Origin of the sequence: Amycolatopsis palatopharyngis, assembly GCF_003385185.1 — a bacterium.
Lineage (GTDB): Bacteria > Actinomycetota > Actinomycetes > Mycobacteriales > Pseudonocardiaceae > Amycolatopsis > Amycolatopsis palatopharyngis.
In genome coordinates, this window is record NZ_PQHZ01000004.1 from 171885 (window position 1) to 227909 (window position 56025).

Sequence of the window (56025 nt, forward strand, 5' to 3'; positions counted from 1 at the left end):
CCGTAACCGCCGTCGTCGACGACGAGCCAGGTCACATCCAGACCGTGCTGCGCGGCCGTTGCCAGTTCGGCTATTCCGTACATCGCCCCGCCGTCGCCCGAGACCGCGAGCACCGGCCCTTCGGTCGCCGCCGCGGCGCCCAGTGCTGCGGGCAGGCCGTAGCCGAGCCCGCCGGCTCCCTGGGCGGTATGGATCGGGGCGTTGTCCGGGTTCCAGGCGGACCAGGCCCAATAGCCGAGGATGGTCATGTCCCAGAAACTCGGCGTCCCCGGTGGCAGCGCCGACCGAATGTCGGCGAGCAGGCGCTGCTCGGTGTCCAGGTGCTGCGCCCCGATCCGTTCCCGGATCCGGTCGAGCAGCCCGGCCACCGCCGCTTCCGCGCGCCCGTCCGGCCGGCGGCGGGGGACCGCCGCGACGATCGCGTCCAGTGCGAGCCCGATGTCCGCGTGGATGCCGACCGCCGCATGGTTGGACTCCAGCACACCGGAGTCGGCGTCGATCTGGATCAGCCGTCCGCGCGGGGTGAAGCGGTGGTAGTTGCTGGTCAGCTCGCCGAGACCGGAACCAAGGACGAGCAGTACATCCGCGTCGGACAGGAACTCGGTGCTGTGCCAGTCCTCCAGCCAGGACTGCCCGGACAACGGGTGCTCCCAGCCGAACGCACCCTTGCCGCCGAAGGTCGACAGCACCGGGGCGCGCAACGCCTCCGCGAGCTCCCGCAGCTGGTTCCGTGCGCCCGCCCGGACCACACCTCCACCCGCGAGGATCACGGGGTTGCGCGCGCCCGCGAGCAGCCTGGCCGACTCGGCGACGAGGTCCGGCAGCGGCGCGGGGGTGGTCACGGCGACCTCGGCCGAAGTGATCGGGGGCAGGGTCGCCTGTGCGAGCAGCACGTCCTGCGGAATCTCCACCCACACCGGGCCGAAGGGCGCGCTCGCCGCACTCGCCCATGCCTGGCGCAGCACCGCCGGGATCTGGCTGGCGGTGCGCGCGACGTGCACGGACTTGACCACGCCCGCGAAGCTCGCCTGCTGGTCAGGCAACTCGTGCAGGTAGCCGTGCCTGCCGCCGCCGAGGCCCGCCTCGGGTACCTGGCTGGATATCCCAAGCACGGGTACTGACGACGCGCGTGCCTCCTGCAGCGACGCGAGGGTGAGCAGGGCTCCAGGGCCGGTGGAGACGATCATCGGCGTCACCGGAACCGGCCCGTGCGGATCGGCGTCGAGCCGGGCACGGGCATGGCCGTCGGCGGCGAACGCCAGGTTGTTCTCCACGCGGGCGCCGATCAGCCGGAGATCCGGTGCGCGTCGCAACGCCTCGAACAGGCCGAGCGCATGTTGTCCCGGGAGGCCGAACACGGTGTCCGCGCCGAGTGCGCGCAGCGTCTCGACCACCAGATCTCCACCGATCCGGGGCGTGCGCATCTCCCCGGTGCTCACCGCTGGCCGCCCGGCTCACTCGCGTGGCGCAGCGCGAGCAGGCTCACCAGGTCGTAGGCGACGTGGGCGGCGGCGATGGCGGTGATCTCCGCGTGGTCGTAGGCGGGGGCCACCTCGACGACGTCCGCGCCGATCAGGTTGCACCCGGCCAGCCCGCGCAGGATCTCCAGCAGTTCCCTGCTGGTCATGCCCCCTGCCTCGGGGGTGCCGGTGCCGGGGGCGTGTGCGGGATCGAGGACGTCGATGTCGACGGAGATGTACAGCGGCCGGTCGCCGATCCGCTGCCGCAACGCGTCGACGGTCTCGGCCACTCCACGGCGCAGCACGTCGCCGGAGGTGACGATGCCGAAGCCGAGCCGCTTGTCCTCGTCCAGATCGCCGCGTCCGTACAGCGGCCCCCTTGTGCCGACGTGGGACAGCGCGCTGGTGTCCAGGATGCCTTCCTCCACCGCTCGCCGGAACGGGGTGCCGTGGGTGTAGCGCTCACCGAAATAGGTGTCCCACGTATCCAGGTGTGCGTCGAAATGCAGCAGTGCCACCGGTCCATGCCGGTCGGCGGCCGCACGCAGCAGTGGCAGCGCGATGGTGTGGTCGCCGCCGAGCGTGACCAGGCGTGTGCCGCCTGCGGTGAGGTTCGTCGCCTCGTGCTGGAGCGTCTCGATCGCGGCGCCGATGTCGAACGGATTGACCGGGATGTCACCGGCGTCGGCGACCTGCGCTGTGGCGAATGGTGAAACGTCCAGACCCGGGTGGTACGGCCGCAGCAGCCTGCTGCCCTCCCGGACGGCGTTCGCGCCGAAGCGTGCGCCCGGCCGGTAGGACACGCCGGTGTCGAACGGGACACCCGCGACCACGACGTCCGCGTGACCGACCTGATCGGTCCTCGGCAGCCGGGCGAAGGTGGCCGGCCCGGCGAACCGGGGGACCACCGAGGCGTCCGCCGGTCCGATCGGGGGTTGTGCGGTCAACTCGTCCTCCTGATGGTGCTCGTAGCTGTGTATGTATTCGAACTGTGAACTCGCAGTCCGAGGTCTCCCAGACGCCCTCGGGCTGGTGGGTACTCGGCTCAGACGGGAGTGGACTCATCGCGCCTGGCTTCGCGTGCCTCGTCCTGCTCGCCGGTGCCGCCGCGCAACCGTGCGTTCCACACGCTCAGGACGTCGGCACTGGTGCGCGGGGTCAGCAGGCTCACCACGACGTAGGCGAGCAGGCTCGCCCCGAGGCCGTAGTAGATGGGCTCGTTGGCCAGCAGGCCATTGGTGAGCATCGAGACGATCACCACGACCGACCCGGTGACCATCGAGGCGAGGGCCCCGGCGCGGGTGCCACGCGGCCACATGAGCGCACCGAGGATGGCGACCAGTAGCCCGCCGACGAGGAGGTTGTACGCCACCGTGAGCGCGGCGACCACGTCGGTGACCACCATCGCGATCGCGATCGCCACCACGCCGAGGACGAACGTCGTCCACCGGTTCGTGGCCAGTCCGGAGTCCTTTTCGCCCTGTGCCGAGTTCCGGCGGAAGCGGGAAAGGATGTCCATGCTGCTCACCGTGGAGCACGCGATGAGCGCGCCGCTCGCGGTGGACATGAGCGCGGACAACGCCGCGGCGAGCACGAGGCCGCGGAGGCCGGTCGGCAGCAAATCGGCCACGATCGTCGCGAACGCGTCGTCGGCGTCCGCAAGATTCGGGTAGAGCGCCTTGGCGGCCGCGCCGATCAGCGCCCCCGCGATGGCGTAGACGACGCAGTACACACCGGAGGCGATACCGCCGATCGTGGCGACCTTCGGTGAGCGTGCGGTGAAGACCCGCTGCCAGATGTCCTGTCCGATCAGCAGACCGAAGCCGTAGATCAGGACATAGGTGAGGATCGTGCCCCCGCCGATGCTGTCGAACTCGAAGTAGCTCGGGTCGAGTTTCTCCGCCATGCCGTCGAGGCCGCCCGCCGCGGTGAGCGCGATCGGGAACAGCAGGAACAGGAAGCCGATCGTGGTGATCACGAACTGGGCGATGTCGGTCAGGGTGATCGACCACATGCCCCCGAGTACCGAGTAGAGCACCACGATGGCGCCGCCGATCACGATCCCGGCCATGCTGGGAAGGTCGAACAGGACGTTGAAGATCGTGGCGAACGCCAGCGTCGAGGTCACGGTCAGCATGAGGGTGTAGCCCCACATCACGACACCGGAGATCGCGCTGGTCGAACCGCCGTAGCGCAGGTCGAGCATTTCGGAGACGGTGTAGAGCCGCAGGCGCACGAGCCTGCGCGCGAATATGGCGTGCAGGACCAGGATGCCCAGTCCGATCGTGAGCACCAGCCAGGCTCCGGAGATGCCGTGGGTATAGCCGAGGCCGACGCCACCGATGGTGGACGCGCCCCCGAGCACGATGGCCGACATGGTGCCCGAGTACATGAACCCACCAAGTCGCCTGCCCGCGACCAGGTAGTCACTGCGTGTCTTCGCCAGTCGCAGGCTGTACCAGCCGATCCCGATCATCCCGGCGATGTAGAGCCCGATCACCGCGTAGTCACCGATCACGGTGTCCTCCTCGAATCCGCCTGATGTGATGGCCGCAACCGTAGGGCGGGGAGACAGCCAACGGGCTTGGATGTTCCATCCAGAATTCACGTACTATTTGGCCGATATGACTAGAAATTGGTCCATTGACGAACCTGGTGTGGCGGTTCCGCTACGAACCGTCATCCACCATCCTGGGCTGTCGGTGGATCTCGTGCCCGGTACGGCTCGCCAGGACGATCTGGACAAACCCGTGCGCTGGGCGCATGTCAGCGAGCTGCGCGAACCAGCGCCTTACCTGGTCGGGCAGGAGTTGCTGCTGACGGCGGGGGTGAACGTCCCGGAGGAGCCTGCCGACGTCGACCGGTATGTCCTTGGCCTGCAGTCGGCCGGGATCACCGCTCTGGGGTTCGGGCTCACCCCGCCGATGCACTCCGAGCTGCCGCCCGCGCTGGGCGAGGCGTGCGTGCGCCATCGGCTGCCGTTGCTGGTGGTCGGGGTCCGGACCCCGTTCCTGGCGATCAGCCAGGCGGTGTCGGTCGCCCTGACCGAGGTGATCCAGCGGGAGCAGCGCACCATCAGCGCGGCACGGGAGGCGCTGACGACCGCGGCCGCCGACGGGGTGTCCGAACTGGCCACCGAGCTCGCGCGCAGGCTGGGAGGCTTTGTGTGCCTGGTCGGGCCCGCAGGGGAGCAGGTCGTCGAGCGCGGTGCTCCACACCCCCTCGGCTCCCGGATCATCGAACTGGTCGACCGGGTGCGGGCCGGGCAGGGAATTCGCAGCGCCACCACCGAGGTCGACGGCAAGGTGATCGTCGCCCAGCCGGTCTACCCGCAGGCCACCGCGTCACAGGTGTTGGTGGTCGGCCGGGCCGAACGGCTGGGCAGGGCCGAACGCGCGATCGTGGCCGTGGGAGCCGCCCTGCTCGGTCTCGCTGTGCGTTCGGGTTCCGACACCGCCGCGGCCGGCGCCGCCGCGACGAGCCTCCTGCTCGACTCGGCCGCCCCGGCGGAAGCGCTCGCCGAGGTGCTCGGGACGGGGCCGTACCACCTGGTCGTGGGTGTGCACGATGGTGCGGGCCCGGATCGGGCCGCGGCAGGACAGGACTGGTTGTCCACGCGACTGGGCACCGTACTGGTCCGCACGGGGCCCGGCCCGCGGTTCACCGCTCTGGTGGCCGCGCCACCGGGTGCGCACGTGCTCGCGGAACTGCACAGCAGGGGCTGGGTCACGGCGGTGGGTGCGCCCCGTTCCGGTGATCGGCTCGCGGGTGCGGTGGGCGAGGCCGAAGGACTCCTGCGCAGGGCGCGGGCACTGGGCAGACCGATCGGTCCTGGGGAGCAGCGCGATCTCGGACTGGCCGCGCTGGTGGGCTCGCGGGAGGCCGAGGCGTTCGCCGATCGTGTGCTGGGCCCCCTGCGTGAGCTGGACGAGGCCAAGGGCGGGGAACTGGCCGAAACGCTGGGTACCTGGCTCGCTCAGCACGGCGGATGGGATCGCACGGCCGCGGCGCTCGGCGTGCACCGCAACAGTGTGCGGCACCGGATCCGGCAGGTGGAGCGTGCGCTCGGCGTGGACCTCGGCGATCCGGAGATCCGCATGCAGCTCTGGTTCGCACTGCGCTGGCGATCCGGCTAGCGCCCACCCAGCTAGCGCCCACCCAGGTATCGCACTTTCCCGGGAAAGCGCGCAGGGGCAAACCCGCGACCTGCGACGAGAGTTCAAGCGCGTCGCACTTTCCCGGGAAAGTGCGATGGTGCGCGGCGCGGTTTCTCAGGTGCTCTCAGGAACGTATGGCACGGTGATGACGTGCGGATTCTGGTAGTAGAGGACGAGGAACCCCTGGCCGAGGCGATCGCGCGCGGCCTTCGCCGTGAGGGGATGGCCGTCGACGTCGCGTTCAACGGTGACGACGGGCACGAGAAGGCGACGGTCACCCGGTACGACGTGGTGCTGCTCGATCGCGACCTGCCCGGGATGTCCGGGGATGAGTTGTGCAAGGAGATCGTCGAATCTGGCGAGCTGACCAGGGTACTGATGCTCACCGCCAGCGGCGCCGTGGCCGACCGGGTCGAGGGACTGTCCCTCGGTGCCGACGACTACCTGGCCAAGCCGTTCGCCTTCCCCGAGCTGGTGGCCCGGGTGCGCGCGCTCGGGCGCAGGGCGACCCCAGCGGCGCCGCCGCTGCTCACCGCGGCGGACGTCGAGCTCGATCCGGCCAGACGGATGGTCCGGCGGGCGAGCGGGCCGGTCGAGCTCACCCGTAAGGAGTTCGGTGTGCTGGAGGTGCTGCTCGCCGCCGGCGGTTCCGTGGTCAGCAGCGAGGAACTGCTCGAGCGGGTGTGGGACGAGAACGCCGACCCGTTCACCACCACCGTGCGCGTGACGGTGATGACGCTGCGCAAGAAGCTCGGTGAGCCCGGCATCATCGAGACCGTCGTGGGCTCCGGATACCGTGTCCCCGGTGCCGGCACGACGGGCTGAACGCATCCTCCCCGCCGGTCATGACCATGCGGTGTTGCGGTGAGATGAGCGGATGAACGTGCTGGGCCGAGGAGTGCCCTTCCGCAGCCTGCGGGCCCGGATCACGCTGCTGGCAACGCTGCTGGCCGCGGGGGTGAGTCTGATCCTGCTCTGGCTGGCCTGGCGACTGGTCGGCGACGCGGTGGCCGCGGTACCGCAGATGCCGCCTGGTACGACGGTCCGGGTCGACGGAGTCGATGTCGACGCCTCCGCGCTCGCCGGGCACCTGCGGGATCAGGCACGACAACGAGTGCTCGTGGTTGGTGCGGTGGCCTTCTGCTGCGTCGTCGCCGCGGCCGGTGTCCTCGCGTGGACGCTCACCTCCCGCGTTCTGCTCCCGCTGCGAGAGATCACCACCACCGCCCGACGGCTGTCGGTGGAGTCGATGGGGGAGCGCATCGGCGGACTGCGGAGCAGGGACGAACTTGCCGAGCTGGCGACGACGTTCGACGAAATGCTGGACCGGCTGCAGGCCGCTTTCGAGGCTCAGCGCCATTTCGTGGCCAACGCGAGCCACGAGCTGCGCACGCCGCTCGCGGTGATCCGCACCGAACTCGAGGTCACCCTCGCCGACGAGGAGGCCGACGCGGCCGAGCTGCGGCGGATGGGAGAGGTGGTGCGCGACGCGACCCACCGTGCCGAGCAGCTGGTGGGCTCGCTGCTGCTGCTCGCCCGTACCGACGGAGCCGGTGTCGTGACGAACGAACCCGTCGACCTGGCGGCCGTGGTGGGCAGCGCTTGGCGCGCGGTCGAGGGTGAGGCAGGGCAGCGGCGGTTGCGGGCGGAGTTCCACACGGGCCCCGCGGTGGTCACCGGTGACCCCGCGCTCCTCGAGCGGGTCGCGGGCAACTTGCTGGAGAACGCCGTGCGGCACAACGTCGACGGCGGCTGGATCGAGGTGCGCACCCAGGCTGGACAGGGATGGTCCGTGCTACGGGTGCGTTCCTCCGGTGGGCTGATCGATCCGGTCACCGTGGCCGAGCTGTTCGAGCCGTTCCGCAGGTCCGGTACAGCCAGGACGGCCCGCTCCGGAGCGGGGCTCGGTCTGTCGATCGTGCGCGCGGCCGTACTGGCTCACGACGGCACTGTGACCGCGGAACCCGTCGTGGGCGGCGGACTTACCGTGACAGTGCACCTTCCCGCTACCATCGCGCGTTGAACCGCGCGACGTCACCCGGCCGGTTCGCCTACGGATCGGTACCGGGTTACGGTGCCGCCATGGTTCCCACAGTCTCGCTCAATGACGACGTATCGATGCCGCGGCTGGGTTTCGGGGTCTACAAGATCCCGGACAACGAAACCGCCGAGGTGGTGCGGACCGCGATCGAAGCCGGGTACCGCAGTATCGACACCGCCAAGCTGTACGCCAACGAGCGCGGGGTCGGCATGGCGGTGCGGGATTCCGGGCTGGCCCGCGAGGACCTCTTCGTCACGACGAAGCTGTGGAACACCGATCACGGCTACGACGCCGCCATGCGTGCTTTCGACACGAGCCTGGATGAACTCGGCCTCGACTACGTGGACCTCTACCTGATCCACTGGCCGCTGCCAGGTCAGGATCGCTACGTCGAGACCTGGCGTGCGTTGCAGAAGATCCAGGCCGACGGCAGGGCGCGCGCGATCGGGGTGTCGAACTTCCAGATCCCGCACCTGCAGCGGCTGATGGACGAGACCGGGGTGACCCCTTCGGTCAACCAGGTGGAGGCGCATCCGCGGATGCAACAGGCGGACCTGCGGGCCTTCCACGAGCGCAACGGCATCGCCACCGAGGCATGGAGCCCGCTGGCCCGCGGCGGCGACCTCTTCCGCGACGAGGTCGTGCGGACGGTGGCGCACAAGCACGGAAAGACGCCCGCGCAGGTGGTGTTGCGCTGGCACATCGAGATGGGTCATGTGGCGATTCCCAAGTCCGCCACCCCGGAACGTATCGCCGAGAACATCGACATCTTCGACTTCGAACTCGACAGCCAGGACATCTCCGGGTTCGCGACCCTGGAACGGGCCGAGCGGATCGGTCCGGACCCGGACACACTCGGCGCGTAGCGCGTCGTAGCACAATCTCGGCAAAGTGCTACACTTGTGCTATGACAGAGACCATCGGGCAGCGTGAGTTGCGTAACGACAACGCCGAGATCATGCGGCGGGTCGAGGCGGGCGAGAGTTTCACCGTCACTCGCAACGGCAAGCCGGTCGCCGATCTGGTGCCACACCAGGACCCCGGCAAGCCTGCCCGGCGCCTTTCCGCGGGTGAAGCGTTGAATCAGCTGCGCGCACTGCCGCCGATCAACGTGGAGAGCTGGTACCGGGAGCGCGCGTCGGACGACGCCATTTTCGGGCCGGATGATCCGGACGAGGCGCTTCGGTGAGCGATGCCGTTCTGTTCGACACGTCGGTCCTGATCGACCCCCGGTCCGCCGATCTCGGCGAGTTCGCGACCGCGAGCCCTTCGGTCAGTGCGGTCACGGTCGCGGAGCTGGCCTACGGTCTGGACACGCACGACCCGCTCGAACGCCACGTTCGAGGCGAGCGGCTCGACTGGGTGCTCAGCCGGTTCCCGGTGCTGCCTTTCGATCTCGCCGAGGCGAGGCTGTACGGGACGTTGGCCGCGCTGGTCCGGCGAGCCGGTCGTGATCCCCGGCCGCGGCGAATGGACCTGCAGATCGCCGCCACCGCGGTGACGAACTCCCTGCCCCTGCTCACCCGGAACGAGAAGGACTTCACCGGCCTCGATCGCCTGCTGCGGGTGGTCCCGGTCTGAGGGACGACGTTCGCCGACGAGGTCCCGCACTCGCGCGTGGGGAACTCGTCGGCGAACTCGCGGACGCGGGCGTCAGCCCACGGGCACCGAGGCCACGCCCGGTGCCAGGAACCGCCCGCCGTTGACCTTCTCCGAGATGCCCGCGCGGTCCAGGTACGGCGTGATGCCACCCAGCCAGAACGGCCAGCCCGCGCCGAGAATCAGGCACAGGTCGATGTCCTGCGCCTCGGCGACCACACCCTCGTCGAGCATGACCCGCACCTCTTCGGCGATCGCGGACAGTGCGCGTTCCCGGACCTGTTCGGCGGTCTGCGGCGCGTCGCCCTGCTGCCACAACTCGGCGACCTCTGGGTCGAGCGTCGCGTTGCCCTGCTGGTCCCAGGTCCATACCGCCGACTTGCCCGCGTCGACGAATCGTCGCAGGTTCGCCGAGACACCGAAGCGGTCCGGGAACGCGGCGTGCATCGTCTCGGCGACGTGCAGTGCCACCGGCGGCCCGACGAGCTGCAGCAGCGTCATCGGCGACATCGGCAGGCCGAGTGGGTCGAGTGCGGTGTCCGCGACCTCAAAGGGGGTGCCCTCGTCCACCGAGGCGAGCACCTCGCCCAGGAACCGTGTCAGCAGCCGGTTCACCACGAACGCGGGCGCGTCCTTGACCAGCACGCTGGACTTCTTCAGCTGCTTGCCCACCGCGAACGCGGTGGCGAGGGTCGCGTCGTCGGTCCGCTCCCCACGCACGATCTCCAGCAGTGGCAGCACCGCGACCGGGTTGAAGAAGTGGAAGCCCACCACCCGCTCGGGATGCTCCAGCCGCGCCGCCATCTCGCTGATCGACAGCGAGGAAGTGTTGGTCGCCAGCACGCACTCCGGGCCGACAACGGCCTCGACCTCGCTGAACACCTGCTGCTTGATGCCGAGTTCCTCGAAGACCGCCTCGATAACGAAGTCGGCGTCGGCGAACGCCGACTTGTCCAGCGAGCCGGAAACCAGCGCCTTCAGCCGGTTGGCCTCGTCCTGCGAGAGGCGCTTCTTGCCGAGCAGCTTGTCGACCTCACCGTGCACATAGGACACACCCTTGTCCACGCGCGCCTGGTCGATGTCGGTGAGCACCACCGGAACCTTGAGCCTGCGGACGAACAACAGTGCCAGCTGGCTGGCCATCAGGCCGGCGCCGACGATGCCCACCTTGCCGACGTTGCGGGCCAGCGACTTGTCCGGCGCGCCAGCGGGCTTCTTCGCCCGCTTGTTGACCAGGTTGAACGAGTACAGCCCCGCGCGCAGGGTGTCGGTCATCAGAACCTCGGCCAGCGCTTCGGTCTCCGCAGCGTAGCCCTGGTCCAGGTCGTTCTTCCTGGCCAGCTCCAGCAGCTCGATCGCCTTGTTCGCACCGGGCGAGGCACCCTTTGTCTTACCCTCCACAATGGCCTTGGCGCGGCCGATCGCGGAGTCCCACTCCTGTCCCCGGTCGATCTCCCCGCGGGTGGGAGTGATCTCGCCGCGAACGACCTTCGCCAGCCAGAGCAGTGACTGTTCCAAGTAGTCGGCCGAGCCGAACACCTCGTCCACGATGCCCAGTTTCGCGGCCTGCGCGGGCTTGAGCATCTTGTTCTGGTTCAACGCGTTCTCGACGATCACCGTGACGGCGGCGTCCGGGCCGATCAGGTTCGGCAGCAGCTGTGTCCCGCCCCAGCCGGGGAACAGGCCGAGGAACACCTCCGGCAGCGCGATCGCCGCAGTGTTGTCCGACAGGGTGCGGTAGTGACATGACAGGGCCAGTTCCAGCCCGCCGCCCATGACCGCGCCGTTGACGAAGCCGAAGGTGGGGATCGTGGACTCGGTGAGCCTGCGGAACACGTCGTGCCCCGCCTGCGCGATCTGCCTCGCCACATCCGGATCCGAGATCTCCTCCACGCCGGAGAGGTCGGCACCGACGGCGAAGATGAACGGCTTCCCGGTGACCGCGATAGCGGCCGGATCGGCGGCGAACGCCTCGTCCAGTGCGGAGTTCAGGCTCACCAGCCCTTGCGGGCCGAAGGTCGAGGGCCGGGTGTGGTCGAGACCGTTGTCGATGGTGATCAGCGCGACCTGCTTGTCGAGGCCGGGAACCGAGACCAGCCTGGTCACAGCGGTGGTCACGACCTCGTCGGGGAAAGCGGCCTTTGCCTGCTCGGCGGAAATCGTCACTTCGTGCTCCCATCGAATGCCGGGTTCTCCCAGATGACCGTGCCGCCCATGCCGATGCCCACGCACATCGTGGTGATGCCGTAGCGGACATCCGGGCGCTCGGCGAACTGCCGGGAGAGCTGGGTCATCAACCGGACACCTGAGGAGGCCAGCGGGTGACCGCAGGCGATCGCACCGCCCCACTGGTTGACCCGCTCGTCGTCCTCGGCGATGCCGAAGTGGTCGAGGAAGGCCAGTACCTGCACGGCGAACGCCTCGTTGACCTCGAACAGACCGATGTCGTCGATCGTGAGACCCGTCCGGGCCAGCACCTTTTCGGTGGCGGGGACGGGTCCGATACCCATCACCTCGGGCTCGACCCCGGCGAAGGAGTAACCGACCAGCCGCATGCCCACGGGCAGGCCGAGTTCACGGGCGGTGTCCTCGTCCGCCAGGAGCGCGCCGGTGGCGCCGTCGTTGAGTCCGGCGGCGTTGCCCGCGGTCACCCGGCCGTGTGGACGGAAGGGTGTCTTCAGGCCGGCGAGCTGCTCGATCGTCGTGCCGGGCCGTGGCGGCTCGTCCTCGGTCGCCAGCCCCCAGCCGAGCTCCGCGGAACGGGTGGCCACCGGAACCAGTTCGGGGCCGATCTTGCCGGTCTTGACCGCCTCGGCGAATCGCTCCTGGCTGCGCACCGCGAAAGCGTCCGCCCGCTGCTTGGTGATGTCCGGATAGCGGTCGTGCACGTTCTCCGCGGTCTGGCCCATGACCAATGCGGTCGGGTCCACGAGCTTGTCCGCGACGATGCGCGGATTGGGGTCCACACCCTCACCCATCGGATGCCTGCCCATGTGCTCGACACCGCCCGCGATGACGATGTCGTAGGCGCCGAAGCCGATACCGCTGGCCGTGGTGGTGACCGCCGTCATCGCGCCCGCGCACATACGGTCGATCGCGAAGCCGGGCACCGATTTGGGCAATCCGGACAGCAACGCCGCCGTCCGGCCGATGGTCAGACCCTGATCGCCGGTCTGGGTGGTCGCGGCGACCGCGACCTCGTCGATCCGCTCCGGCGGCAGCTCGGGGTGCCTGCGCAGCAGCTCGCGGATGACCTTGACGACGAGGTCATCCGCCCGGGTTCCGGCATAGATGCCCTTGTCACCTGCCTTGCCGAACGGGGTTCGCACCCCTTCGACGAAGGCCACAGTGCGTACCGCGCGCGCGGTCGGCGCCTGCGGAGTTGCGGGAGTGGCCACGAATGCTCCTCAGCTGGAATCGGGAAGTCGAATGACCCGCACGATAGTGCAAGTTACTCCCCGGTAACCAGGGGTATCCCACTGTCGAGTGCCTCACAGGGGTTCCCCAATGTGGCATTGGGGAACTCCAACGTCCCCAATGCCACATTGGGGAAGTAGCAAAGTGGGTGCAGACGTGGGTGCAGACCTCAGGCCTGGGTGTGCAGGGCCTCGCTGAGGGGGGTGGCGGTGAGCTCGACCTGCCAGGGGCGGGCGCCGCCGACACGCAGTGCCTCGGCGACTCCCTCCGGGGACAGGTCGGCAGGCGGGCGCCAGCAGGTGCGCCGCAACAGGTCGGGCAGCAGCAGGTTCTCCACCGGCAGGCGGTGGTGCTCGGCCAGTTCACTCAGGGACGTGCGGGCCGCGGCGAGCCGGGCCGCGGCATCCGGGTCCTTGTCGGACCAGCGGTTCACCGGGGGAGGACCGTCGCCGGGGGTGGCCGGCGTCGGCAGTTCACTGGCGTCGAGCGTGCGTGCGGCCTGCAGGGGGCGCAGCCAGTTGCCGGTGTACCTGCGCTGCACCCGGCCACTGAACACGGGCAGCGCCTGCAGGTCGGCACTGGTCTTGGCGTTGGCGAGGACAGCGTTGATGATCGCGCTGTCCGGCAGCACCCGGCTCGGCGCGCGGTCACGCTTGCGGGCCAGTTCGTCACGGGCCTCCCACAGGGCCCGTACCGCCGCGAGTCCACGCGGACTGCGGATCTTGTGGATGCCCGAAGTCCGGCGCCACGGCTCCTGCCTGGGAGGCGGCGGCGGGGCGGTACGAACGGCTTCGAACTCCTGGTAGGCCCACTCCAGTTTGCCCTGGGCGGCCAGATCGGTCTCGAGTTTCTCGCGCAGCGGCACGAGCAGCTCGACGTCGAGTGCCGCGTAGTTGAGCCATTCGACCGGCAGCGGACGTTTGGACCAGTCGGCCGCGCTGTGCCCCTTCTCCAGCCGGTAGCCGAGTAACTGCTCGACAAGGGTTCCCAGGGCGACACGGTCGTGGCCGGCCAGCCTGCCCGCGAGTTCGGTGTCGAACAGGGACTCAGGGTAGAGCTCCAGCTCAGCCAGGCAGGGTAGATCCTGCGAGGCGGCGTGCAGCACCCATTCGACGTTGTTCAGCACTTTCGCCAGCGGTTCGAGGCGACCTTCCAGCGGGATGGGATCGACGAGAAAGGTGCCCGCACCCTCCCGGCGCAACTGCACCAGGTATGCCTTGGGCCAGTACCGGTATCCGGACGCCCGCTCGGTGTCGACGGCGACGGCGCCGCTGCCCCGGGACAGCGCGTCGCAGGCCTGGCTCAGTGCCTCGGCGTCGGTGATCACCGGCGGAGTTCCCTCGGCCGGTTCCGTCAGGGTGACTGCCGCAGGCTCCTCGGATGAGTCGAGATCAGGATCCGCGTTGTCCACTGTGCCCTATTCAAAACGTGCGACCGGAAGACGCTGGTCCCGCAGTCGCAGGAGTGATGTTGCTCCATGACTCTACGGGACGGGCTCACCGCGCCTGGTTCGCCCGCCCCGTAGAGGCCGTGGATCAGCGGATGACGCCCGCGCGCATGGCCAGTGCGACCATTTGCGCCCGATCACCCGTACCGAGCTTGCGCCCGATCCGCGACAGGTGAGATTTCACCGTGAGCGCGGAGAGGCTCAGCTCCTCACCGATTTCCTTGTTGGACTGGCCGTCGGCCACGAGCTGCAGCACCTCCACCTCACGCGCCGAGAGCTCGCGTGGGGTGTTGTCGGTGCCGGCAACCCTGGTGCCGGTGGCCAGGACCGGTGCCACGCTGGGATCGGCGTACACGCCGCCCTCGAGCACCCTGCGAACACCATCGGTGACAACCACCGGCGATGCGGACTTGAGCAGGTATGCCTGAGCTCCGGCCTGGAACGCCGACCTCACCGCGTACGGGTCGTCGGACGATGCGAGTACCACCACGCGCGGCCAGCCGTTGCTACGGAGTTCCGTAACCAGCTCGATACCACTGCCATCGGGCAGACCGAGGTCGAGAATCGCGAGGTCGCACGGCCCGGTGGCCGTTGCTCTCGCTCTCGCTTCGGCCACCGTGGCAGCCTCGTGGACGGTACCCGCACCCATTTGTGCGAGTCGTGCTGCGATTGCCTCCCTTAACAACGGGTGGTCATCGACCACCAGCACAGAAAACAGCTCTTCCCGCGGGTGCGGAACCATGCTCGCCGGCAAAGCACCGGCTGGCGTGGATCGGACGGCCTGAGATAAGCCGACGGCAGCCACGTCACTACCTCCCTGGAGTCGGTCGTGCCCCCCGACCGGCACCGGGACTTTCGGCCGATCAGCCGCGCCAGCTTTAGACCGAAAGTGGTGTCGTCGGAAGCACTGTAGCCGCACGAGTGGTTCAGTGGGGGGTTCGAACGGGTATCTATCCCGATCGAGTAGTTACTCCGGGGAACCGATGTAGCACAATCGGGGGACAACACGCGGAGTGGCTAACGCATCGCCGAGCGAACACGATGAACTAAGATTGCCGATGATTTTCAGCGCGTGCAGATGCCTCGTGCATCGCACACTCGACGGCTCCGGCGGCCGCTCCGCTCCCGCCTTCGGTACCGGCTGACCGGACCTCCAGACGCGCCGGCCAACGCTGCCGCTGTCGCCTCGCTCGCGCCGGGTACGGGCCGTACCAGGCAACGCGTCGGCTTCAGGGGCGTCCAGCCGAGTGTGCCGAATCGGCCGTCGCCGGTCGCGTCATCCGCTCGGACTCGCAGCGCTACCGGCACTTCGCGGTTCCGCTCGCGTCTCACTGAAGCCCACGCGCGACGAGTTGGAGTCGTTGCCGCGAGGACCCCGGCAATTTTCCGGCACGGCCTCAGGGGCGCCATCGCGACCTGGAAAGCCACGAAGCGGGGCCATGTTCCGGTGTTGCCACGCGGTTCGCTGGCGACCGGGTGAGACCGCGGTCACCACGCTCTCGCGCGGGCGTCGGAACGCTTCAGCAACCGCGTCGAAACGACCGGCTGAAACGTCTTGCGCGACCCGGATAGTCCACCATGGCGGTTACGGAAAGTAGTAGTAACGGTTCCATATCGTGTGAGAAAGGGGGATGGCCTCAGGAGGGCTGGCGTTGTCCGAACATCGTCACGCCCACCGGCGGCAGGCCCACCATGCTCGACATCAGCTGACAGAACGCTTCACCGTGCGGCCGCAGCCCCGCCGCGTCCGACGGCGTCCACGAAGCCCGCAGTTCGAGGTCGTCCGTCCTGGACGGTCCGGCGATGTCGCCGAACCGGGCCGAGGACGTCTCGGTCACGGTGCCGCCGAGCGCGGTCCAGTCCGAGCCCGAGTTCTCCAGCGCCTCGGTGAGCCAGGACCAGCCCACCGCGGGCAGAAACGGGTCCGTCGCCAGCTCCCGGTCGAGTTCCGCGCGCACGTAGACGACCAGCCGCAGGACCCCGTCCCAGGACTCCTGGCCCTCGGGGTCGTGCAGCAGCACCAGGCGTCCTGACGCGAGCACCTCGGCAGGCCCCGTGGCCTCCGCGCTCAGCGCGTACGACCACGGTGCGAGTCGCTGTGGTGCCCGGATGGTCTCCAGGGCCACCTCCGGCCGGGCCTGGACGGACTCCAGCGCCGCGACGGCCTCGCGGAACAACTCGGGCGCATGGGTCAGGGAGGTCACCGATCGACTGTAAGGCGGGACCGCCCGCGGACGGGAGCAGGCGCGCCGAGAGAAGCCCGCCTCGTACCTCGTGGCACGATAACGATGATGTCTCCCTCCGCTCAGACCCCTACGCCCGCGGCGCGGGCGCACCCGCGCCGGGACCTGTCCGGCGCTCCTTTCCTCGTCGCCGCCCGCGGTGGCAGGCCCGACCGGCTGCCGGTCTGGTTCATGCGGCAGGCGGGCCGATCGCTGCCCGAGTACCGAGCGCTGCGCGAGGGCGTGCCGATGCTGGACGCGTGCTTCGACCCCGGCCTGCTCGCCGAGATCACCAGCCAGCCGGTGCGCAGGCACGGTGTCGACGCCGCGATCCTGTTCAGCGACATCGTCGTGCCGCTGCGCGCCGCGGGCCTGGACATCGACATCGTTCCCGGCACGGGCCCCGTCGTGGCCGAGCCGGTGCGGTCCGCGGATGCGGTGACCGCGCTGCCCCAGCTCGACCCGGCGCAGGTGGCGCCGGTCGCCGATGGAGTGCGGCTGCTGGTCGACTCGCTGGGCGACGTGCCGCTGATCGGCTTCGCCGGGGCGCCGTTCACTCTGGCGTCCTACCTCATCGAGGGCGGGCCGAGCCGCAACCACGAGCACACCAAGGCCCTGATGCACTCGGAGCCCGAACTCTGGCACACATTGGCCGACCGCCTCGCCGACATGGCCCTCACCTTCCTGGGCGCCCAGATCGACGCGGGCGTGGACGCCGTTCAGCTGTTCGACTCGTGGGCGGGCGCCCTCTCGCTACGGGACTACCGCGAGTTCGTGCTGCCGCACTCGGCCAAGGTGCTCGCCGGCGTCGCCGAGACCGGCATTCCGCGAATCCACTTCGGTGTGGGGACCGGCGAACTGCTTCCCGCGATGCGCGAGGCCGGCGCCGACGTGGTCGGTGTGGACTGGCGGATCCCGCTGGACGAGGCCGCTCGCAGGCTCACCGCGGCCGCCCCGGACGCACCGGCTCCTGTTGTCCAGGGCAACCTCGATCCCGCGCTGCTGCTGGGTTCGTGGTCCGTTGTGGAGTCCGAGGTGCGCCGCATCGTGGGCGAGGGGCGCGAAGCGGGCGGCCACATCGTCAACCTGGGGCATGGCGTCCTGCCCGGAACCGACCCCGAGGTCCTGACCAGGGTCGTCGAGCTGGTCCATTCGCTGTGAGTGCGCACGTCGCCGTCGTCGGCGGCGGAATCTCCGGGCTCACCGCGGCCTACCGGTTGCGGCAGCTGCTGGGGGAGTCGGTGACGATCACGGTCTGCGAGGCGACGGGGTCACTCGGGGGGAAGTTGCGCACCGCCACCCTCGCCGGCCGATCGCTCGACGTGGGGGCCGAGGCGTTCCTGGCCCGCAGGCCCGAAGCGCTCGACCTCGTGCGGGAGATCGGGCTCGATCCCGCGCTGACCCATCCGACGTCGGCGCGATCCACAGTGCGCGCGGGGGGCGCGAGCCTCCCGATCCCGCGGGGAACGCTGATGGGGATCCCCGGTTCGGCCGAGTCCGTCACGGGACTGCTCTCCGCTGGCGGAGTGCGAGCGGTCGCCGCCGAGGCGCGGTTGCCACCGGTGGCCTTGCCCACGGGTGGCGGTGATGTCGCACTCGGCCCGCTGTTGCGGAGCCGTTTCGGTGACGAGCTCGTCGACCGGCTGGTCGACCCGTTGCTCGGCGGGGTCTACGCGGGCGGGGCCGACGGCCTCGGTCTGCGCGCGTCGATGCCCGCACTGGCCGCCGCCTTGGACGCGGGCGCGTCTTCGCTCAGCGCCGCCGTGGCGTCCGCGCTGCCCGCCCAGCACAGTGCCGCACCGGTTTTCGCAGCACTCACCGGTGGTATGGAGATGCTGGTCGAGCGTCTCGTCCGACTCTCGGGTGCCCGTGTCCGCCGCGGTGTCCCGGTGCGCGCGCTGCGCCGCCGGCCCGATGGCAGCTGGCGGCTGCTGCTCGGGGCCGCCGCACCCGCCCACGCACCGGAGGACCCGGAGCTCGATGCCGACGCCGTGGTGCTCGCGCTGCCCGCCCCCCAGGCGGGCAGGCTGCTCACCGAGGTGGAGCCGGAGGCCGCTGCCGAACTCGGGAAGATCGAGCTGGCCTCGATGGCGGTCGTGTCGCTGGCGCTGCCACCGGGCACCGAGCTGCCTCCGGCCTCGGGATTGTTGATCGGCACCGCGGAACGAAGGGCGGACGGCACTGCCTTCGCCACGAAGGCGTTCACGTTCTCGGCGAGGAAGTGGGCGCATCTTCGGGAGGAGGACGCGCCGCTGCCGATCCGTGGGTCGGTGGGACGGTTCCGCGATCCAGGGGCGCTGCGGGCCGACGACACCGAACTGCTCCGGCTGGTGCGCAGGGATCTGGCCGAACTGACCGGAGTCGACGCCGAACCGGTCGATGCGCTGATCACCCGCTGGGGCGGCGGCCTTCCCCAGTACGGCCCCGGCCACAACGACCGGGTGGAACGTGTCGAGCGGACAGTGGCCCGTATCCGCGGTCTGGAGATCACTGGTGCCGCTCTGCACGGTGTCGGCATTCCCGCGTGTATCGCCACGGCGGATGCCGCCGCCAATCGGCTGGCCGCGGAACTCGGGGCCGCAGGCTGACCGGCGTTCCCGGCGCTATTCCTCGATGGCTCCGCCCACGGACCGCAGGTGATCGCGAAAGGTCAGGTCAGGATCGCGGTTGCGGGCGTCGAGGTAGGCGTCGAACCGCACCTGAGTGCGCAGTGTGACACCGGACCGGATCCGTTCGGCCTGCCGACGTTCGGTGTCCCTGATCGTCTCGGCGAGGTCGAAGAGCTCATCGGCACGGACAGCGGGTACGAAGAGGACCCCGTCGTCGTCCCCGAGTACCAGATCGGCACGGCTCACCCGCCATTCTCCCATGATCGCCGAGTCCAGTGCGTCCGCCGAACGCGTCCGCAGGCTCAGTGGCCCGGTCGGGATCGTTCCCGTGCTGAAGACGGGCAACCCGATCGCCCGGATATCCGCCGTATCGCGGTGCAGGCCCCAGATCACGACCCCCGTCAGTCCTGCCGCCCGCGCCTCCAGCACGACCAGATCGCCGACGCAGCTCTCATCGGTGCGACCGCCGTTGTCGACCACCAGCACATCCCCGGACGTGGCGTGCTCAAATGCCTCGAGGAACACATCGACACTGCCTGCGTGCCGCGCGGGAACCGCACGACCACAGAGCTGGCTGTGCGGTAGAACGGCGCGCACGGACGCGGGCGCACATCGCACGGGAACCCTGGCCCGGATGCAGGCGTCCGCCAGGTGTGCGGTGGTCAGCCCCGCGAGCCGCCGCCGGAGTTCGTCGTCCTTCATGCCCGGTTGCCCCTTCCCGCGCACAACACTAGCGAACTGGTCTTCGCGGCCGGTCGAGGCGAGTGTGCGGACGGCCACCGTCCGGCCGATCGCGTGAGGTGGGAACATGGACGTATGGCGAGGTTGAACTACCAAGAGTTGAACGACACCATCCGCTACACGGCATGGTCGGTCTTCCGGGTCGAACCTGGTGTGCTGCCGGAGGACCGTGGCGATGCGGCGGCCGCGACCGTGGAGTACCTGGATGCCCTGGAGGACAAGGGTGTCGTCGTGCGGGGGGTCTACGACGTCTCCGGTCTGCGTGCCGACGCGGACTTCCTGATCTGGTGGCATGCCGAGGAGATCGAGCAGGTGCAGGCCGCCTACACCGGTTTTCGGCGTACCCCGCTCGGCCGGGCGTCGGTTCCGGTGTGGAGTCAGGTCGCGCTGCATCGGCCCGCCGAGTTCAACCGTAGCCACATCCCCGCCTTCCTCGCGGGGGAGGAGCCGCGCAAGTACGTGTGTGTCTACCCGTTCGTCCGTTCCTACGAGTGGTATCTGCTGCCGGACGACGAGCGCCGGAAGTTGCTCGCCGACCACGGCAAGGAGGCGCGGGACTATCCGGACGTGCGAGCCAACACGGTCGCGTCCTTCGCGCTCGGCGACTACGAGTGGATACTCGCCTTCGAGGCCGACGAACTGCACCGCATCGTCGACCTGATGCGCCATCTGCGTGGCACCGAGGCCCGGCTGCACGTGCGCGAAGAGATCCCCTTCTACACCGGAACCCGGGTCCCGCCCGCCGAGCTGATCCACGCCCTTCCCTGAGCGCGAGGGCGTCCGGCACCGTCACTCACGTGCTGGTGCCGGGCGCTCCCGCGTGGCGGTGAGTCTTGCGTTCACCGGTCAGTTCCCGGTGGGCACCAGCTTCAGCGCGATGGAGTTGATGCAGTAGCGCTGGTCGGTGGGAGTGTCGTACCCCTCACCCTCGAACACGTGGCCCAGGTGGCTGTGGCAGCTCGCGCACAGGACCTCGACCCGTTTCATGCCCATCGCGCGGTCCTCCCGCAGGAGCACGGCATCGGATTCGGCCGGATCGAAGAACGAAGGCCAACCGCAGTGGCTGGCGAACTTGGTGTCGCTGCGGAACAACTCGGCCCCGCACGCCCGGCATTCGTACACACCGGTGGAATCGGTCTCGTTGTACTCGCCGGTGAAGGGGCGTTCCGTGCCGGCCTCGCGGAGCACCGCGTACTCCTCCGGCCCCAGTTCCTCCCGCCACTCCTGCTCGGACTTCACCACACGCGGGGTCGCGCCAACGACAGGTTTCATGCCGGAATTCATATGTCCAAGGCTACCCGCCGAGCCAGCTCAGCACCTGCCCGACCGTGTCCCACGCCGCGACCAGGACACCGAGGAGAATCAGTACGACGACCGCCACCGCACCCCACCAACGCAGTCCGGCCGCGCGGTGGCTGGACTCGGCGAAGTCTGCGACGCCACTGATCGAAGCCTCGACGGTGAATGCCGGATTGCACCGCTGTAGCCGGTCCAGGTGCGCGGCGAAGGCCTGTGCCTCGGGATCGAGCGGGTCCAGCCCGACGAGGTCGTCGTGAAATCGAGGATGCGGTGTGGGGCCCTGATCGTCGGCCATGGTCCAACGGTAATCCACCCGGCGCGCTGTGCCTACGGTGGCTTCAACGAGGGTCGGAGTCAATCAGCAGCGTCCCGCCGGAATCGATCACCCGCACGGTCTTCTGCTGTTGCCCGCCTTCCTCGAATTCGACGTTGATCCGGATGTCGACGGAGCCGTCCTCGTTGTTCGCACGCTTGTACGCCGAAGCGCCGTTCGCCCCGACCACCTCGTAGTCCTCCCAGTACTCGGCGAACGCCTGCTGACCGCCGAAGGACTGCTGCACACCGGGGGACAGCAGGTTCCAAGCGGCAGCGGGGTTGTCGAGCCCGTTGTAGAAGTCGACCACCACGGTTCCCGCAGGACCCCATTCGACCGGTTGCCCACTGGATTGCTGGCTCGACGGCGGGGCACTGCTGGACGGCTCCTGCGACGTCGAAGGTGCCGGGTTCTGCGCCTGCGTGCCTGGATTCTCGTCGCCGCCCGAGCTCAACGCGATGATCAACACGGTGGCCAGCACCAGTATCGAGGCGGCTATCGCGCCGAAGAGTAGTGGCTTGCGCCGGTCCCGTGACTGCCGTCCCTGCCCAGGATGGTTGGCCGCGCCCGACCTGGCCGACGGTTCACCGCGCGGCGGTGTGGCAGGTGGTGCCGCGGCGAACGTCGATGTCGGCGGGGGAGCGGCGGGTGCGACTGCGGTAGCCGAGGGCGTGCGTTGCCACGGCGGCGTGATCCCGTTGCCTGGTGTGTCCGGTGCGAGCATCGGTGCGGCGGGCTGCCTGCCCCCGTGCGGCAGCGGCGGTGACACCATGGTCGCCGCCGGGTTCTGCTCCCCGCCGGAGATGGCGGCGAGGCGGTCGCGAGCCTCGAGCATCGTGGGCCGCTCCTCCGGCTCGGCGCGCAGCAGGCTCATCAGCAATGCCGTGGCCTGGCCCGCCCGGACCGGAGGGACGATCTTGCCGTTGGCCGCCGAGTAGAGCAGGGCCAGCTGGTTCGCGCTGTTGCCGTAGGGCGCCTGGCCCTCGATCGCGTGGTAGAGCGTGGCACCGAGGGCGAATACGTCAGAACTTGGCGCGGGATCGGCACCCCTGGCGAGTTCCGGCGCGAGGTAGGCGGGCGTGCCGCCGATGAGGCCGGTCTGGGTCAGCGTCAGATCGCCCGCGGCTCTGGAGATGCCGAAGTCGGTGATCTTGGCGGTGCCCGTTTCGTCGATCAGGATGTTGCCGGGCTTCACATCCCGGTGGACGAGCCCGGAACGGTGTGCCGCGACGAGTGCGGCCGCGACCTGTTCGCCGATGCGTGCCACTTCGCGCAGAGGCATGGGGCTGCGCTCGGCGAGAATCGCCGAGAGGCTCTGCGATGGCAGATACTCCATCACGAGGCACGGATCACCGTCGTGCTCTGCGATGTCGAACACGACAATGGCGTTGGGATGCTGGAAACGGGCAGCGTTCTTCGCCTCGCGCATGGCGCGCTGCCGAACGTTGACCCGTTCCGCCTCTGACAGGCCGGGCTGGGTCAGGATCTGCTTGACCGCGACGGAACGCTCGAGGCGTTCGTCCACGGCCCGCCAGACCACACCCATGGCGCCGCTGCCGACGTGCTCTACGAGGCGGTAGTGCCCTGCGATCAGGTGACCGGTCTCGATGACGCCTACTCCTGTCGAAACTATCCGCGATCGTGGATTGACCGCGCGCAAACACGTTGGCCGCGCGCTCGATCGAGTGTAGCGGTCGGCGAGGCTGAACCTCCGGCAGCCGCCTGGTGGGTCGTCAGTTCACGAACTTCGCTGGGAGACTTGGGTTTGTGCCGCGACGTCGTTTGCAACGGTGGGTACAGGAGGAATCGCCCTGCGCTGCGCGCGGTACAACCCGATCGCCCCGAGTACCGCGAAAACGCCGTAGCACGCGAGCAGCGCTGCTGAGGTTTCGCCGGTGAGGGCATCACCGAGCAACACCACCGCGGCCGTGCCGGGAAGGCTGCCGACCACGGTGCCGAGGAGGTACGGCGAAAGCCGGATGGCCGACATCCCGCAGCAGTAGCTGAGCGGCGCGAACGGGATCACCGGGATCAGTCGCAACGACGCGACGGCGAGCGCGCCACCCCCGGTCAGCCGGTCGTGCACAACGCGTACGGAGTTGCGGTGCAGGTGCCGGGCCACCAGATTCCTGCCGAGCAGCCTGGCCAGGCCGAATCCCAGCGCGGCCGAGGTCGCGGTGGCGAGCATCGCGATCACGATGCCGAGCCAATGACCGAGCAGCAGCCCGGCGGCGAGACTGAACACAGTGCGGGGAATCGGCGCGACGGTGAGCACCGCGTACACCAGCAGGAACACCACCGGTGTGGCCGCGCCAGCCCCATCGGCCCAGCTGCGCAGTTCCGCCGGGCTGGGGACCGGCAGGGTGACCGCGGCGACCGCCAGCCCGACGAACAGGACGAAAGCGACGATCAGCTGGGTACGGCGGGGCACGGGTCCACGGTAAGGCACCCGGAAACTCGGATGACACGAGTGTGGCTGCCGTGCTGCGCTCGGCCCATGCTGAATCTGGACGCGCTCGCCGCGCAACCCGAGTTGCCCGGCGACGCCGTGATGCTGCGCCAGCTCGACGCCTCGTATCTCGACGGGGTGTGGCAGTCGTTGCACGATCCCGAGACCGCCCGGTATACGGGCACACACGCGACGTTCACCAGGGAGCAGGTCGAGCGATTCCTCGCAGCCAGGCCTGCCGCGACGGACCGCGCCGACTGGGCGGTCACCCGCGCGGCGGACGGCGCCTTCCTCGGCGAAGTCGTGTTGCAGGAACTCGACGCGTCGAACGAGTCGATGAGCTTGCGGATCGCCCTCGGCGGCCCGCACGTGTTCGGGCGGGGCTACGGAACCGAGGCGACGCGGCTGGTGCTCGATTTCGCCTTCGAAAGCGTCGGCCTGCACCGGGTCGGCCTCGAGGTGTTCGACTTCAACACGAGGGCGCAGCGGGTGTACGAGAAGTGCGGCTTCGTGCGCGAAGGGGTGCTGCGCGACGCCCTGCTCTGGAACGGAACCCGGCACGACACGGTCGTGATGTCCATCTTGAGCACCGATTGTCGGTTCCCATGACTACGGTGAGCGGGTGGCCAAGAACGGTGATCCGGTGGAGTACCAGGTCGGCGAACGTACCGTCAGGGTGACCAGTCCGGACAAGGTGTACTTTCCCGATCGCGGGATCACGAAGCGGCACGTGGTCGAGTACTACATCGCGGTGGCGGAACCGTTGCTGCGGGCGATCGGTGAGCGACCGACCACGTTGAAACGCTTCCCTGACGGGGTGACCGGCGAGTTCTTCTACGCCAAGCGGGTGCCCAAGGGAGCGCCGGACTGGGTGCAGCGTGTGCAGATCGCGTTTCCGTCCGGCCGCACCGCCGAGGAGGTGTGCCCGACCGAACCCGCCGTGCTCGCCTGGGCGGCCAACCTCGGCACGTTCGACTTCCATCCGTGGCCGGTGCGGAGGCCGGACGTGGACCATCCGGACGAACTGCGCATCGACATCGACCCACCCGACTCGGCCGGTTACGACGACGCCGTGGTGGTGGCGGCCGCGGTGCGGGACGTGCTCAGTGACGCGGGGCTGACCGGCTATCCGAAGACGTCGGGCGGCCGCGGGATCCACGTGCTCGTGCGAATCCGGCCGGAGTGGGATTTCATCGACGTGCGGCACGCGGTGATCGCGCTCGGCCGGGAGGTGGAGCGCAGGGTGCCGGGCAAGGCCACCATCGCGTGGTGGAAGGAGGAACGCGACGGGCGTGTCTTTCTGGACTACAACCAGGCCGCGCGGGATCGCACGGTCGCGTCCTCCTGGTCGGTCCGGGCCACTCCGAAGGCTACGGTCTCCACGCCGCTCACCTGGGAGCAGCTGCCGCAGGTGCACCCGGACGACTTCGACGTGACCACGGTGCCCGGCTGGCTGGCCGAGCACGGTGACCCGCACGCGGACATGGACGCTCGGGCGTTCGGGATCGAGACGTTGCTGGAGTGGTACGCCAGGGACGAGCGCGAGCACGGTCTCGGTGAGATGCCGTATCCGCCGGACTATCCGAAGATGCCAGGGGAGCCCAAAAGGGTGCAGCCAAGCAAGGCCAGGAACGACACCTGAGCGACCCCCCGCTTACGCCTGCTGCTCAGGCCGGGCAGAGCGTGCCGTCGGCCGGGACGACACCGTCCACCAGGAACTTCCGCACGGCATCGGACACGCAGGTCGATCCCAGCGCGCCGTGTCCCGCACCCTGCCAGGCGATGCGCACCGCGCTGCGCATCTGCTCGGCGGCCCTGATGGTTCCACGCTCGGGAGTCACCGGGTCGGCCGCGGTGCTCGCCACGAGGATCGGCGGCGTACCGGTCATGTTCGGGTTCGGAGTGGCTTCCCGGCGTACCGGCCACGGGCTGCACCAGGCCAACCGCTGCGCGACGAGGCCGCCGAAGACCGGGTACTTGCCGGACATGTCCGTGATCACCTGGTTGATGCGGTCGGCGGGAAGGCGCGTTGGGGTGTCGTTGCACCACGTGGCGAGTGCCGCGTCAAGCCGGGCGGGAGCCGTCTCGGTGTCGGCCAGTACGGGGTCGAGAAAGCGGGCGAGGCCGGTTCCGTCACCGGAGCGCGCGGCGTCCAGTGCGTCGGCGAGTTCGCGCCAGCGATCCGGCTGCCGCAGTCCGCGTAGCGTCGCGTGCAGGGCGAGGCCGGGGCCGAGCGTCGTGCCCTTCGTGGTGAACAGCGGCCGGGTCCGGAGCTGTTCGGTCAGGTCGGTGAGCGCGCCGCGGACGTCGGTGCCGAGCGGGCAGCCGCGACTGGCGCAGTCCGCGGCGAAGGCGTCGAGGGTCTTGAGCGCGCCGGCGGCGATGCCGTCCAGTGTCGCGACGAGATCGCGGGACGGTTCGGGTACGCCGTCGAGGACGAACCGGCCGACTCGATCGGGAAAACGCTCGCCGTACGCGGTGAGGACGTTGGAGCCCTCCCCGTGCGACAGTGCGTGCAGGTGCTCGACGCCGAGCTGATCGCGAAGCTCCTCGAGATCTCCGGCCGCCCGCCAGCTGTCGATCGCGGTCTGCTCGTTCTCCAGGGCGATCGTGCACTGCTGGCCCGCGCTGCGAGCGGTTTCCAGCAGGGGTTCGACGTCCTTGGTCGCCGGGTCGTGGCCGAGCAGGCCGGCCCGGATCTCGGGCGGGACGCACACGACCGGATCGGACTGCCCGGTGCCCCGGCGGTCCATGCCGATCAGGGAGAAACGTTCCAGCACGGCCGGCGGCAGTTTCGCGGCGAGCCGGGCCGCGTAGAGGGTGCCGGGTTCGCCGTCGACGTCGTTGACCACGGCGAGCGGAATGGGGCCGTCGCCGGCTTTGAGGATGGCGATGCGCGCGAGGCCCCTGCGGGGGAGGTCGGGAGCGTCCACTGTGGTGTTCACCTGGGCGCAGCTGAAGCCGAGAGAGTCCGGGACGGCCGGTTTGCCGAGGCGCTGCCGGGTCTCGGCGTCACAGGAGGACCACTGCACCGAAGAGGCCGCGGGTTCGCGCAGCGGTGGCAATGGGGGGATCTCGGTCTCGGTGGCAGGTCCCTGTGCCGGCGCCGGCCCGTCGTTCTCCACGACGGCTGGCCGGCTCGAGGGACCTGCGGTGCAGCCCGCGAGAATCGCCGCCACCATGACGAGCACGGCGACCGGAGCCGGTCCGCGTCCCCTGCCGCCCGGGGCCGGCGTGAAGCCACGGCGCACTGAGTGGTCCTCACTGTGTCTCGGCAACGTTCACCGCTGACTCTCGCACGCCCACTGTAAGCCGACCGTGAGCGGGGTGCCCACGCCGTCGCCCCCCCGGCGCACGTCACCCCCGCGCGTGCTCCCGTCCACAGATGGAGCGCCTGCAAGTACCCCCAAGCAAGATCAACACCGTCGCTAACCGTTACCGAGTGCCGTGTTGCGACGTTCCGGTTGGTAGCGGTTGAGAGCGGATTCGATCTTGCTTGGGGGTACTTGCAGACGTACCAACGGCGGGGGTTGTGGGGTTATCTGGTGCGGACGACCTCGCCACGGAAGACGGCGTCCAGGTCGTAACGCGCGGGCTCCTCGAGTTGCCCGTACCCGCAGGACGCAGGCTCACGGTCGGGCCGCCAGCGCTTGAACTGCGCTGTGTGCCGGAACCTGGAGGGCATCCCGCCCTCGGTGTGCTCGTAGCCGACCTCCACGACCCGCTCGGGCCGCAGGGGCACCCACGGCTGTTCGGTACTGCGCCAGCGGCTCACCCCACCCGGCAACCGCTGCCCATCCGTCGTGGCGTCCCCGAGCCAGGGGTGCTCTCCATCGGTGATCAATGGCGCGAGTTCGACGGCCAGTTCCCTGCGGTATTCGGCCGTGAAAGAGCCCACCACTCCGACGTGGTGCAGCACGCCCACGTCGTCGTAGAGCCCGAGCTGCAGCGATCCGACGGCCTCACCCTGCGCGCCGTCCACATGCCACCGCAGTCCCGCCACCACACAGTCGGCAGTGCGGGAGTGTTTGTACTTCAGCATGATCCGCTTGCCCGGGCTGTAGCCCTCCGCCAGCGGCTTGCCGATGACGCCGTCGAGTCCCGCGCCCTCGAACAGCGTGAACCAGTGCCGTGCCGTCGCCGGATCATCGGTCGCCGGGGTGACGTGCAGTCCGGTGCCAGCCAGTTCGGTGAGCCGGTCCCGCCGGTCCCCGGTCGGCTGGTCCAGCAGCGATTCGTCGCCCAGGGCGAGCAGATCGAACGCCACGAACTGGGCTGGAGTCTTCTCGGCCAGCATGCGCACCCTGCTCGCTGCGGGATGCACTCGCTCGCTGAGCGCGTCGAAGTCGAGCCTGCCGCCGACCGCCACCACCAGCTCACCGTCCATCACGACCCGATCGGGAAGCACTTTCGCCATGTGCTCGAGCACCTCTGGGAAGTACCGGTTGAGTGGCTTGCCCGACCGGGACTGCAGCGTGATCTCCGCGCCGTCCCGGAAGATCAGACAGCGGAATCCGTCCCATTTGGGCTCGAACAGCAGGTCGGTGGCATCCGGGATCTTGGCCACAGCGCGAGCCAGCATCGGCTTCACGGGTGGAGTGAGCGGCAGCGACATGGCCGTCATTCTGCCCCGAAAACGCCGGTTACCGCACGCGTTGCCCATCCTCGGCGTCCAGTTCGAGCCGGATCGCCGTTGGCAGGGTCCGCACTTCCAGCGACTCGCGAGCACGGGCGAGCACGCTGCTGTCGAGTTCTTCCCACACCCGGCGCACGTCGGTGCCCTGGCGCAACCACAGGCTGAGCCGCAGTGCGGGCTGCGCGGAGTCGCCGACCGAGCGCACCCTGGCTTTCGTCACCCCCGCCACCTGTTCGGCATCGGACTGCACGGCCGCGGCGATCGCGGCACCGGTGACGGTCAACTCCCTGCCCGGCGTGGAGTCGAGTACGAAGTCCGGCCGCGGCTCCGGCCGCAGTGAACGCACGAACCACCACAGTCCGCCTGCGAACAGAGCGAGCCCGGCCACGATGACCACGATCCGCACCAGATTCGCGGGTTGCCTGCCGAGCCAGTCCATGGCCAACGGGTCCAGCACCGCCCGCTGCGCACGGAAGGAACCGAACACGCCGAGGCTGACCAGCAGCACGACGCAGCCCCCCACCAGTGCGAGCAACCCGACCAGCAGGGTCAGTACCCGCTCGGTCCCATAGGAGCGGCCCAGCGCTCGCGCGGACACCGACGAGCGACTCATCGGCGGTCCTTCGGCGAGTCGACGACCACGGACACCTTCGGGGTGGTGGCCAGCGGTAGTTCGGCGAGCAGTTCCGCCACCGACTCGAGCAGCCGCGGACGCAACTCGCCTTCCGTCTCCATTCTGCTGACCGCTCGCACCCGCACCTTCTTCGCGCTCGCGGTCACCGTGGCACGCTCCACATTGTCCTGTGCGCGGACGCGGTGGCCGACCAAACGGGCGAGCGATCGAGGTGAGGTGCTCACGCTCACCTCGGTGGCCGGGTCGTGCAGGGCGACGCCGCGCCGGCGTGCGGCCAGCACGACTCCGACGAGCAGCAGACCCGCGCCCGCTGTCACTGCGGCCAGCACCCGGATCGGCACGGAGTCCCAGGTGAGACCCGCGAGGGTTTCCCGCCACCGCGGCCACGGTGCCAGCAGCGGTACGTCTTCGGGCCGCCACCAATGCCAGGCGACCTCGAGTACGACGACCACGGCGATCGCGACCGCGGCAAGGGCGAGCAACGTCGACAGTAGACGGACGAGAACTCGCACTCTGTTTCCTCTCGCTGGCAGATGGGAACGCTGATGATTGGGTCAGTCTTCCCGCGACGGCGCCTCAGCGCACGCGGGGCTGTCGCGCGGCCTCCAGCGCCGACACCGTGACCGAAAGGGAGCGGACCCGGTAGGAGGTGATTCGCTCGACCTCGGCCGTCACCGAATCGCGGACCGCGGATGCGGTCTGCCGTACCGGACTCGGATAGCGCAGCGCCAGGTCCAGTGCTAGGTCGACGTCGTTGTTCCCGCCGCTGACGCGCACGCTCGCGCCGTGGTCGCCGAGCCCGGTGCCCCGTTTCGCGCGCGTGGTGCCGGGAACGTCAGCGGCAGCTCGCTGCGCCACCTTGCGCACCACGGTGTGCCCGATCGAGAGTGATCCCCTGTCCGCCGGATCGGGCAGCGACGGCGATTGTGCTGTGCTCATTTGTCCTTGCCCCGCCCGAACACGTCACCGAGGTCCAGTTCGCCGTCGAGCACCCGGCCCACCACGAGGCCGATCACGCCGACGGCGAGAGTGATCAGGAAGGTACCGAAACTCTGCGCCGCGGCGAGGCCCAGCACGAGGCCCGCGATGATCCCGGTCTGCGTTGCGTTCATCAATGACTCCTCGAGTCGTTTTCCAAGTTCGGCCGCTTTCGGACTCGCCTCGCTGCTGACTACTGCACCCGTGGTGGCCGCCGGCGCCGTTGCCGCCAGCGTTTGACCCTGCCGACCATTCCGGGTTCCCGTGCGGCGAAGTACACGGGGGCGTCAAACCGGTCGTGGCCCGGCTCGTCGGTTCCCGCCTCCGGCGGGGTCTGGTCGCGGGTCCGGCGGAAGCGGTCCAGGCCCGCGAGGAACTCCTGCGGATCGCCACCGACATCGGGATGGTGCTCACGGACGAATGCGCGGAATCGCGCTCGCGCCGCGCGTTCCGCCGCTTCCGGTTCGGGCTCGCCGTTCACGTCACCGTCGATCCGCGGCACCGGCCTCGCTGGCTGTGTCCGCCCGTACGTCGTCGACCGTGACGTCCACCCGGACCTCGCCGGCCAGTGCCCGCACCCTGGCCCGGAGCTCCTCGGTCACCTGGGGCAGCGGATCGCCGAGCCGCAGGATCACGCCGATCTCGATCGGCTCGCCGGGACCTGGTACCCGCACGCCGTTGACCTTCCGGCCCGGCAGGTGGGTGGCGAGCACTCCCAGTGGTCCGCCGCTCATCGCCACCACCGAGGGATGGGCCAGCAGTTCCTCGGCGATCGCCTCCGCGATACCGCTGTCGTGGTGTCCGGGTTCGGCGGTTCGAGCACTCATCGGATCGGCTCCTTCGGTCTGCGGAAGTCCGTGCTGGACATTCAGTCCGTTGTGGACGTTCGCGCTCATTCCACCCGCGAGGAAGACTGGACTTCCTCGTCCTCGTCGTCCTCGGGGAGGTGGATGTCGTTGACGGCGATGTTCACCTCGATCACCTCGAGTCCGGTGATCTGCTCGACGGCGGAGATGACGTTGCGCCGCACGGCCCGTGCCACGTCGACGATTCGGGCGCCGTACTCGACGACGATGTCAAGGTCGACGGCGGCCTGCTTCTCGCCGACCTCCACCGAGACCCCGGATGTGGTGACCGTGCCCGACCCCGGGATCCGTTCCCTGATGGCGCCGAACGCACGGGAGACACCACCGCCGAGCGCGTGGACACCGGAGACCTCACGCGTGGCGATTCCGGAGACCTTCTGCACCACGGACGACGAGATGGTCGTCTTGCCCACCGAGCCGTCCTCGTTCAACGCGGTCGTCGTGCCGGGCTTCGACACGGGGGCGGACGTGTCGTTCCTGCCGTCGCTGGTCTGCGCCATGAACCTGCTCCCTTCCTGCCTGTGAAGTCTGCCGCCGGACCGCGTCTCGCGTATCCGGTTCCCGCCTTTCTCCCTACGATGTCCCTTCCCGGCGCGATCTTCCGCCAACTCCCCCGAATGGGCTATCAACGGCGGCGGATCAGCTGGGATGAACGTCCGCGATGTGTACGTTCACCGGCGGCCCGGGGCGGCCGAGATGCTCCGCGAGTTTCTCACCGAGCCGTCGCCGCAGGGCATCGGCGGCCTCCGCCGCGGGAACGCCGTAGCGGACGGTCAGCAGCACTTCCAGCCCGCCGTCCTCCATCGCGACAGCGGAAACGTGCACGCCGCCGACCTCGGCGCCGATGTCCGCACCGAGTTTTCTGGCCAGGATCACCACCACCCGCTCGCTGATCCGCAGCATGCCACCTTGCTGGCGGAGTTCGAGCGGCTCGGCCAGTAGCCGGCCGCGAACACCGCGTACGGAGCTGAGCACGCGGGCGATCAGCCCGGGCGGAGTGGGTACGGGGGCACGAGCCGCGGCCCGGACCAGGTCCCAGCGCGGGTCGTCCCGAGGGTCCTCTCCGGTGCTCATCGCAGCTCCCTCAGTTTCGCGAGCAACGCCACCCTGGCGCGGTGCAACCGGGAACGCAAGGCCGGGACGGTGACATCGAGCACCTCGGCGACCTCCTCGTAGCTCAGCCCTTCCAGTTCGCGCAGCACCAGCGGCACGCGCTGTGGCATGTCGAGTTCCGCGATGGCCCGCAGGACCGCGTCGACCTGCTCGGCCCGCACGAGCAACCCCTCAGGACTACCACGGGTGTCGGCGAGCACGCCCGACTCCAGGAACGATCTCTCCGCGCTGTCCTCGTCCGACATGGCCGACAGCGCCGCGTCGAGCGACACGGTCGGTTTGCGACGGCGCACGTGGCCCAGCGCGGTGTTGGTGACGACCCGGTAGAGCCAGGTGGACACCGCCGACTCGTTGCGGAAGCCGCCGAGTGCACGCCATGCCGAGATCCACGCGTCCTGTACGACGTCCTCGGCCTCGGCGGCGGTTCCGGTGATGCGCAGCGCGACCCGGTACATCCGGGGCGTGTGCCGCCGGACCAGCCGATCGAAGGCGGCGTGGTCCCCGCCGGCCGCCCTGATGGCGAGTGCGGCGTCGGACACGGCCGGCTCCGCGCTCACCCGGACCCGCCCGTGCCCCGGCGATAACGCAGCATCAGGAAGCCGTCCTCGTGCAGTACCGAGGCCAGCCGCAGGCCGCGGGGGACGTCGACGGGCGGACCCGCGACGATGCGGCTGGGCCCCGTTCCGGTCAGCAGTGGCGCCACGGTCAGGCACAGCTGGTCCACCAGGTCCTCGGCGAGCAGGCCGCCGAACAGGTGGGGACCTCCCTCACAGTCCACTCTGCGCAGCCCCCGCCTGGCGAGGGCGTCGAGTGCCAGGCGCAGGTCGACGGAACCCTCGCCCGCGAGCACGACCTCCGCGCCCGCGTCGGCCAGTGCTCCGCGCCGGTCCTCGGGTGCCGCGGCACAGGTCAGCACGATCGGTGGTACGTGGGTGTCGGTGAGCAGGCGGGAGTCTGGACGAATGGTGCAGCGGTTGGTGACCACCGCGATCGGCGGGAAATCGGTGCGACCGAGCCTGCTGCGCCGAGGTCTCGGGCGCGCGCCTCGGTAGTCCTCGGTGGTCACCGTGCCCGCGCCGACCAGGATGACGTCGGCCAGGTCCCGTCCGAGCAGGAACAATCGCTTGTCACCAGGGCTGGACAGGCCCTCGGAGTACTCGCCGACGCTGACGGCGCCGTCCGCCGAGGCCACGAAGTTCACCTGCACCCACGGCCGGTCGAGTTGGTCGGGGTAGTCGTAGATCCGTTCGAGGTCGGCATCGGTCAGTGCTCCGGCCGGGCTCTCGCCGGACGGTGTCGGCCACAGGATCTGCACGCACTCATCCCAACACGGGGGAGGGGAAACGACCATTCGGGTGGGCCAGGTCTCGATCGGCGGTCGCGGGAACGGTGGTCCAAGTCCCGCTGGCTACCCTGACCGTCATGCCTGCCGCATCGCTGACCGATCGATGGCCGGAGATCGGCGCGGACGAACTCATCACCGCGCTGGTGCCGCCGCCGCGGTTCGACGCCGTCCGCTTCTCCACCTACGTGCCCAACCCGGACGAGCCGAGCCAGGCCGAGGCCGTCGAGGCATGTTCTGCCTTCGCCCGGAAGGTCGCCGAGGCCGGGGGGAAACGCCGATCCGGCTGGCGGGCGCTGCTCGGCGGAAAAGGCCCGGCCGGACCCGAGCTGCCGGGGCTCTATCTCGACGGTGGTTTCGGAGTCGGCAAGACCCACCTGCTCGCCTCGATCTGGCACGAGGTGCCCGCGCCCAAGTCGTACGGCACCTTCGTTGAGCTGACCCACCTGGTCGGCGCCCTGGGGTTCGCCGAGGCCGTGCGCAGGCTGTCGGAGCACCGGCTGCTCGCGATCGACGAGTTCGAACTGGACGATCCCGGCGACACCATGCTCGTGACCAGGTTGCTGCGGGAGCTGACCGACGCGGGGGTGAACGTCGCCGCCACCTCCAACACCCTGCCCGACAAACTGGGGGAGGGGCGGTTCGCGGCGGAGGACTTCCTGCGTGAGATCCAGTCGCTGTCCGCCCGGTTCGGTGTGGCCCGCGTCGATGGTCCCGATTACCGTCACCGAGGACTGCCCGACGCACCCGATCCGGTCAGCGACGCCGAACTCCTCGCTTCGGCGCAGCGGCGGCCGGAGGCGACGCTGGACGATTTCGACGCGCTCGCCGAGCACCTCTCGCGCCTGCATCCTTCCCGCTACGGGCGGCTGCTCGACGGAGTGCCGATGGTGCACCTGCGCGGCGTGCGGCCCGCGCCCGACCAGACGGTCGCGCTGCGGCTCGTGGCCTTCGCCGACCGGCTCTACGACCGGGCCATTCCCGTGGTGACCTCGGGAGTGCGGCTGTCCGAACTCTTCGGCGAGGAAATGCTGCACGGTGGTTACCGCAAGAAGTATCTGCGCGCGGTCAGCAGGCTCACGGCGCTGGCAAGGGACGCGGTGGACACCACTGCCTCAGCGAGCTGATCCCTGCCGGTTCGTCGTGCGCGTGCGGCGGTCGAGCCCGGCCGCGAGAGCCAGCACCACCGCGACGGCGAACGTCGCCGCCCCGAGCACGTCGGTGGGGTAGTGGTAGCCGAGTCCGGTCATGCCGACGCCCGCTCCTGCGGTGAGCGCCACGGCGATGCCCACGACCAGCCGAGTGGCGAGCCCGGGGCGGGCGAGCACGGCGAGAACGGTCAGCACGGCCACGAGGCTGACGGCGTGGCCGCTGGGATACGCGAGATGGTTGTCGTAGTAGCGGCCGAAAGCGGGTTTCAGCAACCACGTGTTGAGCGCGACGGCGAAGGCGGGGCCGGCGAGCGCGAGCACGAGGGCGTTCGTGTTCGCGCCGAGTAGTGCGGCCAGCGCGAGCGCGGCGATGAGCGCAAGCAGCACGAACGGCTCGGTGGGCAGCACGAGCAGGCGTAGCAGCCCGTCCTGATCGGCGGTGGACTCCTGGATCTGATTCATGATCGACTGATCCAGCATGCCGCCGCTGCGCTCACGGGCGACAACGAGCCCGAGCAGGAACGTCACGATCAAGCATGCGGCGATGGCCGGGCTGGAGCGGGCCGGTGCCAGCGGCGCCGATGCTGCGATGCGGACCACGCACCGCAGCTTATGTGAGTCGACCGGAGGGACACCGAACTCATGCGGATCACTGTCGTCGGTGGCGGCATCATCGGCCTGAGCTGCGCGTTGCGGCTGGCCGAGCGGGGAGCGCAGGTCACGGTTCGCGCCGCGGCGCCGCCGCAGGACACGACCTCGATGGTCGCGGGCGGGCTCGTCTACCCGCGGCACTGTGAGCCGGTGGATCGGGCGGCGGGATGGACCGCGGCGAGTGTGGCGGAGTTCCGGCGGCTGGCCACCGAGCCGGGGACCGGCGTGCGGTCCGTGCCGGGCAGGTTGCTGCGGCGGGAGCAGCGATCGGTACCGGGCTGGGCGGATGCCGTTGGTGGGATGACCCGGCGCACCGACGTGGGGGAGCCGTGGGTGGACGCGCTGGAGTTCAGCCCGCCCCTGATCGACACCGCGGCCTACCTGCCGTGGCTGGCCGCGCGGGCCGAGGCGGGTGGCGTGTGTACCGAGTACGGCCCGGTCGCCGGTCTGGCCGCCGACGACGCCGCCCTGGTGGTGAACGCCGCGGGCCTCGGCGCCCGTGAACTGGTGCCCGACGAATCGGTGTATCCCGCTCGGGGCCAGGTGGTGCACGTGGCCGATCCGGGCCTCGCCGAGTGGGTCGTGGACGAGGACGACTTCTCCTACGTACTCCCGCACGGCGAGTACGTGGTCTGCGGTGGCACGGAGGAACCGGGCCTAGGTGGCACCGAGCCCGATCCGAGGGTCACCGAGGACATCCTGCGCCGCTGCGCGGCGCTCGTGCCGGAGATCGCCGAAGCGCCCGTGCTGCGCGCGAAGGTCGGCCTTCGCCCCGCCCGTCCCGAGGTTCGCCTCGACCGAGTGGGCGACGTCATCCACTGCTACGGCCACGGCGGCGCCGGCGTCACATTGTCCTGGGGTTGCGCCGAGGAAGTCGCCGAGCTGGCACTGTCCTGAGTGGTCTCACGGCTCGGTGGGGAACCGGCCGTTCTTCACCGCGGTGAGCAGTTCGGCGTGGTCGGCCTCGGACTGGTCCGCGTAACGCACCGCGTAGCGGCCGATCGCCTTGTCCAGTTCGGTGTCGTCGGCGAGGTACCCGGCCAGCAGTCTCGGGTCGACCGACCGGGCGTGTGCTCGCGCGAGCAGGGCGCCCGCGAGCCTGCCGTAGTCGTCGAGGTGGTCACTGTCCAGCTTGGTGGGGTCGATGTCGCCCTTCAGGTTCCGGAACTGGCGAACGATGTAGGGCCTGCCCTCGATGGTGGTCCAGCCGAGCAGGATGTCGCTCTCGGCCTGCACCAGCCGGGCGCCGTGCACGATACGCCTGCCCTCGTGATCCGCGGGTTTGATGTCGAGGAAGGGCTCGAGTGCCGACTGGCAGGCCTCCTTCAGTTGCAGCACAAGTACTTCGTCGCCGTTGCCGTGTAGGAGGGCGATGTAACTGCGACGTCCAACGCTTCCCGTGCCGACCACGCGAAAGGCCACATCGGACACGGAGTAGCGGGAGATCAGGTTCCGTCGCGACTCCCGAAGGGTGTCGACATAGGACTGCAGTCCGTCGATGACACGCTCCGCTGTCGATTCGTCCACATGGGTACGTACCGGCGGATCCTCGATGAACTTGAGCCTGCGCAGCCCGGTGGCCTCGTCGTCGTACTCCTGGGTTCGTTTCCTGGCGATCTTGGCACTGGTGTTCTTGCGAGCCTTGGCAGCCGCTTCCTCGAAATCGTCGATCAGCTCGTCCGCTTTGGCCCGGCTCAGTGCGGAGGCGTTCGGCAGCGCGTTCCACGACCGCATGAACGGCAGCTCCGCCAGTTCGCGAACGATCCGGCGGTAGGATTTCACCGCGTCCTCTGCCGCGTCGAGGCAGTGCTTCTCCCCGAAACCACCCTCGCGCCCGGCCAGGACGAGACTCGCGGTCAGCCGCTTGAGGTCCCACTCCCACGGTCCCGGCACGGTCTCGTCGAAGTCGTTGATGTCCATGACGATCTCGCCTTCGGGCGTGCCGTACAGCCCGAAATTCGCGGCGTGGGCGTCTCCGCAGAGCTGCGCGGTGAGTCCGCTGGCCGGGGTGCCCGCCAGGTCTCCGGCCATGAGTCCCGCCGTGCCCCGGAAGAACGCGAACGGCGAGGCCGTCATCTTGGCGATACGCAGGGGCAGTAGTTCGGGCAGCCTGCCCTCGTTGCTCGCCTCGACGAAGTCGGCGACGTCCGGCCGGCGGCCGACCGTGGCGGGGTGGTCGTGCGCGGCGGGCGGCGTGCTGTCCCGCAGGGCCTTGCCCCGGGCGTACACGTCCTCGGCGGACACCGGAGTGCGCAGGTCGACCGGGTCATGCGAACCGTGCGCGGTCATCTCGCCCCTCCCGTGATCAGGCCGTCATGGCCACCCTACGTGCGAACGATCGGTGGTGCGCCTACCCACACCGCCGGCGATCGTAGTGCCCCCCGAACCGCACTTTCCCGGGAAAGCGCGGTAGTTGCGTGCGCGGGGTATCGCACTTTCCCGGGAAAGTGCGAGGACGGGACGGGGGGCCGGGGGCTAGCGGATGACCTCGGCGATCGCGTCGATGCCGCGGTCCAGGTCCTCCTCGGTGATGACCAGGGGCGGTGCGAGGCGCAGCGTGTTGTCGTGGGTCTCCTTGCACAGCACGCCCTTGGCCGCCAGCGCCTGGGAGGCCTCGCGGCCGCTCGGACCGTCGGAGGCGATGTCGATTCCGGCCCACAGGCCCCGCCCGCGAACCTGTGCCAGGCCCTTGCCCACTAGTTCGCCGAGGCGGGTGTGCAGGTGTGCGCCGAGCGCGGCCGATCGCTGCTGGAACTCGCCGGTCTCCAGCAGGGCGATCACCGCCCGCCCGACCGCGCAGGCGAGCGGGTTCCCGCCGAAGGTAGAGCCGTGCTCGCCCGGACGGAGCACGCCGAGTACGTCCCGCCGCCCGACCACCGCGGACAGCGGCATGATGCCACCGCCGAGCGCCTTGCCGAGCGTGTAGAGGTCCGCGCGGATCCGCTCGTGGTCCAGCGCGAAGAGCGTGCCCGTGCGGGCCAGGCCGGACTGGATCTCGTCGGCGATCAGCAGCGCGCCTGCCTCGTCGCAGAGCCTGCGCGCCTCGGCGAGGTAACCGTCCGGCGGCACCACGACGCCCGCCTCGCCCTGAATCGGCTCCAGCAGCACGGCCGCGGTCCGCTCGGTGATGGCCGAGGCGAGCGCGTCGGCGTCGCCGTACTCGACGACCTTGAAGCCGGGGGTGAACGGACCGAAGTCCGCCCGTGCGGTGTCGTCGGTGGAGAAGGACACGATGGTGGTGGTGCGGCCGTGGAAGTTGGAGCCGGCGACCACGATCTCGGCTTCGCCCTGGGCGACACCCTTCACCTGGTACGCCCACTTGCGGGCGATCTTGATGGCGGATTCGACGGCCTCGGCGCCGGAGTTCATCGGGAGCACGAGTTCGGTGCCGGTCAGCTCGGCCAGCTCCCGGCAGAACAACCCGAGCTGGTCGTGGTGGAACGCCCGGGACGTCAGCGTCACCCGGCCGAGCTGTGCGGTCGCGGCTTCGACCAGCGCGGGATGCCGGTGACCGAAGTTCAGCGCGGAGTAGCCGGAGAGGAAGTCCAGGTAACGCTCGCCATGGACGTCGGTGACCCAGGCGCCCTCCGCTTCGGCGATGACCACGGGCAGCGGGTGGTAGTTGTGCGTGCTCCACTGCTCGTCGAGGGCGATGAAGTCGGAAGCGGTACGAGTGGTGCTGTCGGCGAACGTCGTCATGCGTTCAGGCTAAGGGCAGTCCACGCGCGGTTCATCCGCGACACGTTGCTTGTTGCCTGCGTTCGTTGCGTAGTTCCTGCACTCTGCCGGTGAATCATTGCGTAGCCGTTGACGAGGCCGGGCTGCGCGCATATCTGGACGAAATGTGGACCGAGGCGCTCGGCGCGTTCGCGGCGGCCGCCGAACAGAGCGGGGAAGAAGTGGGGCATGTCGTGGTGACGTGCCCCACTTCTCGTGTTGGCATTTCCGTGCATCCTTCTGACAGAGTGTCAACTCGTGACCGACGACCTTTCCTTCCTTCGTAAGCAGGCCCGTACGCAGCGCTTCACCCTCGGTGCGCCGAAGGAGTTCCGGGTATCCCCGGACGGCGAGCGGGTGTTGTTCCTGCGGGCGGAATCCGGCTTCGATCGCAGGCACAGTCTGTGGTCACAGAATTTGCGGTCCGGCGTGGAGTCCAAGGTCGTGGACGCCGTCGCACTGTTGCCGGGGGAGGAGGAGTTGCCGCCGGAGGAGCGCGCGAGGCGGGAACGAACCCGAAACGCCTCCGGTGGAGTCGTCGGCTACGCCACCGACGCCGAACTCACGATGGCCGCGTTCTCGTTGTCCGGCAAGCTCTACACAGCCGATCTGGGTACCGGCGAGATCACTTTGCGCGTCGACGGTTCGGTGGTGGACCCCCGGCCGAACAGCGCGGGCACGCACGTTGCCTACGTCCGGGACCGGAGGTTGCGGGTGCTCGATCTCGCCACCGGAGCGGACCGGGCGCTGGTCGACGAACCGGGTGAGGACATCGCCTGGGGACTGGCGGAGTTCATCGCGGCGGAGGAGATGGGCCGCGCGCGCGGCTACTGGTGGGCGCCGGACGGGCAGAGCGTGCTGGTGGAGCGCACCGACCGCTCCCCGGTGCCGCGCTGGACGATCGCCGACCCGGCGAACCCCAGCGCGCCCCCGAATACGGTGTCGTATCCGGCGGCCGGAACCGTCAATGTCGACGTTTCGTTGGCACTGCTCGGTCTCGACGGAACGCGGGTGGACATCCAGCGGGGGGACTGGGAGTACCTGGCCGCGGTGCACTGGAGCGCGGGCGGTGCGCCGCTGCTGGCCGTGCAGCCGCGCGACCAGCGCAGCCTCGAGGTGCACGAGGTGAGCCTCGCCGACGGGTCGACGAAGCTGCTGCACACGGAGACGGACCCGCACTGGGTGGAGATCGTGCGGGGTGTGCCCGCCTGGACCAGTGACGGCAGGCTGGTGCGGGTCAGCGCGGCGGACGGTAACTACCGGCTGCTGATCGACGGGGAACCGGTCACCGAATCCGGGATGCAGGTCCGCTCGGTGCTCGACGTGGGCGAGGAGGTGCTTTTCAGCGCGTCGGAGGACGACCCGACCCAGATCCACGTGTACCGCACCGACGGCGGAAAGGTGCAACGACTGTCCAGCACGGACGGTGTGCACATCGGCGGCGGGAACGCCACGCTGACCGTGCTGTCATCCTGGAGTCTGGATCGCAGCGGTCCTCAGGTTTCGGTGCTGCGCGACGGTAAGCCGGTCAGCGCAATCGATTCGTACACTGTGGACCCAGGCCTGGATCCCGAGGTGGCGATGCTGACAGTGGGCGAACGGGGCCTGCGGGCGGCGTTGCTGCTGCCGACCGGTCACCGCCCTGGATCGGCGAAACTGCCGGTGCTGCTCGATCCCTATGGCGGTCCGCACGCGCAGCGGGTTCTGCGGAGCCGCAATGCCTTCCTCACCGCACAGTGGCTGGCGGATCAGGGTTTCGCCGTGCTGATCACCGATGGCAGGGGCAGTCCGGGACGTGGTCCGGAGTGGGAACGGGAGATCGCGGGCAAGCTGGCGGAGGTTCCGCTCGCCGACCAGGTCGACGCACTGCACGCGGTGGCGGCCGAGAATTCCGATCTGGACCTGAACCGGGTGGCGATCCGCGGCTGGTCCTACGGCGGCTACCTTTCGGCGCTGGCCGTTCTGCGCAGGCCGGACGTGTTTCACGCGGCGGTGGCGGGCGCACCGGTGACCGACTGGTCGTTGTACGACACCCACTACACCGAGCGCTACCTCGGCACTCCGCAGGACGAGCCGGAGTCGTATCGCCGGAATTCCCTCATCGCGGACGCTCCAGAACTGCGCAGCGCCTTGCTGATCGTGCACGGGCTGGCCGACGACAACGTGTTCGTGGCGCACGCGCTGCGGCTGTCGTCGGCATTGCTGGCCGCGGGCAGGCCGCACACCTTCCTCCCGCTGGCCGGGGGCACGCATATGACGCCGCAGGCCGAGGAGGTCGCGGAGAACATGATGCGGCTGCAGATCGACTGGATCAAGCGAGAGCTGGACGGCCGCTGAGGCGCTGACCTGCGGGCAGGGCGTCACCGAACGATCGAGGATGGAGCGTATGAAGCGTTGGGGAATCACGATCCCGCTGACCGGGGTCCCGCTGGCCGAACACCGTGAGCTGATCGAGCAGCTGCCCGACCTCGGCTACACCGACGCGTGGTCGGCGGAGACCGCGGGCACCGACGCGTTCTCCCCGCTGCTGCTGGCATCGCAGTGGGCGCCGCAGCTACGCCTCGGCACGGCGATCGTCCCGGTGTACACGCGCGGTCCCGGCCTGCTCGCGATGAGCGCGGCGACGCTGGCCGAGTGCGCCCCGGGCCGGTTCGTCCTGGGGATCGGTACGTCGTCGCCGGTGATCGTGGAGAACTGGAACGCCGCGGAATTCACCGAGCCGTTCGGGCGGAGCAGGGACACCCTGCGATTCCTGCGCGCGGCCCTTGCGGGGGAGAAGGTCACCGAGCGGTACCCGACTTTCTCGGTGAGCAAGTTCCGGCTGGAGCGCGCACCGGAGCCCGCGCCGCCGATCATGCTGGCCGCGCTGCGGCCGGGGATGCTGCGGCTGGCGGCGCGCGAGGCCGACGGTGCGATCACGAACTGGCTCGCCCCTGGCGACGTGCCGACCGTGCGGGCCGAGGTCGGGCCGGACGTCGAACTGGTGGCCAGGGTGTTCGTCTGTCCCACCGAGGACGCCGCGGCGGCGCGGGGACTCGGCAGGATGCTGATCAGCAGTTATCTGACGGTGCCGGTGTACAAGGCATTCCACGAGTGGCTGGGCCGCGGCGATGCGCTGGCGCCGATGCATGAGGCGTGGCAGGCGGGAGATCGCAAACGCGCTGGTGAGCTCATTCCGGACGAGGTGGTGGACGAACTTATCGTGCACGGCAGCGTCGACGAGTGCCGGGAGCAGGTTCAGTCCTACGTGGACAATGGGCTGGACACGCCGGTGATGGCGTTGCTGCCCACAGGCGGCGACCCGCTGGAGCAGATCAAGGGATTGGCCCCACGGGTCTGACCCTTCGTTGCGGGCGCCTCGCGCTGGGTCAGCCCCAGATCGCGCTCGCGGCGACCAGACCCGTCGCGGCGGCGCCGAAACCCGCGAACACGGTGACGACGACGTTGGCGACGGCGTAGAGACGGGCGCGTTCCGACACGAGCCGGACGGTTTCGTAGCCAAAGGTGGAAAACGTCGTCAGAGAGCCGCACAAGCCGATGCCGACCAGCGCCCGGACGGTGTCCGGCTCGCCGCCAGCGAGTGACCAGCCGGTCAGCAGCCCGAGCAGGGCGGAACCGGACATGTTGGCGATGAGGGTGCCCCACGGGAACAGCGTCCGGTGACTGCGACGCACACGCAGGTCGACGAGGTAGCGCAGGACCGCGCCGACGGCTCCACCGAGGGCGACCAGCAGGACCGTCACGATGGCGCTCCGCGACGGGTGTAGGCGACGACGAGGCGGGTGGCGCGCATGCCGGCCGCGACGGCGAGCAGGGAGGCGAGCACCGAGACCGTGGCGTAGAGCAGCGCGAGCCCGGGCCTGCCGGTCACCGCGGAGTCCATGGCCTCGACCACGAAGGTGGAGAACGTGGTGAAGCCGCCGAGGACGCCGATCCCCGCGAACGGGCGTAGCAGGGGGTGCGGGTCCCGGATGGTGATGATCAGCATCATCAGCACGCCGATCAGCAGGCAGCCCCCGACGTTGGCGAGCAGGGTGGCGGTACCGAACTGGCCGCGTTCGTGCGGGACGGCCAGGCCGAGGCCGTACCTGCCGAGGCTGCCCAGCGCGCCCCCGACGGCGACGGCGAGCAGTACCACCCACCGCCGGGTCTCGTCCACGGTCCGGCCCATCGTCCTCCTCGGTGTCGCACTTTCCCGGGAAAGTGCGGTCCAGCTCAACGGCGAATGTATCGGCGGGATTGGGCTGCCGCGGGTTCGGGTAGTCGTGGCCGGGAGGTCGGCATGGGATACGGCATCGCGGAACAACTCATCAGTGAGCATCTGGTCAGTGGCGAGATGAGGCCTGGGGCGGAGATCGCGCTGCGGGTAGATCAGACCCTGACCCAGGACGCCACCGGCACCCTGGTGATGCAGGAGCTGGAGGCGATGAACCTGGATCGCGCGCACACCGAGGTCAGCGTGCAGTACGTCGATCACAACCTGCTGCAGGCCGATGAGAAGAACGCCGAGGACCACGCGTTCCTTCGCTCGGCCTGCCGCAAGTACGGACTGTGGTTCTCCAAGGCGGGCAACGGGGTCTCGCATCCGACACATATGCAGCGGTTCGGAATCCCGGGCAAGACGATGGTCGGTTCGGACTCGCACACCTGTGCCGGAGGGTCGCTGGGGATGCTGGCGATCGGGGTCGGCGGGCTCGAGGTCGCCATGGTCATCGCTGGTTCGCCGCTGTACCTGCGGATGCCCGAGATCTGGGGAGTGCGGCTGACAGGGGAGTTGCCACCGTGGGTGTCGGCCAAAGACGTGGTGCTGGAGATGTTGCGCCGGCACGGGGTCAAGGGCGGGCTGAACCGGATCATCGAGTATCACGGGCCCGGGCTGGCGCAGCTGTCGGCGATGGACCGGCACGTGATCGCGAACATGGGGGCCGAGCTGGGTGCGACGACGACGGTGTTCCCCGCTGACGACGCGGTGCGGGAGTTCCTGCGTGCGGAGGACCGGGAGGACGACTTCCGTGAGGTGCTGCCGGACGAGGACGCGCGGTTCGACGTGACCGACGAGATCGACCTTTCGGCTCTGGAGCCGCTGATCGCCAAGCCTTCGTCGCCGGGCAACGTGGTTCCGGTACGCGAGGTGGCCGGGACCGAGGTGGGGCAGGTCGTGATCGGGTCGTCGGCGAATCCAGGGCTGCGGGACTACGCGATCGCGGCGCATATGGTGCGGGGAAGGCAGACCGAGGATTCGGTGAGTTTCGATGTCAACCCGTCGTCTCGGGAGATCTTCGCGGATCTGACGAAACTGGGGGCGACGTTCGACCTGATCTCCGCTGGTGCCCGCATCCATCAGGCAGGATGCATGGGTTGTATCGGCATGGGCCAGGCGCCCGCGGTGGGACACAACTCGCTGCGCACGTTCCCGAGAAACTTCCCCGGCCGATCGGGGACGAAGGAGGACGCGGTCTGGTTGTGCTCGCCCGAGACCGCGGCCGCGGCCGCGCTGACCGGGACGATCAGTGATCCGAGGGAAGTCGCCGAGCGGCTGGGGATCGAGTACGTGCGCCCGGAGCTGCCGGCACGGGCGTCGGTGAACACGGACATGCTGGTGCCGCCGCTGGAGCCGGAAGAAGCCGCGGCGGAGAAACTGGTGAAGGGCCCGAACATCTCCTCGTTGCCGGACTTCCCGCCGCTGCCGAACAAGATCGAGGCGCCGGTGCTGCTCAAGGTTCCGGACGACATCTCGACCGACGAGATCTCGCCTGCGGGCGCGCGGGCACTGCCGTTCCGGTCGAACATCCCGATGCTGTCGGAATTCACGTTCAATCAGGTGGATGAGACCTATCCGCAGCGGGCGCGCGAAGTGGCCGACGGCCCAGGGCACGTGATCGTCGGCGGCGACAACTACGGTCAGGGTTCGTCGCGCGAACACGCGGCGATCACCCCGAGACACCTCGGCCTCCGCGCGGTGATCGCGAAGTCGTTCGCTCGGATCCACTGGCAGAACCTGGCGAACTTCGGGATCCTCGCGCTGGAGTTCGCCGACCCCGCGGACTACGACAGGGTTGAGCAGGGAGACACACTGGAGCTGGACGGACTGCGAGAGCAGTTGTCCACCAGCCCGGGTCTGACGGCGCGCAATGTGACCAAGGGCGAGGAGTACCGGCTGCACCACCAGCTGTCAGAGCGTCAGGTCGAAGCTGTCATGGCGGGAGGCCGCATCCCCCTGCTGGCGTCGGCGACGCCTTGACGGCGTGTCGCCGCAGGTCACGGGCAAGGTGACAACAACCCCGCCCCTGCCTCACCGGCGCCGAAGTGGACACGCTAAGCTAACGGCCATCGCCAGCACACAGGGCGAGGCCGGGCTGTGGCGCAGTTTGGTAGCGCACTTGACTGGGGGTCAAGGGGTCGCAGGTTCAAATCCTGTCAGCCCGACCGGTGTGATGTCGCACGACATCGGCATAGCCCGGACCCACGGATGTGGGTTCGGGCTTATTGCTTTCTTGGTGCGGGGCCTGGTTGTCTGCCGGTGCCGTGGTAGTCGCGGGCGGGGTCGATGGCTAGTTCTCTGAGGAGTTCGCCGGTGGCGGCGTTGACGATGCGGACGTCGAGGTCTTGGACGAGCAGGATGACGTGGGTTCCGGCGTGGGTTCGGCCGACGCCGATGTGGCGCAGGCGTCCTGCCACGCGCAGGGTCACGGTGCCGGACTTGTCGATCTTGTCGGTGCGGACGCGGTCGTGGGTCTGGCTGCTGCGGTCGGCGGTCGGCATGGCTTTGGGGCGGGCGTTGTAGATCGTGACCGGGGTGGCCCGATGCGGTAGGGGTGGTTGCGGCCCCCTCTGCCGCCGGCGAACCGGGTCGTGAACACCATCCCGTTGTCGGTCAGCGTGGAGGCCGGATAGCCGTGCTGGGCTGCGGTGTCGCGGAAGGCGGCGAGGACGATCGGGCCGGTGATCCTGGTGTGGGCCGAGACGTGCAGGGCGTAGCGGGAGTGGTCGTCGAGCCAGGTCAGGATCTCGACATCGGCGCCGGGGGTGCCGTCGCGGTTGGTGAGTCGGTAGTGGGTGAAGTCGGACTGCCAGGTCTCGTTCGGCATCGAGGCTTCGAAGCGGATAGAGGACGACTTCGGTCGCTTCGAGGGGTCCGGCGTCACGCTCCCGTGTCGGGTCAGGATCCGGTGGATGGTCGCCTTGGACACCGTGAGTCGGTAGTGGTGTTCCAGGTGCCAGCCGATGGTCTCGGCGCCGGCGTCGTGCCCGGTCTCGGTCAGCTGCTTGCGCAGCGCCAGGACTCGCTCGACCGTTTCCGGCGGGGTCGCGTTCGGTGAGGTGCGGGGACGTTGGGACCGGGGTTCGAAGGCTGACTCCCCTTCGACCTTGTAGCGGGCGATCAGGCGGCTGATCCAGCCCTGCGAGACTCCGTAGGTGCGGGCAACCTCGCTCTGGGAGGCGCCGGCGAGCACGGCGGTGATGACCAATCGACGCTTCGACACCATCCAGCATCGAGGACCAGGGGCCCCGCCCACCGCTGCGCCATGCCGATCACCCGAGACATCCTATTCCGATGTCCTGAGACACCCCATTCCGATGTCCTGAGGCTGGGCACTGTCAGCCCGACCGGCAAAGGGCCGTCTACGCAGGTAGGCGGCCTTTTCTCTTTGGTACTGACGGCCTCAGCCCCGGAGCATGACACATTTATGCCACCCCGCTCCGGGGCTGAGATCGTTCAGGTCGCGTCCAGAGCCCGCAGGGCTTTCGTCCGGCGGAGCAAGTCGGCGTGGCCGAACATCTGCTGAACCACGTTCGCGTCAGCTCCGGCCGAGAGCTGGTGCGGCCACTCCCGGCGGTGGATCTGCCGTGCTCACGCTCCAGGGTTCTACCCGGATCACTTGCCCGAGACCCTTCATGCCCAAATGCCCACACCGAACGAGATCAAGGAACGGGACCTCAGGCCGGTAAGCCGGTGGTGCTACACGGAACGACCTACACCGACGGTGGGGTAGCAGGCGAATTCGCCCGAGGTGTCCACTCGGCATCACGCTTCTCCTGGTCCTACAGTTTCGAGATCCCCGAGTAGATGAGAGGTATTCTTGCTGAGCCCCTATCCTGACTCGATTCGCCGCGATGTGGAAACCCTGTGGCGTTATCACCGAGTGGACGACGAGTTGCGGGAGGTCGATGTCGCGGTCGGACTAGGCAGCCACGATCCCGGTGTCCCGGTCTACGCCGCGCAGCTCTACCACCGAGGGCTCTTCCCACTGGTGGTTTTCACCGGAGCCAACGCACCGACGACCGTGGAGCGGTTCCCGGCTGGCGAGGCTGTGCACTTCCGCAGGATCGCGATGGAGAACGGCATGCCTGATGAAGCGATCTTGATGGAGCCACGGGCAACGAACACCGTCGAGAACATCCACTTCACTCAGGACGTCCTGTCCGTACACGGCGCGAAGCCGAGGTCCGTGTTGCTCGTATCCAGGCCGTACCAGCAACGACGAGCCCGCGAGATTGCTAAGCGGCACTGGCCCGAGGTCGACATCGCCTGCACCGGCGCTCAGCAGGATCTCGACACCTACGTAGCGAGCATCAATGACCCGCGCCGCGTGGTGGACATGCTCGTAGGAGACACCCAACGCCTTGACTTGCAGGGAAAGTCCGGCGAGATTGCCCGGCAGGAGATCCCCCAGGAGGTCCGCGACGCCTTCGAACGCCTCGTGCAAGCGGGATACACCAACCGCCTCATTCAATGACCACACCCGACCCGAGCGGACAGCTCAACGGAGGGACGTATGGGCAAGTCTCCGCCCCAAATGAAAGAGATGTCCTCGCCGGACAGGCAGGCTCCGAGATGGCCAGGGAGCAGCCGAGGTGTGGTTGACGGGATGGCCACCAAGCTCGGGATTCTTCGGACTCTTTCCGGTCTATCTGACCCCGGCAGTTTAGGCTGACGGCACGAACTCGGGTATGGGAAGAAGGCATTGGGTCAGCGACCTACTGGCAATTTTCTTCGTACCACTTGTTCATCGTTATGTTGATCGCACTGGAGGTGTAACATTCTTGGGGCCAGTCCAGTGAGGTGTACGCCTGATACTCGTCCTTCAAGTTGCTGACGAATCCTTTCGAGAGGAAGATCGGCGGCGCTCCGTAACCGTTGTTTCCCTTGGAGGCGAGCTTCGCGGCATGGTTGACGACATCGCCCATGTACACCACGTCGTTGATACCGCTACCAGTAAGGCCTGCCTTGATCATCAGCGCCCGGCCAAACGACGCGCCAATGCCAGCCTTTATGGGAGTCGAGTACCCTGCCTTCTCCAACTTGTAGTTGAGAATCCTCATCAGCGAGTTCATCGTGGCGATGATATCGAACAACGCGTTAATGTCCTCCTTGTATGGAGCGTTGAAAACCGCCCATACGCCGTCGCCAACGATGTTCACCTCCACGGCCTTCTCGTGTGAGTTCAGGATCGCCACCATCTCTGATATATACGCCCGGTAGAGCCGAGCCAGAGCAGGTCGCATGTACGTATTAGGTAGCGAGGAGGAGTCTCTAATGTCGACAAATACTGCAACGGTCTTGTTTGCGTAGAAACCATTGGAGAAGGTCAGCTTGTCTCGACTCGGAAGGGTGTCGAGCTCCTCGTAGTTGCTCTGCGGGATCGCCAAGATCTTGTCGATTCGCGAGATCCCCGCGATGTGGTCGTACGCCTTGTTGTTGGCTTCCATTCCTAGCCCTTCAACTCGATGACGATGGCGACTACTCCAAGCAGTCCGAGTGCAGTTGCAAGAAGTTTTACGGCTCGGTCTGCCCAGGTGAACTTCCGGTGGGCGACCGTTGCGTTTGCGTGAACCTGGTGGGCAATCTGCCGAGTCAATTCCTCGGGGTCGGCCGTCATCGATCGCAGCACTTCGACATACGAGGGACCATTGTCCTTGTAATGCCGAGCGATGTTCGAGAAGAACAAGAGGTTCACTGGATCCTCTGGCACCTCCGCGAGCTCATCGTCAATTTTGGTCGTGACCTTCTGGGCCTTTCGAGTCTTCTGCTTTCTGACGATCGAGAGCCTTGGGATCAGTGCCAGCGTGGCGCTGCCACCCGCCGCTACGATCGTCGCTGCGCATGTCACCGCCGCTGCACTCAGCCAGAAGCTCGGGTCATTCTCGTTCTTCACAAGGTGGTAGAGCATCACGGCCACAGCTCCGCTGGCCGCCAAAGTCGCGCCCACCTTCGCCTCAGCATGCTTGATCCAGTCATTGACGAGGCCGAGGGCCTTCCAAGCCTGATCGGGTTCAGAGGTCGGGCCTACCTCGGGGGCCACACCAGGTACGAGACCTGGTTCTGACTCAGGGTCCGTCGCAGCGCGTTCCACCATACGACGAGTCTTCCAGAGTGGTACGACACATGTTTTGCCTCTGCCTCAACCAGTTTGACGTCGGTGGCACCGCATTCCCGTCCGGGTCCACGCACCCAGAAGGATCGCGGTGCCACCAATCTCAAGCCGCAGTCAGGACGTCACGCAAGCCTGGTCAGTCGCCAGGTGACGGCCCTACTGTTGTAGGGCGGCATGACGTTCCCTTTGGCGATCGGTGCCGTGGTAGTCGGCGTGCCGACCACCTTCCATACGCCACTCTCAGGGCAGCGCTCGCCGGTTTTTGCGGTGGTTCCCACCTGTGCGGTCACTTCTGTTCTCCCTTGTTCGCGAGGCTGCGGATCCGTCCGCAGCTCCTCCCAAGACCAGAATTACACGGATGGAAGCCTCACTACAGAGAGTTGCGACGAACGGCAGCGAACACCCGTTCGAAGGTATTTTGATCTGTCTTTTTATCGGTTCGGCCGATTGGATACCACGTTAAGTGGTCGTTTTGGGCAGGCAAGGGACAGGACGACCGTACTGTTGTTCACTCGGTTGAGGTCTCACAGTCGGTCGCAAGCAGGGGGTGCTGGACCAACATGGTTCCGGCAGAGCACGACAGCCGACGAGTGTGGATTACACGTCAGAGCGAATCTTGATCTGGACGGCCCAGGTCCATGCAGAGGCGAATAAGGTCAAGGGGTCGCAGGTTTAGATCTTGTCAGCCCGACCGGCAAGAGGCCGCCTACGCAGGTAGGCGGCCTTTTCTCTTGTCCTGCCCGGGAACGGCAGCGACCCCAGGGCGTCCAACACGTCCTGGGGTTCTGAGCTCGCGCAGGCTGAGTCCGTGCCCGAGGGGTGCACGTCCGGCGGAGCTTGTGCGGGGTTTGCACGCTCGCCTCGTGCTCACCGCGGACAGGTCAGTAGTCTCCCGTGGTGGTCGGATCGGAGGCATTCAGGATCAGTGCGGCCGTCTCCTCAGGCCGGTCCCAGTGCGGGAAGTGACCACAGTCGGAAAACCAGTGCAGTGTGGCGTCGGGAAACTGCCTAAGGGCCCGCTCGGCCTGGCTGGGAAAGGTGACCTTGTCCTGCCTGCCCCATCCGATCACGAGCTTGCCCTTCAGCGACCCGGCCGGAGCGCCGAGTTGGCGAGGACCATGTACGAGCGCGCGCAATGCCTCGTCCAGGCTCGGGGAATCGTCGAATCCACGTAGCTCGTTGAGCACCAGGTTCTGGGGCAGCTTCCAGGGATGCGCTGAGAACTGGGCCAGCAAAGCCGTTCTCCCGGCCGGGTTGGCCGTCAGCATGGGTAGTGCGGGCTGGATCCTGCGGACCAGCCAGACCGAAGCCTTGATCGTGGCGCCGAAGATCTTGACCTGCCGATCGTCCCAGAAGCCACCAGGGTTCAGGGCGACAATCGTGCCTGCGTGCCCTCGCCGGGCCAGCTCCACCGCGATCCGTGCGCCCATGGAACTGCCCACCAGATCGACGTTTTCGAGGCCCTCCGCCGCGATGAAGTCTTCGACGGAATCAGTGAGCGAGGCGATGCTGACCTCACCGGGTAGCGGCGGTGTCCGGCCGAACCCGGGTAGGTCGACGGCGATTGCTTCCCGCTTGGCGGACAGCGCGGGCAATATCGGGTCCCAGTTGCGATGGCTCGAGCCCAGCCCGTGAACCAGTAGCAGTGGCCTTCCCGAACCCTCGCGTATGGCGTGCATCAATGGCCCCTTCGACACGTGATTCGGGTCGTCCTGGTGCCGGCGCCATTGTGTGACGCTGCACCAGTGCCACTACCCGCCCGCGAAGACCGGCAAACCCTCAGCACGTGTTGTGCCCTCATTCCACCGGTTCGGGCAACGGCGCGCCGGTCTCGAGCAGCGTCTTGAGGCTGGACAGGATGGACGGCCAGCCGCCCTTGACCATCTCCAGCGTCGTGCTGCCCGGCGCGAAACCGTCGTGCACCACGGTCAGTTTCACCATCTCCCCAGCGGGCTCGATGTCGAAGGTCACCTTCGACCGGGGCTCGGTCGCGAGTCGTGCCGCCACGTCGTCTTCCAGGCCGGCCGATCTGCCGAACTCCGGCGTGAACGTGTGCCACGTGTACGACAGCCGCCGGTACGGGTCCGACTCCAGCACGACCTGCTCGGGATCTTCCAGCTGCACACCGAACTGGTTCCAGGCCATCGTCGACCCGGCGGTCCAGTCCGATGTGAACTCGCAGCCCCAGTACTGCCGCGTGAACACCGGGTCGGTCAACGCCTGCCAGAGCCGCTCCGGCGTGGTCCTGATGTAACTCGTGTACACGAACTCGATGTCGCTCACAGTCTCCTGCTCCAATGCCTTCTTCAGGTCGGCGAGTGCTTCGACCCGTCCCTGGTGGTAGCGGTCGATCCAGCGCTCGGCGATCGCGTTGATCGGTTCCGCGTTGACGTAGTGCAATTTCTCGCGCCCCCGCCACACGGTGGTCACCAGATTGGCCCCCTCGAGCACGCCCAGATGCTTGCTCACCGATTGCCGGGCCATGTTCAGCCCCGCGCACAGCTCCCGCAGGGTCTGTCCGTTGCGTGCGTTCAGGTCGTCGAGCAGTCGGCGGCGGCTGGCATCGGCCAGCGCTTTGAACACCTCGTCCATTTCGCCTTTCCCCGCGAGAAGCCGTTCTGTCACGCCAAGCATATGCAGCCAGATGGCTGCATGTCAATGTCGAGCGCGGCACCTCGAAGTCTGTCCATTGTGCACGATTTCAGGCGCGGTCTTCTGGTCGTACTTGACGGCCGTGGGAGACGGCGCTGGCTCGTGGTGACTTCGTGACCACGCTCAACCGCGGTAAGAGCCGGTCTCCGGCGCCGGGTGTGGAGGCACTGGTCGCGAACCGCACTGACCTTGGCGCCATGGAATCCGAGCTGGCGGGCCTCGACGCGTTCCCGCAACGGGCGCTACTGGCCCGCGCCGGGATGATTCTGGGCCCCTACGAGGATGTGGGCCGGGCTGCGCAGGTTGGAACGCGGCGGACGCGTGCTGGCTCCCGCCCTCGCGGACGCACATGTGCAGTACATCGACGCGCGCGACCTCGCGATGTGGATGTTGACCTCGGCCGAGAACGGCGTGACGGCGTGGTGAATGGCGCGTTCCCTGCTTCGGTGCAGGGAACGCGCCATTCAATGCCGTCGGTTCTACTCGTTCGACGACGTGGGCTCCTCCGGGCCGCCGGAGACCGGCTCCGTACGCCGATCGGCCGGGTAGCGGAGGTTCTCCACCATCTCCTCCAGGTGCTTCGGCGGCGGCGCCGTCAGCTTCGACACCACGATCGCCACGATGAAGTTGATCGCCGCGCCGATGGCACCGATCGCCTCCGGGCTGATGTTCAGAATCAGCTCGTTCTCCGAGGTCCCGAACACTTCCAACGTGTAGATCATGTAGCTGATCGTCACCGTGAGACCGGCGATCATGCCCGCCGCGGCACCCTTGTCGTTGCACCGTTTCCAGAAGACCCCGAGCACGATCGCGGGGAAGAAGCTGCACGCTGCGAGCCCGAAAGCGAACGCCACCACCTGTGCCACGAACGCGGGCGGGTTGATGCCAGCGATCACGGCCACGATCACCGCACCGGCCATCGCGACCCTGCCGACCAGCAGCCGCTCACGGTCGTTGGCGTGCTTACGGAAGCGGCGGAAGTAGAAGTCGTGTGACACCGACGACGAGATGACCAGCAGCAGACCGGCCGCGGTGGACATCGCCGCCGCCATACCGCCCGCCGCGACGAGCCCGACGATGGGTGCGGGCAGCCCCGCGATCTCCGGGGAGGCGAGCACCAGAATGTCGTTGTTGATCGTGAGATCGGCACCGGCGTCTGCGCTGTTGCTCACCGACTCGATCGTGGTGGCGTTGGGATCGACCGTAACCAGACCGGTGGCACGCCAGTTCTCGATCCACTGTGGAAGCTGGTCCACCGAACGACCCTGCACGCCCTCCAGGAGATTGAACTTGGTGAAGGCACCCACTGCCGGAGCGGTCGTGTAGAGCAGGCCGATGAACAGCAGTGCCCAGAACGCCGAGTACCTGGAACCTCGCACGGTCTTCGTGGTGTAGAACCTGATGATCACGTGTGGCAGGCCTGCCGTACCGATCATCAGCGTCAGCGTCACCAGGAAGATGTCGATCATCGGCCGTGCGGTGAACGCCTCGGTGTACCGGTCGAGCCCGAACTCGGCGCTCAGCGCGTTCAGTTCGTTCAGGATCTGCCCGAAGGACACCTGCGGGATCGGGATTCCGGTGACCATCTGTGCGACGGCGACCGCCGGGATCAGATAGGCGACGATCAGCACCGTGTACTGAGCCACCTGCGTCCAGGTGATGCCCTTCATCCCGCCCAGTACGGCATAGGTGAAGATGATCGCCGCCGCGATGGCCACGCCGCCGTTGATGTTGATGCCGAGGAAGCGACTGAACACGATGCCGCCGCCGTTCATCTGGCCCACCACGTAGGTGAACGAGATGATGATCGCCGCACCGGCGGCGACCGTGCGCACGAACTCGGAGTACCGGTCGCCGACGAATTCCGGCACCGTGTACTTGCCCCACTTACGCAGATACGGCGCGATCAGCATGGCCAGCAGCACGTAGCCGCCCGTCCAGCCCATCAGGTAGATCGAGCCGTCGGAGCCGAGGAACGCGATGAGGCCGGCCATCGAGATGAACGACGCCGCTGACATCCAGTCGGCGGCGATGGCCGCGCCGTTGGCGACCGTCGGGATGCCCTGTCCCGCGACGTAGAAGCCCTTGGTCTCCGCGACGCGGCTGCGCCACGCGATCGAGATGTAGACCCCGAACGACAGGATGATGAAGATCAGCGTCCAGACCTGGATGTTGCTCATTGCCGCCGGCCCTCCTCGTCACGCTCGCTGACGCCGAACTTGTCGTCGAGGCGGTCCATGCGTACCGCGTAAATGAGGATGAGCAGCAGGAACGTATAGATGGAGCCCTGCTGGGCGATCCAGAACCCGAGCGGGTACCCGCCGAAACTGACCTGGTTCAGCTGCTCGACGAACAGGATGCCGCCGCAGAACGGCACGATGAACCAGACACTGAGCAGCGCGAGCATCAGCCGGAGGTTCCGCCGCCAGTATTCTCGCCGCCAGTCGCCCTGCGAGGGCGACTGGCTTTCTTCTCCTGTGTGCGCCACCGCTGGCTCCCTTCGGTCGAAACCGCGTCACGGGTGCGGAAAGGATCGAGCGGGCGAATCGGACATGGCAACGATTCGTCCCCCAGCGTCGTGAACGGGGCCATGAGCGGTCGCGGGCCGCGCCTCGCCGTGCTCCGGCGGCGGCCGGGAACCGCTCGGGTGCCCGATCCGGCCGCTCACCCCCGGCCGGTGACCTCTCGCGAACGCACGGCTTGGTGACGTGGCTCACGGCGCACCTAAACTCGCGGCATGTCCTCGGTGACCAGCACGGGTGGAGCGACGACGGGTCGTCGGCGTGTCATGCACGTCGGCAGCGCCGGCATGATCTTCGGTGGGCTGCTGATCCTTGTCGGTTCGCTCCTGCCGTGGGTATCCACCCCGGTGGGCCATTTCTCCGGCGCCGCCGGCCCCGGGCTGTGGACTCTGTGCGCGGGCACCATCGCCATCGCCGGCGCGCTGCTGCCGTACCGCCGCCTCGCCCTCGCGCATGCTCTGGTGCCGGGCGTCGCCGTCGCGGTGCTGGTGACGTGGCAACTGCTCCGGATCGCGCAGTTGAGCGCGAGCACGGACAGTTGGGGCAGCTTGCTGCCGGGTATCGGCCTCGTCATCGCGGGTGGGGGCGCGTTCGTCCTGGTCCGGACCGCATCGCGGATTCGCGGCGCGGACTAGCGCGGGCGAGAGCGTTCCAGGTGGTGGCGCGGCCGCCGCGGCATCGTGGTTCTCATGGCCAGACCCGCGCAGTAGGGTGCTCGATGTGGCTTCGTCCGCTGTGGATCCGGCCTGGGACGACCCCGACGACGAGGATCGATGGGTCCCCGATGTCGGGGACGAGTACGACATGCCCGCCGACGTCGACGCGGCGTTCCGTACGGTGCGCCGCGTTGCCGTTGGTCATTTCGTCGTGTTCCTCGGTGTCGTCGTCGCGGTCCCGATCCTGACGCTGACCGTCGACTGGTGGTCGGAGGGGCGACTGGTCGGCGGCATGACGCCCAGCTTCGTCATGGCGGCGGTCGGGCTCTACGTGTTCTTCTTCCTGCTCGCGGCCGCCGCGGCGACCCTGTCGAACGCCGTCGAGGACCGCATGCTCGGCGCCCCCGAGCAGGAGACACCCGACTCCGGCGGCGAGAAATCGTGATCGCCGCGAGCCTCACGGTGCTGGTCGCGCTGTTCGCGGCGGTGCTGATCGCCGGGCTCGTGCTGCGCCCACGCGGCGCGTCCACATTCGAGTTCTACCTCGCCGGCAGGCAGGTCGGTGTCGTGACCAACGCCTGCGCGATCTGCGGTGACTACTTCTCGGCCGCGTCGTTCCTTGGCGTGGCCGCCGCCGTCTACGTCTCCGGCCTCGACGGCGTGTGGTACGCGACCGGCTTCGCCGCGGGTTTCGTACCCGTGCTGCTCTTCGTGGCCGCGCCGCTGCGCCGGTTCGGCGAATTCTCCATTCCGGACTTCCTGGGCCGCAGGCTCGGCTCCGAACGGGTGCGACTCACCGCGGTCACCGTCGTGCAGCTCGTCATCCTGTCCTATCTCGTGCCGCAGGCAGTGGGCAGCGGTCTGACGTGGGAGCTGCTTGTCGGCGAGGGCGTTGCCGGCCTCTCGCCGTACGCCACCGGCGTCGTCGTGTCCACAGTGGCCATCGCGGCGCTGGTCGTCGTCGGGGGAATGCGCGG

The 56025-nt window shown here is 68.5% G+C and carries 59 protein-coding genes and 1 tRNA gene (2 of these 60 running past the window's edge); 22 read left to right on the plus strand and 38 right to left on the minus strand.

The window, feature by feature from the left end:
• The 3 genes from D0C15_RS34630 to D0C15_RS04490 all read right to left on the minus strand — a co-directional run.
• A protein-coding gene (locus D0C15_RS34630) for a thiamine pyrophosphate-binding protein (RefSeq protein ID WP_211323091.1) crosses the window boundary here: on the minus strand, nucleotides 1–1424 show its 5' portion. 229 nt of this gene lie to the left of the window's left edge; the window shows 1424 of its 1653 coding nt (coding positions 1–1424); it begins with the start codon at nucleotides 1422–1424; the stop codon falls past the left edge of the window.
• An 11-nt stretch (nucleotides 1425–1435) separates the two neighbouring features.
• Nucleotides 1436–2407 (minus strand): agmatinase, encoded by a 972-nt coding sequence (speB, locus tag D0C15_RS04485; RefSeq protein ID WP_116041047.1) that lies wholly within the window; start codon nucleotides 2405–2407, stop codon nucleotides 1436–1438.
• A gap of 98 nt (nucleotides 2408–2505) precedes the next feature.
• Entirely contained in the window at nucleotides 2506–3978 is a 1473-nt protein-coding gene (locus tag D0C15_RS04490) for a sodium:solute symporter family protein (protein WP_116041048.1), read from the minus strand.
• A gap of 106 nt (nucleotides 3979–4084) precedes the next feature.
• Here D0C15_RS04490 and D0C15_RS04495 point away from each other — a divergent pair, with 106 nt between their 5' ends.
• From D0C15_RS04495 to D0C15_RS04520, 6 genes are all read left to right on the plus strand, one after another.
• Nucleotides 4085–5596, plus strand: coding sequence for a PucR family transcriptional regulator (locus D0C15_RS04495; RefSeq protein ID WP_116041049.1), 1512 nt, complete (start codon nucleotides 4085–4087; stop codon nucleotides 5594–5596).
• A gap of 171 nt (nucleotides 5597–5767) precedes the next feature.
• Nucleotides 5768–6442: a response regulator transcription factor gene (locus D0C15_RS04500; RefSeq protein WP_162829896.1), complete on the plus strand. Its 675-nt coding sequence runs from the start codon at nucleotides 5768–5770 to the stop codon at nucleotides 6440–6442.
• A 52-nt stretch (nucleotides 6443–6494) separates the two neighbouring features.
• Nucleotides 6495–7640 (plus strand): sensor histidine kinase, encoded by a 1146-nt coding sequence (locus D0C15_RS04505; protein WP_116041050.1) that lies wholly within the window; start codon nucleotides 6495–6497, stop codon nucleotides 7638–7640.
• 59 nt (nucleotides 7641–7699) lie between these two features.
• Nucleotides 7700–8524 carry an aldo/keto reductase gene (locus D0C15_RS04510; RefSeq protein WP_116041051.1) on the plus strand — a complete coding sequence of 275 codons (825 nt, stop codon included), beginning with the start codon at nucleotides 7700–7702 and terminating at the stop codon, nucleotides 8522–8524.
• 41 nt (nucleotides 8525–8565) lie between these two features.
• Nucleotides 8566–8847 carry a type II toxin-antitoxin system Phd/YefM family antitoxin gene (locus D0C15_RS04515; RefSeq protein ID WP_116041052.1) on the plus strand — a complete coding sequence of 94 codons (282 nt, stop codon included), beginning with the start codon at nucleotides 8566–8568 and terminating at the stop codon, nucleotides 8845–8847.
• Nucleotides 8844–9239, plus strand: coding sequence for a type II toxin-antitoxin system VapC family toxin (locus tag D0C15_RS04520; protein ID WP_116041053.1), 396 nt, complete (start codon nucleotides 8844–8846; stop codon nucleotides 9237–9239). The genes D0C15_RS04515 and D0C15_RS04520 overlap by 4 nt, the downstream gene beginning before the upstream one ends.
• A 72-nt stretch (nucleotides 9240–9311) precedes the next feature.
• On the opposite strand, the gene D0C15_RS04525 is transcribed toward D0C15_RS04520, so the two are convergent.
• From D0C15_RS04525 to D0C15_RS04545, 5 genes are all read right to left on the minus strand, one after another.
• Entirely contained in the window at nucleotides 9312–11423 is a 2112-nt protein-coding gene (locus D0C15_RS04525) for a 3-hydroxyacyl-CoA dehydrogenase NAD-binding domain-containing protein (protein ID WP_116041054.1), read from the minus strand.
• The gene (locus D0C15_RS04530; protein ID WP_116041055.1) at nucleotides 11420–12655 is read right to left on the minus strand and encodes a thiolase family protein; all 1236 of its coding nucleotides are present in this window, start codon (nucleotides 12653–12655) and stop codon (nucleotides 11420–11422) included. Before D0C15_RS04530 ends, D0C15_RS04525 begins: the two co-directional genes overlap by 4 nt.
• A gap of 188 nt (nucleotides 12656–12843) precedes the next feature.
• A complete protein-coding gene (locus tag D0C15_RS04535) occupies nucleotides 12844–14085 on the minus strand; it encodes a ribonuclease D (RefSeq protein WP_116041056.1) in 1242 nt (413 codons plus the stop codon).
• A 124-nt stretch (nucleotides 14086–14209) separates the two neighbouring features.
• Nucleotides 14210–14926 carry a response regulator gene (locus tag D0C15_RS04540; protein ID WP_091674737.1) on the minus strand — a complete coding sequence of 239 codons (717 nt, stop codon included), beginning with the start codon at nucleotides 14924–14926 and terminating at the stop codon, nucleotides 14210–14212.
• An 832-nt stretch (nucleotides 14927–15758) separates the two neighbouring features.
• Entirely contained in the window at nucleotides 15759–16325 is a 567-nt protein-coding gene (locus D0C15_RS04545; RefSeq protein WP_116041057.1) for a DUF3000 domain-containing protein, read from the minus strand.
• Nucleotides 16326–16412: 87 nt separating this feature from the next.
• Here D0C15_RS04545 and hemE point away from each other — a divergent pair, with 87 nt between their 5' ends.
• Nucleotides 16413–17504 (plus strand): uroporphyrinogen decarboxylase, encoded by a 1092-nt coding sequence (hemE, locus tag D0C15_RS04550; RefSeq protein ID WP_116041125.1) that lies wholly within the window; start codon nucleotides 16413–16415, stop codon nucleotides 17502–17504.
• Complete coding sequence (gene hemG, locus D0C15_RS04555; RefSeq protein ID WP_116041058.1) at nucleotides 17501–18931, plus strand: protoporphyrinogen oxidase; 1431 nt, start codon at nucleotides 17501–17503, stop codon at nucleotides 18929–18931. The genes hemE and hemG overlap by 4 nt, the downstream gene beginning before the upstream one ends.
• 15 nt (nucleotides 18932–18946) lie before the next feature.
• Here hemG and D0C15_RS04560 read toward each other — a convergent pair whose 3' ends face one another.
• On the minus strand, nucleotides 18947–19654 hold the full coding sequence (locus D0C15_RS04560; RefSeq protein ID WP_116041126.1) for an RraA family protein: 708 nt from the start codon (nucleotides 19652–19654) through the stop codon (nucleotides 18947–18949).
• Nucleotides 19655–19768: 114 nt separating this feature from the next.
• On the opposite strand from D0C15_RS04560, the gene hemQ reads away from it, so the two are divergent.
• Complete coding sequence (gene hemQ / locus D0C15_RS04565) at nucleotides 19769–20461, plus strand: hydrogen peroxide-dependent heme synthase (protein WP_116041059.1); 693 nt, start codon at nucleotides 19769–19771, stop codon at nucleotides 20459–20461.
• A gap of 78 nt (nucleotides 20462–20539) precedes the next feature.
• On the opposite strand, the gene msrB is transcribed toward hemQ, so the two are convergent.
• The 4 genes from msrB to D0C15_RS04585 form a co-directional block, all read right to left on the minus strand.
• On the minus strand, nucleotides 20540–20965 hold the full coding sequence (gene msrB / locus D0C15_RS04570; RefSeq protein ID WP_116041127.1) for a peptide-methionine (R)-S-oxide reductase MsrB: 426 nt from the start codon (nucleotides 20963–20965) through the stop codon (nucleotides 20540–20542).
• A 22-nt stretch (nucleotides 20966–20987) separates the two neighbouring features.
• Nucleotides 20988–21287, minus strand: a complete 300-nt coding sequence (locus tag D0C15_RS04575) for a hypothetical protein (protein ID WP_116041060.1) — start codon at nucleotides 21285–21287, stop codon at nucleotides 20988–20990.
• 43 nt (nucleotides 21288–21330) lie between these two features.
• Nucleotides 21331–22899, minus strand: a complete 1569-nt coding sequence (locus D0C15_RS04580) for a serine/threonine-protein kinase (protein WP_116041128.1) — start codon at nucleotides 22897–22899, stop codon at nucleotides 21331–21333.
• A gap of 144 nt (nucleotides 22900–23043) precedes the next feature.
• Nucleotides 23044–23736 (minus strand): TVP38/TMEM64 family protein, encoded by a 693-nt coding sequence (locus D0C15_RS04585; protein WP_116041061.1) that lies wholly within the window; start codon nucleotides 23734–23736, stop codon nucleotides 23044–23046.
• A 66-nt stretch (nucleotides 23737–23802) separates the two neighbouring features.
• On the opposite strand from D0C15_RS04585, the gene D0C15_RS04590 reads away from it, so the two are divergent.
• Nucleotides 23803–24363: a GNAT family N-acetyltransferase gene (locus D0C15_RS04590; RefSeq protein ID WP_116041062.1), complete on the plus strand. Its 561-nt coding sequence runs from the start codon at nucleotides 23803–23805 to the stop codon at nucleotides 24361–24363.
• A gap of 13 nt (nucleotides 24364–24376) precedes the next feature.
• Nucleotides 24377–25396 carry a non-homologous end-joining DNA ligase gene (gene ligD / locus D0C15_RS04595; protein ID WP_116041063.1) on the plus strand — a complete coding sequence of 340 codons (1020 nt, stop codon included), beginning with the start codon at nucleotides 24377–24379 and terminating at the stop codon, nucleotides 25394–25396.
• Nucleotides 25397–25421: 25 nt separating this feature from the next.
• On the opposite strand, the gene D0C15_RS04600 is transcribed toward ligD, so the two are convergent.
• The 12 genes from D0C15_RS04600 to D0C15_RS04655 all read right to left on the minus strand — a co-directional run bounded on the left by D0C15_RS04600 (nucleotide 25422) and on the right by D0C15_RS04655 (nucleotide 33332).
• Entirely contained in the window at nucleotides 25422–26936 is a 1515-nt protein-coding gene (locus D0C15_RS04600; RefSeq protein ID WP_116041129.1) for an alpha/beta hydrolase, read from the minus strand.
• 356 nt (nucleotides 26937–27292) lie between these two features.
• Nucleotides 27293–28369 (minus strand): ATP-dependent DNA ligase, encoded by a 1077-nt coding sequence (locus D0C15_RS04605; protein ID WP_162829897.1) that lies wholly within the window; start codon nucleotides 28367–28369, stop codon nucleotides 27293–27295.
• 28 nt (nucleotides 28370–28397) lie between these two features.
• The gene (locus tag D0C15_RS04610) at nucleotides 28398–29003 is read right to left on the minus strand and encodes an Asp23/Gls24 family envelope stress response protein (RefSeq protein ID WP_116041065.1); all 606 of its coding nucleotides are present in this window, start codon (nucleotides 29001–29003) and stop codon (nucleotides 28398–28400) included.
• A complete protein-coding gene (locus D0C15_RS04615) occupies nucleotides 29000–29536 on the minus strand; it encodes a DUF6286 domain-containing protein (protein ID WP_116041066.1) in 537 nt (178 codons plus the stop codon). Before D0C15_RS04615 ends, D0C15_RS04610 begins: the two co-directional genes overlap by 4 nt.
• Before the next feature lie 64 nt (nucleotides 29537–29600).
• The gene (locus D0C15_RS04620; RefSeq protein ID WP_116041067.1) at nucleotides 29601–29963 is read right to left on the minus strand and encodes an Asp23/Gls24 family envelope stress response protein; all 363 of its coding nucleotides are present in this window, start codon (nucleotides 29961–29963) and stop codon (nucleotides 29601–29603) included.
• Nucleotides 29960–30136 (minus strand): hypothetical protein, encoded by a 177-nt coding sequence (locus tag D0C15_RS34500; RefSeq protein ID WP_116041068.1) that lies wholly within the window; start codon nucleotides 30134–30136, stop codon nucleotides 29960–29962. The genes D0C15_RS04620 and D0C15_RS34500 overlap by 4 nt, the downstream gene beginning before the upstream one ends.
• 59 nt (nucleotides 30137–30195) lie before the next feature.
• Nucleotides 30196–30504 (minus strand): hypothetical protein, encoded by a 309-nt coding sequence (locus D0C15_RS04630; protein ID WP_245975559.1) that lies wholly within the window; start codon nucleotides 30502–30504, stop codon nucleotides 30196–30198.
• The gene (locus D0C15_RS04635) at nucleotides 30485–30829 is read right to left on the minus strand and encodes a hypothetical protein (protein ID WP_116041131.1); all 345 of its coding nucleotides are present in this window, start codon (nucleotides 30827–30829) and stop codon (nucleotides 30485–30487) included. The genes D0C15_RS04630 and D0C15_RS04635 overlap by 20 nt, the downstream gene beginning before the upstream one ends.
• 65 nt (nucleotides 30830–30894) lie before the next feature.
• Complete coding sequence (locus tag D0C15_RS04640; protein ID WP_116041069.1) at nucleotides 30895–31368, minus strand: Asp23/Gls24 family envelope stress response protein; 474 nt, start codon at nucleotides 31366–31368, stop codon at nucleotides 30895–30897.
• Between the two features lie 139 nt (nucleotides 31369–31507).
• Nucleotides 31508–31942, minus strand: a complete 435-nt coding sequence (locus D0C15_RS04645) for an Asp23/Gls24 family envelope stress response protein (protein WP_116041070.1) — start codon at nucleotides 31940–31942, stop codon at nucleotides 31508–31510.
• Nucleotides 31939–32520: an RNA polymerase sigma factor gene (locus D0C15_RS04650; protein ID WP_245975560.1), complete on the minus strand. Its 582-nt coding sequence runs from the start codon at nucleotides 32518–32520 to the stop codon at nucleotides 31939–31941. The genes D0C15_RS04645 and D0C15_RS04650 overlap by 4 nt, the downstream gene beginning before the upstream one ends.
• Nucleotides 32521–32534: 14 nt before the next feature.
• Nucleotides 32535–33332 carry a pyrimidine reductase family protein gene (locus D0C15_RS04655; RefSeq protein WP_211323084.1) on the minus strand — a complete coding sequence of 266 codons (798 nt, stop codon included), beginning with the start codon at nucleotides 33330–33332 and terminating at the stop codon, nucleotides 32535–32537.
• 71 nt (nucleotides 33333–33403) lie between these two features.
• On the opposite strand from D0C15_RS04655, the gene zapE reads away from it, so the two are divergent.
• A complete protein-coding gene (zapE, locus tag D0C15_RS04660; protein WP_116041073.1) occupies nucleotides 33404–34450 on the plus strand; it encodes a cell division protein ZapE in 1047 nt (348 codons plus the stop codon).
• Here the strand turns inward: zapE and D0C15_RS04665 are convergent.
• Nucleotides 34439–35074: a phosphatase PAP2 family protein gene (locus D0C15_RS04665; protein ID WP_116041074.1), complete on the minus strand. Its 636-nt coding sequence runs from the start codon at nucleotides 35072–35074 to the stop codon at nucleotides 34439–34441. The genes zapE and D0C15_RS04665 overlap by 12 nt on opposite strands.
• A 42-nt stretch (nucleotides 35075–35116) precedes the next feature.
• Here D0C15_RS04665 and D0C15_RS04670 point away from each other — a divergent pair, with 42 nt between their 5' ends.
• Complete coding sequence (locus tag D0C15_RS04670; protein ID WP_116041075.1) at nucleotides 35117–36022, plus strand: NAD(P)/FAD-dependent oxidoreductase; 906 nt, start codon at nucleotides 35117–35119, stop codon at nucleotides 36020–36022.
• Nucleotides 36023–36028: 6 nt separating this feature from the next.
• On the opposite strand, the gene D0C15_RS04675 is transcribed toward D0C15_RS04670, so the two are convergent.
• Nucleotides 36029–37414, minus strand: coding sequence for a DUF2252 domain-containing protein (locus tag D0C15_RS04675; protein ID WP_116041076.1), 1386 nt, complete (start codon nucleotides 37412–37414; stop codon nucleotides 36029–36031).
• 186 nt (nucleotides 37415–37600) lie between these two features.
• Nucleotides 37601–38824: an ornithine--oxo-acid transaminase gene (gene rocD / locus D0C15_RS04680; RefSeq protein ID WP_116041077.1), complete on the minus strand. Its 1224-nt coding sequence runs from the start codon at nucleotides 38822–38824 to the stop codon at nucleotides 37601–37603.
• 276 nt (nucleotides 38825–39100) lie between these two features.
• On the opposite strand from rocD, the gene D0C15_RS04685 reads away from it, so the two are divergent.
• The gene (locus D0C15_RS04685; RefSeq protein WP_116041078.1) at nucleotides 39101–41179 is read left to right on the plus strand and encodes a S9 family peptidase; all 2079 of its coding nucleotides are present in this window, start codon (nucleotides 39101–39103) and stop codon (nucleotides 41177–41179) included.
• A 49-nt stretch (nucleotides 41180–41228) separates the two neighbouring features.
• The gene (locus tag D0C15_RS04690; protein WP_116041079.1) at nucleotides 41229–42182 is read left to right on the plus strand and encodes an LLM class F420-dependent oxidoreductase; all 954 of its coding nucleotides are present in this window, start codon (nucleotides 41229–41231) and stop codon (nucleotides 42180–42182) included.
• 28 nt (nucleotides 42183–42210) lie between these two features.
• Here D0C15_RS04690 and crcB read toward each other — a convergent pair whose 3' ends face one another.
• Both crcB and D0C15_RS04700 read right to left on the minus strand, forming a co-directional pair.
• The gene (crcB, locus tag D0C15_RS04695) at nucleotides 42211–42585 is read right to left on the minus strand and encodes a fluoride efflux transporter CrcB (RefSeq protein WP_116041080.1); all 375 of its coding nucleotides are present in this window, start codon (nucleotides 42583–42585) and stop codon (nucleotides 42211–42213) included.
• Nucleotides 42582–43013, minus strand: coding sequence for a fluoride efflux transporter FluC (locus tag D0C15_RS04700; protein ID WP_116041081.1), 432 nt, complete (start codon nucleotides 43011–43013; stop codon nucleotides 42582–42584). Before D0C15_RS04700 ends, crcB begins: the two co-directional genes overlap by 4 nt.
• A gap of 111 nt (nucleotides 43014–43124) precedes the next feature.
• Between D0C15_RS04700 and D0C15_RS04705 the strand changes: the two genes are divergently transcribed.
• Both D0C15_RS04705 and D0C15_RS04710 read left to right on the plus strand, forming a co-directional pair.
• Nucleotides 43125–45083, plus strand: coding sequence for an aconitate hydratase (locus tag D0C15_RS04705; protein WP_116041082.1), 1959 nt, complete (start codon nucleotides 43125–43127; stop codon nucleotides 45081–45083).
• Between the two features lie 111 nt (nucleotides 45084–45194).
• Nucleotides 45195–45268 (plus strand) — tRNA-Pro (locus D0C15_RS04710).
• 57 nt (nucleotides 45269–45325) lie between these two features.
• On the opposite strand, the gene D0C15_RS34635 is transcribed toward D0C15_RS04710, so the two are convergent.
• Nucleotides 45326–45520 carry a hypothetical protein gene (locus tag D0C15_RS34635; RefSeq protein ID WP_211323085.1) on the minus strand — a complete coding sequence of 65 codons (195 nt, stop codon included), beginning with the start codon at nucleotides 45518–45520 and terminating at the stop codon, nucleotides 45326–45328.
• An 8-nt stretch (nucleotides 45521–45528) separates the two neighbouring features.
• On the minus strand, nucleotides 45529–46326 hold the full coding sequence (locus D0C15_RS04715) for a DDE-type integrase/transposase/recombinase (RefSeq protein WP_211323086.1): 798 nt from the start codon (nucleotides 46324–46326) through the stop codon (nucleotides 45529–45531).
• A gap of 597 nt (nucleotides 46327–46923) precedes the next feature.
• On the opposite strand from D0C15_RS04715, the gene D0C15_RS04720 reads away from it, so the two are divergent.
• Nucleotides 46924–47580 carry a YdcF family protein gene (locus D0C15_RS04720; RefSeq protein ID WP_116041083.1) on the plus strand — a complete coding sequence of 219 codons (657 nt, stop codon included), beginning with the start codon at nucleotides 46924–46926 and terminating at the stop codon, nucleotides 47578–47580.
• Nucleotides 47581–47821: 241 nt separating this feature from the next.
• Here D0C15_RS04720 and D0C15_RS04725 read toward each other — a convergent pair whose 3' ends face one another.
• The 4 genes from D0C15_RS04725 to D0C15_RS04740 form a co-directional block, all read right to left on the minus strand.
• The gene (locus D0C15_RS04725) at nucleotides 47822–48553 is read right to left on the minus strand and encodes an adenylate/guanylate cyclase domain-containing protein (RefSeq protein ID WP_116041084.1); all 732 of its coding nucleotides are present in this window, start codon (nucleotides 48551–48553) and stop codon (nucleotides 47822–47824) included.
• Between the two features lie 2 nt (nucleotides 48554–48555).
• On the minus strand, nucleotides 48556–49146 hold the full coding sequence (locus tag D0C15_RS04730) for a Pycsar system effector family protein (RefSeq protein WP_162829898.1): 591 nt from the start codon (nucleotides 49144–49146) through the stop codon (nucleotides 48556–48558).
• A gap of 953 nt (nucleotides 49147–50099) precedes the next feature.
• A complete protein-coding gene (locus D0C15_RS04735; protein ID WP_116041086.1) occupies nucleotides 50100–50897 on the minus strand; it encodes an alpha/beta fold hydrolase in 798 nt (265 codons plus the stop codon).
• 118 nt (nucleotides 50898–51015) lie between these two features.
• On the minus strand, nucleotides 51016–51810 hold the full coding sequence (locus tag D0C15_RS04740; RefSeq protein WP_116041087.1) for an ArsR/SmtB family transcription factor: 795 nt from the start codon (nucleotides 51808–51810) through the stop codon (nucleotides 51016–51018).
• A gap of 342 nt (nucleotides 51811–52152) precedes the next feature.
• Between D0C15_RS04740 and D0C15_RS34640 the strand changes: the two genes are divergently transcribed.
• Nucleotides 52153–52296, plus strand: a complete 144-nt coding sequence (locus tag D0C15_RS34640) for a hypothetical protein (protein ID WP_211323087.1) — start codon at nucleotides 52153–52155, stop codon at nucleotides 52294–52296.
• 53 nt (nucleotides 52297–52349) lie between these two features.
• Here D0C15_RS34640 and D0C15_RS04750 read toward each other — a convergent pair whose 3' ends face one another.
• Complete coding sequence (locus D0C15_RS04750; protein ID WP_116041088.1) at nucleotides 52350–54050, minus strand: sodium:solute symporter family protein; 1701 nt, start codon at nucleotides 54048–54050, stop codon at nucleotides 52350–52352.
• Nucleotides 54047–54358: a DUF4212 domain-containing protein gene (locus tag D0C15_RS04755; RefSeq protein WP_116041089.1), complete on the minus strand. Its 312-nt coding sequence runs from the start codon at nucleotides 54356–54358 to the stop codon at nucleotides 54047–54049. The genes D0C15_RS04750 and D0C15_RS04755 overlap by 4 nt, the downstream gene beginning before the upstream one ends.
• A 249-nt stretch (nucleotides 54359–54607) precedes the next feature.
• Here D0C15_RS04755 and D0C15_RS04760 point away from each other — a divergent pair, with 249 nt between their 5' ends.
• The 3 genes from D0C15_RS04760 to D0C15_RS04770 form a co-directional block, all read left to right on the plus strand.
• Entirely contained in the window at nucleotides 54608–55027 is a 420-nt protein-coding gene (locus D0C15_RS04760; protein WP_245975561.1) for a hypothetical protein, read from the plus strand.
• Between the two features lie 85 nt (nucleotides 55028–55112).
• Complete coding sequence (locus tag D0C15_RS04765) at nucleotides 55113–55493, plus strand: hypothetical protein (RefSeq protein WP_245975562.1); 381 nt, start codon at nucleotides 55113–55115, stop codon at nucleotides 55491–55493.
• Nucleotides 55490–56025, plus strand: the 5' portion of a protein-coding gene (locus D0C15_RS04770; RefSeq protein ID WP_116041091.1) for a solute symporter family protein. Its footprint extends 1147 nt past the window's final position; only the first 536 of its 1683 coding nucleotides appear in the window; it begins with the start codon at nucleotides 55490–55492; its stop codon lies off the right edge, out of view. The genes D0C15_RS04765 and D0C15_RS04770 overlap by 4 nt, the downstream gene beginning before the upstream one ends.

Coding starts and splice junctions, on each gene's coding strand:
- D0C15_RS04495 (WP_116041049.1), top strand. CDS start 4,085: ATGACTAGAAATTGGTCCATTGACGAACCTGGTGTGGCGGTTCCGCTA.
- D0C15_RS04505 (WP_116041050.1), top strand. CDS start 6,495: ATGAACGTGCTGGGCCGAGGAGTGCCCTTCCGCAGCCTGCGGGCCCGG.
- D0C15_RS04510 (WP_116041051.1), top strand. CDS start 7,700: ATGGTTCCCACAGTCTCGCTCAATGACGACGTATCGATGCCGCGGCTG.
- D0C15_RS04515 (WP_116041052.1), top strand. CDS start 8,566: ATGACAGAGACCATCGGGCAGCGTGAGTTGCGTAACGACAACGCCGAG.
- hemE (WP_116041125.1), top strand. CDS start 16,413: ATGTCTCCCTCCGCTCAGACCCCTACGCCCGCGGCGCGGGCGCACCCG.
- D0C15_RS04560 (WP_116041126.1), bottom strand. CDS start 19,654: ATGAAGGACGACGAACTCCGGCGGCGGCTCGCGGGGCTGACCACCGCA.
- hemQ (WP_116041059.1), top strand. CDS start 19,769: ATGGCGAGGTTGAACTACCAAGAGTTGAACGACACCATCCGCTACACG.
- msrB (WP_116041127.1), bottom strand. CDS start 20,965: ATGAAACCTGTCGTTGGCGCGACCCCGCGTGTGGTGAAGTCCGAGCAG.
- D0C15_RS04575 (WP_116041060.1), bottom strand. CDS start 21,287: ATGGCCGACGATCAGGGCCCCACACCGCATCCTCGATTTCACGACGAC.
- D0C15_RS04590 (WP_116041062.1), top strand. CDS start 23,803: ATGCTGAATCTGGACGCGCTCGCCGCGCAACCCGAGTTGCCCGGCGAC.
- D0C15_RS04600 (WP_116041129.1), bottom strand. CDS start 26,936: ATGGTGGCGGCGATTCTCGCGGGCTGCACCGCAGGTCCCTCGAGCCGG.
- D0C15_RS04605 (WP_162829897.1), bottom strand. CDS start 28,369: ATGTCGCTGCCGCTCACTCCACCCGTGAAGCCGATGCTGGCTCGCGCT.
- D0C15_RS04610 (WP_116041065.1), bottom strand. CDS start 29,003: ATGAGTCGCTCGTCGGTGTCCGCGCGAGCGCTGGGCCGCTCCTATGGG.
- D0C15_RS04620 (WP_116041067.1), bottom strand. CDS start 29,963: ATGAGCACAGCACAATCGCCGTCGCTGCCCGATCCGGCGGACAGGGGA.
- D0C15_RS34500 (WP_116041068.1), bottom strand. CDS start 30,136: ATGAACGCAACGCAGACCGGGATCATCGCGGGCCTCGTGCTGGGCCTC.
- D0C15_RS04635 (WP_116041131.1), bottom strand. CDS start 30,829: ATGAGTGCTCGAACCGCCGAACCCGGACACCACGACAGCGGTATCGCG.
- D0C15_RS04640 (WP_116041069.1), bottom strand. CDS start 31,368: ATGGCGCAGACCAGCGACGGCAGGAACGACACGTCCGCCCCCGTGTCG.
- D0C15_RS04645 (WP_116041070.1), bottom strand. CDS start 31,942: ATGAGCACCGGAGAGGACCCTCGGGACGACCCGCGCTGGGACCTGGTC.
- D0C15_RS04655 (WP_211323084.1), bottom strand. CDS start 33,332: ATGGTCGTTTCCCCTCCCCCGTGTTGGGATGAGTGCGTGCAGATCCTG.
- zapE (WP_116041073.1), top strand. CDS start 33,404: ATGCCTGCCGCATCGCTGACCGATCGATGGCCGGAGATCGGCGCGGAC.
- D0C15_RS04670 (WP_116041075.1), top strand. CDS start 35,117: ATGCGGATCACTGTCGTCGGTGGCGGCATCATCGGCCTGAGCTGCGCG.
- D0C15_RS04675 (WP_116041076.1), bottom strand. CDS start 37,414: ATGACCGCGCACGGTTCGCATGACCCGGTCGACCTGCGCACTCCGGTG.
- rocD (WP_116041077.1), bottom strand. CDS start 38,824: ATGACGACGTTCGCCGACAGCACCACTCGTACCGCTTCCGACTTCATC.
- D0C15_RS04690 (WP_116041079.1), top strand. CDS start 41,229: ATGAAGCGTTGGGGAATCACGATCCCGCTGACCGGGGTCCCGCTGGCC.
- D0C15_RS04700 (WP_116041081.1), bottom strand. CDS start 43,013: ATGGGCCGGACCGTGGACGAGACCCGGCGGTGGGTGGTACTGCTCGCC.
- D0C15_RS04705 (WP_116041082.1), top strand. CDS start 43,125: ATGGGATACGGCATCGCGGAACAACTCATCAGTGAGCATCTGGTCAGT.
- D0C15_RS04725 (WP_116041084.1), bottom strand. CDS start 48,553: ATGGAAGCCAACAACAAGGCGTACGACCACATCGCGGGGATCTCGCGA.
- D0C15_RS04735 (WP_116041086.1), bottom strand. CDS start 50,897: ATGCACGCCATACGCGAGGGTTCGGGAAGGCCACTGCTACTGGTTCAC.
- D0C15_RS04740 (WP_116041087.1), bottom strand. CDS start 51,810: ATGGACGAGGTGTTCAAAGCGCTGGCCGATGCCAGCCGCCGCCGACTG.
- D0C15_RS34640 (WP_211323087.1), top strand. CDS start 52,153: ATGTGGGCCGGGCTGCGCAGGTTGGAACGCGGCGGACGCGTGCTGGCT.
- D0C15_RS04750 (WP_116041088.1), bottom strand. CDS start 54,050: ATGAGCAACATCCAGGTCTGGACGCTGATCTTCATCATCCTGTCGTTC.
- D0C15_RS04760 (WP_245975561.1), top strand. CDS start 54,608: ATGTCCTCGGTGACCAGCACGGGTGGAGCGACGACGGGTCGTCGGCGT.